Raw genomic sequence first — 55,683 nt, forward strand, 5'->3', positions numbered from 1 at the left:
ATTAGGCATGCCGCCAGCGTTCGTTCTGAGCCAGGATCAAACTCTCAAGTTTGATGTCCAGTCCCTGCCAGGCGGAATAAGCCCAACAGAAACCGCTCATTTCCAGGAGCCATTCCTGCACAATATATAAACTAGTGGATATATATTGAGACATATAGGAACGGCCTAAATTTAACCGATCACACGACGCCTGAAAGCCGTCGCAGACCGGAGCCGCCGCCCAGATGTCCCTTCATCATTCAACAATGTCAAAGAACCACCAACTCAAGAAGCGGACAACCAGCCCACCCCGATCCTTGCGTTTCGGAGGACTGCTCATCCCATCATGTTGGCGACCGTAAAACGCGCTACCCGCTGGCAGCGCCCCGTCCGGTGAACAGCCCTCTAGGTAGACACGCAGATTCGGTCAACAGGGAAATTGCCCAGGATGCGATTTTTTGTTGAGAATGTTCACGAAAATGACGCCAAAACCCCTCAAATATCGCGGTTTGCACGGGCTGAAACGGACAATGGCGCGGGCAGCTTTTCAGCCATCCCGCGCCATTCTCGTCGCCCGATCGTGACAGAAACAGCGAATCGCCACGCCGAATCAACGCTATCGCCGCCCCTACAGCGGCAAACCCACATAATTTTCGGCGATCGTCGTCTGCGCCGCCACTGACGAGACAATATAGTCCAGATCCGCCACCTGCATCCGCCGGTCAAACGCATCGCTGTCGGGGAAACGGTGCATCAACCGGGTCAGTTGCCAGGAAAAGCGTTCCGCCTTCCACACACGCGCCAGCGCCTTGGCAGAATAGCCTGCCACCCCGTCCGCATCCCCGCGCCCAAAATAGCCGATCAGCGCCTGCGACAGATAATGCACGTCCGACGCGGCCAGGTTCAGCCCCTTCGCGCCTGTCGGCGGCACGATATGCGCGCTGTCGCCTGCCAGCATCAGCCGCCCGTGCCGCATCGGCTCGAACACATAGGAACGCAGCGGCGCGATCGACTTTTCCAGCGCCGGGCCGCGCACCATCTGCGCTGCCGCCTCCGGTCCCAGCCGGATCGCCAGTTCGTCCCACAGCCGGTCGTCGGACCAGTCCTCGACCCTCTCGTCCAGCGCCACCTGCACATAATAGCGGCTGCGCGTTTCCGATCGCATCGACGCCAGCGCAAAGCCGCGCTCGTGATTGGCGTAGATCAGCTCATGATTGCAGGGCGCCACGTCGGCCAAAATGCCCAGCCAGCCAAAAGGATAGACTTTCTCATAGGCGGTTGCCGCCGACGCCGGGATCGCTTTGCGCGAGGGGCCATGGAAACCATCGCATCCGCACAGAAATTGCGCATCGATCCGGTGGCTCGCACCATCCTTGCTGTAGGTCAGATAGGGCGCATCGCTATCAACATCATGCAGCGCGACGTCGCCCGCGTCATAGATGATCTCCAGCCCGCGTTCGGGCGCCGCCTCCATCAGGTCGCGGGTGATTTCGGTCTGGCCATAGACCATCACCTGCTTGCCGGTCAGCCCTGCGACATCGATGCGGATCAGTCGCTCGCCATCGGCCAGGTGAAAGCCGTCATGCGGCAAGCCCTCCGCGTGCATGCGCGCGCCCAGTCCAACCCGGTCCATCAGATCAGTCGTCGTCCGCTCCAGCACCCCCGCCCTGATGCGCCCCAGTACATAATCGGGCGCGGCCCGTTCGACGATGATGGTGTCGATCCCCTCGGCCCGCAACAAATGGCCCAGCAATAGCCCGGCTGGCCCTGCTCCGATAATGGCGACCTGGGTTTTCATGATATGCCTCTCCTGCCGAACCAGATTTGCGCCGATCATGCCCATTTGCCGGTCGCCATCACAGGGGCGGAGCAACCATATAATTGGATGATTCAGCAGCCACGCTCCGTTAATACAGCGCCAACTTGACCGAAACGGCGGATTATCACATGAAATGCAGGTTGAACCAATAATGGACGATCCGACAGAGAGGAGAGACATGACCGACACCCTGCCCCGTCGCAGCCTGCTCAAGGCGATGCCCGGCCTAGCCCTCGCCGGGGCTGCCACGCCCGCCATGGCCGCGCCTTCCGACGCGCTGGCGACTCCGCCCCTCACCCTTGCCATGCGGTTGCGCGTCCTGATCGGCGCGCCGCAGGAACTGGGCACCGTCGATGGTGTGCGCAAGCGGATCATTCCCATTACTGGCGGCAGCGTGGACGGCCCGCGCCTGACCGGCAAGATCCTGCCCGGCGGCGCGGACTGGCAATCCATCCGCCCGGACGGCACGGCCGACATTCTCGCCCGCTATTCGATAGAGGCCAGCGACGGCACCATATTGTCGATCGTCAATCCGGGCTATCGCCATGGCCCCGCCCCGGTGCTGGCCCGGATCGCAGCCGGGGACGCGGTCGATCCAGCCCTCTATTATTTCCGCACCACGCCGCGTTTTGAGGTGGCGAGCGATGGTCCGCATGCCTGGCTTGGCCGCACCGTCTTTCTTTGCACCGCTGCACGCTATAGGGATCATGTGCGGCTCGATATTTTCGCGGTTGGTTAAAAATAAAAGGATTGAGGATGGCGGAATACGCAACGGACGTCCGGCGGCAACTGGATGAAGCACCTATGGGGCGGCTTCAGATCATCGCGATCATCCTTTGCGTCCTGCTCAATGCGCTGGACGGGTTCGATGTGCTGGCGATCAGCTTCGCTTCGCCTGGTATTGCCAAGGAATGGGGCGTGGAGCGCGCCGCCCTCGGTCTCGTCCTGTCTATGGAATTGATCGGCATGGCCATAGGCTCCATCCTGCTCGGCAATGTCGCCGACCGGATCGGTCGCCGCCCTACCATCCTCTTCTGCCTCATCGTCATGGCACTCGGCATGGGCGCGGCGACGCAGGCTTGGGACGTCATCTCCCTCTCGGTCATCCGTCTGGCCACGGGGCTTGGCATTGGCGGGATGCTCGCCTGCACCAATGCGATGGTCGCGGAACTCGCCAATGCCCGCGCGCGCAGCCTGGCCGTCGCGATCATGGCGGCGGGCTATCCGGCGGGCGCGATTCTTGGCGGATCGGTCGCCTCCCATCTGCTGGTCGCGGGCGACTGGCGCGACATCTTCCTGTTCGGGGGAATCGCCACTGCCCTGTTCCTGCCCTTCATCTGGTTCCTGCTCCCTGAATCGATCGGCTTCCTGCTGCAAAAGCGGCCCGACAACGCCCTGGCGCGGGTCAATCATGCACTCCGCCGCCTGGGCCATGCCGCGCTCGACGCCCTGCCGCCCGTCGACACCGCCTCGCTCAAACCCTCCTTTGCCGCGCTGTTTGCGCCGGGCCTTGCGCGCACCACCATCCTGCTGACGCTTGGCTATTTCTGCCATATCATGACCTTCTATTTCATCCTGAAGTGGGTGCCCAAGATTGTCGTGGATATGGGCTATGCCCCGTCGGCCGCAGGCGGCGTGCTGGTATGGGCCAATGTCGGCGGCCTGCTTGGTGCGCTGTTGCTGAGCGCGCTCAGCTGGCGGATCGCGATCCGGCCGCTCGTCATCATCGCCATGATCGCCTCCACCTGTCTGGTCACCTTGTTCGGTCAGGAACAGACGACGCTGGCGGGCCTCAGCCTGATTGCGGCCGCCGCCGGTTTCTGCACAAATGGCGCGGTCGTCGGCCTATATGCGCTGATGGCCCAATCCTTTCCCACTGCCGTACGCGCGGGGGGGACCGGCATCGTCATCGGCTTCGGCCGGGGCGGCGCGGCGCTGGGACCGATAGTGGCGGGCTTCCTATTCAGCCTTAACGTCGGCTTGCCATGGGTTGCCTTTGCCATGGCGCTCGGATCGCTGGTCGGCGCGGCACTACTGATCCTGCTGCGCCCCCGCCCCGCCTGACGCCGCCGCCCATGTCGGTCGCCCCGGTCCCCAGCTTCTACCTTTATGGCGAACCGCAGCGCAGTGTGGCGGAGGGGTTCGTCCATGTCGAAAGCCTGGACGACCGCTCCCGTCCCAGCGAATGGACGATCAACCGCCATGTCCATCGCGACCTCAACCATATCATCCTGATCGCGCAGGGCGGCGGCGCAATGCAGGCCGAAGCCAGCGAATTCCGGTTCGAGGCACCGTGCCTGCTGCTGGTTCCCGCCGGAATCGTCCATGGCTTCACTTGGCACCGCGAGTCCAGCGGCCATGTCACCACCATCGCCGCGGCCTATCTGCGCCACCTCATTGCCCGCGACGCCGATCTCGCCCCGCTCTTTGCCCACCCCCATGCCATCATGCTGCCACAGGCGGAGGGCGATGCCGCCGAAGCCGAGATCACACGCATGGCGCAGGAGCTGGGCTGGTCCGGCCCCGGCCAGCGCGCCGCAGTGGAATCCGCCCTGCTGCACCTCATGGTGCTGGCGCTACGCCACGCGGCCCTCGCGCAACAGGCGCAGCCCGGCACGCCGCGCCAGGCCGCACTCGTCGCCCGGCTGCGCGAACGGATCGAGCAGCGCTTCCGCCAGCGCGAGCCGGTGTCGGACCATGCCCGCGCATTGGGCGTCAGCCTCACCGCCTTGCGTCAGGCCTGCGCCCGTGTCGCGGGCACCTCTCCCGCCCAGATGCTCGATGATCGCGCTTTGCTGGAGGCACGCCGCCTGCTGCTTTATTCGCAAATGTCGGTGGCGCAGATCGCCTATGCCACAGGCTTCGAGGATCCGGCCTATTTTTCCCGCTTCTTCGCCCGCCATATCGGCCAGCCGCCGCGCAGCTGGCGCGCCGCCAGAGACGGTTGAACCCGCGCGTCCCCGGCCCTATGCGTAACGCCATGACCGTGGACAAGCTCACCGACCTGCTCGTGGCGAAACTGCTGCGCGACCATGGCAAGAGCAAACATCATTGGCGCAAACTGATCGGCCCGATCCGCCTCTACAGCCGCGCCACGCACCCCCATTGCAACTGGTCGGTGACGCCGACCGGTGCCTTTGCCGATGTGGCCCGGCTCGAAACCCTGCTGGACGATTTGCGGCTGGCGCACCCGTTCGTAACCGTCTGACGCACAAAAAAGGCGCGGTCGGTTGCCCGCCGCGCCTTCCTTGCGACCCCGCAGGGATTCCTTTTACGCCAGCTGCTGCTCCAGCTCGCCCAGCACACGATAGCAATCGAACACCTTTGCGACGCTCGAATTGGGTTCGCGGCCTTCGCGGATCGCGCTGATGAATTCGCGGTCCTGCAATTCGATGCCGTTCATCGACACTGCTACCTTGGACACGTCGATCGGCTCTTCCTTGCCGTTCACCAGATCGTCGTAGCGCGCGATATAGGTGCCGGTGTCGCCAATATAGCGGAAGAAGGTGCCCAGCGGCCCGTCATTGTTGAATGACAGCGACAGGGTGCAGATCGCCCCGCTCTCGCTCTTCAACTGGATCGACATGTCCATCGCAATGCCCAGGTCGGGGTGGATCGGCCCCTGCATCGCGTGCGCCGACACGATCCTGCCCGCCTGATAGGCGAACAGATCGACCGTATGCGCCGCATGGTGCCACAGCAGATGGTCGGTCCACGACCGCGCTTCGCCCTTGGCATTGATATTCTTGCGGCGGAAGAAATAGGTCTGCACATCCATCTGCTGGATGTTCAGATCACCTGCCGTGATCAGATTATGGACATATTGATGGCTGGGGTTGAACCGCCGCGTATGCCCGACCATGCAGGTCAGGCCGGTTTCCTGTTGCTTGGCCAGCACCGCCTGCGCGTCCGCCCAGCTATCGGCCAGCGGAATCTCCACCTGAACATGCTTGCCCGCCTCCATGCAGGCAATCGCCTGCGCCGCGTGCATCTGCGTCGGGGTGCACAGGATCACCGCATCAACATCATCGCGCGCCAGCGTGTCCGCCAACTCGGTGGTCGCATGACCAATGCCATATTTGTCGGCAATCGCCTGCGTCGCATCCAGCCGTCGGCCAACCAGCGACGTCACGCTCACGCCATCGATATTCTTCAGGCCGTCGAGATGCTTTTCGCCAAAGGCGCCTGCACCAGCCAGGGCAATACGCATGAGAAACTCCGTATTATAAAAGCCCCTCCCATTTAAGGGAGGGGTTGGGGTGGGTTGAGGCACGCGCCAAGGCACGCCTCGATGAATGTTACTCCGCTGCGATCGCCGTCACCGTATCGCTCCCGGTCATATCCAGCCCTTCGCCATTATCCGGGCGCAGCACCATATGGCCGATCGCGGTGTTGGAGCAGGTCACATGATAATGGCGGTGCAGCGCGCGGGTCTTTTTCCCCAGCGCCCCGCGCATCACCAGCCACATCACCATTTCAATGCCTTCGCTGCCCGTCTCGCGCAGATATTCGATATGCGGAATCCGGCGCAGATGGTCGCTCTCACCGACCAGCCCATCCAGGAACATATTGTCCCATTCCTTGTTGATCAGCCCCGCGCGCGGTCCCTGCAACTGGTGGCTCATGCCGCCGGTGCCCCAGATCTGGACGTTCAGATCTTCGGGGAAGCTTTCGACCGCCTTCTTGATCGCTTCGCCCAGCGCCCAGCAGCGATTGCCCGACGGCGGGGGATAGGTGACGACATTGACGGCCAGCGGCACGACCTTGCACGGCCAGGCGTCGGGCTTGCCGAACATCATGCTGAGCGGCACGGTCAGCCCATGGTCGACGTCCATCTCGTTGATGATGGTCATGTCGAACTCGTCTAGCACCAGGCTCTGCGCAATATGCCAGGCCAGGTCGGGATGCCCCTCCACGTCCGGCACCGCGCGCGGCCCCCAGCCTTCGTCCGCCGATTTGTAGCGCTCGCCGCAACCGATCGCGAAGGTCGGGATGATCTTCATGTCAAAGGCGGACGCATGGTCATTATAGACCAGAATGATGACATCGGGCTTTTCCGCCTTCTCCCATTCGCGCGTCCAGTCATACCCTGCAAAGATCGGCCCGAAATATTCGTCACGATCCTTGTTGAAGTCCGACGCCACGCCCAGCAGCGGCACATGGCTCGACGCCACGCCAGCAGTAATCCTCGCCATCATCTTTTCTCCCTGATCGACCGCTGGCCTTCGGGTGAACGGCCACCATTCATCATCATTTCCCGATATTCGGGAAAGCTCATGCCGGTCATGGTGCTGACCGCCTCGGCGAACGGAATCCCGTCGGTCGAAAACAGCTTGGACAGGAAATAGACATTGCCGCCCAGGTCCAGGCACCGATTATAGTCGCGCGCCAGCAACGCCAGCTTCTGGTCCTCGGTCAACGGCCATTCGTCCATATAGGCGCGCTCGTCGGCCTTGAACCGGGTGCGATTTTCGTCCTTCATCAGGCTCATCGCAAACTGGTTCATATGATAGCCCTTGCGCGCGCGTGCCGCCGTATAGACGCGGGTGCCGGGAATATCCTCGAACTCAGCCAGATATTCGTGAATATCCTGATGCTTGGGATCTTCTGTCATCATAGTCCCCTCTCCTTTAATTGCGCGTCCAGCCGGGGAAAGACGCGGCGGGCATTGCCCTCGAAAATGGCGGCGCGCTCGGCCGCGCTGATGTCCAGCGCATCGACATAGCGCTTGGTGTCATCGAAATATTGCCCGGTGGTGGGGTCGATCCCGCGCACCGCGCCGACCATTTCCGACCCGAACAGGATATTCTTGTTGTCGATCACATCGGCCAGCAGATCGACGCCCGGCTGATGATAGACGCAGGTGTCGAAATAGATGTTGTTCATCAGATGCGTCGACAGATCGGGCTTTTTGAGCATGTCGGCCAAGCCGCGATAACGCCCCCAATGATAGGGCACCGCGCCGCCGCCATGCGGGATGATGAAACGCAGCGTCGGGAAATCCTTGAACAGGTCGCCTTCCAGCAACTGCATGAAAGCGATCGTGTCCGCCGCGATATAATAGCCGCCGGTCGCGTGCATCGCCGGGTTGCAGCTGCCCGAAACATGGATCATCGCCGGGACGTCCAGCTCGACCATTTTCTCGTAGAAGGGATACCAATAGCGGTCGGTCAGCGGCGGGTGGGTGAAATGCCCGCCGCCCGGATCGGGATTGAGGTTGCAGCCGATGAAACCCAGTTCAGTGACACAGCGCTCCAACTCGGCGATGCTATTGCGCATGTCCGCCTTGGGCGACTGCGGCAACATGCATACGCCGACAAAGGTTTCGGGGAACATCGCCACCACCCGCGCGATCAGGTCGTTGCAGCGGATCGCCCATTCCTTAGCCATCGCTTCATCGCCGACATGCGGTGCCATCGCCGATGCGCGAGGCGAAAAGATCGTCAGGTCCGCGCCACGCTCCTTGATCAGCCGCAACTGGTTCGCCTCGATCGTCTCGCGAATCTCTGCGTCGCTAATATTGGGATAGGGCGGGCACGGCGTCCCGGCCTTGAACGCCGCCTTCTGCTCCTCGCGCCAGGCATCATGCCCCTTGGGCAACACCGTATAATGGCCATGGCAATCAATAATCAGGCTCATTGCGTCTCTTTCCTAAACCCTGTTCCGTCACCCCGGCGCAGGCCGGGGTCTCAGGCATCGACGCACCGCGCCTGCCCAACAAAACCCCGTCATTCCTGCGAAGGCGGGAACCCGTCTCCCAACAGTTCCTCCTGTCGCGAGGTAGCGAGGTGGATTCCCGCCTCTGCGGGAATGACGTGGGAAGAAACCACGCCAATCTTCGCTCCCAGCCCTTCCGGCACCGCCATCACGCCCAGCGCGCCAATTGCCCGCTGCCGTTCCACCGTGCCGCGCGTCATGATCGCACCCGTGCCCAGCCCCTCCAGCGTCTTGACCACTTCCTCCATCTCGGCGGCGCGACGCAGGCCATGCACCAGCATCCGGTCCAGATTATAGTCCGCCCGCACGTCCCAGGGCTTGGCCTTCTCGCTCGCATCGAGCGACGCCAGCACCTCGTCCAGCACATTTGCCGCATCGGCCGCCAGCACACATTCGGCGGTTAGCGCCTCTATGCCCTTGACCATGACCGAACGGATCATCTTGATCGACGACGCCCGCCCCACGTCCGCGCCAACGATGCGGGTTTTGGCAAAACCCAGCGCCCTTAGCCGCGCCTCTGCAATCTGCGCCTTCTCGCCACTCAGCAGCAACGGCACGTTCAGCCGCGCCGGATCGACCGGGGCCATGACAGCGACATCGACATAATGCGCGCCCGCCGCCTCGATCGCCCGTGCGGCCGCCTGCTTGGTCTGCGACGCAACGCTGTTCATGTCGCAGTAGATCGCGCCCGGCGCGATCAGGTCCGCCGCGCCTTCCGCCACCGCAAGCGCCTGGTCCGCCGTCACCAGCGACAGGATCAGGTCCACACCGTCGAGCGCATCTTCCATGAAGAGCGCAGGCAGCACTCCCGCCTGCGCATAGGCCGCCAGCATCGATTCGCGCGTGGTCGCGCATTCCGTCTTGGCATCATAGACATGGGCGGCGGCGGCCCAATCCCCTGCCTGTGCAAAGGTGGACCCTGCTTCACCAAACCCGATCAGACCGACTTCCTGCTCCATGATGAAAATGATGCAATAACGCGCGTGGCGTCGCCAATCATATCCAGGGGCATGATATTAGAATTTACGAATTCATGTCCGTGACGGCCTGGCTGATGGCAGCCATGAATTGCTGCTGCACCCGCGTCGGCCGCCAGTCGGTCCGGCTGGTCAGGCCGATGGTACGGCTGATCTCGCCCGGTGCCGGCCCAATATCCGCCAGCATCCCGCTGTCCAGCTCGACCCGCAACTGGTCGACCGACAACAGCGTCAGATACTCACCACTCACCAGCAATTGCCGCACCGTCATCACCGATCCACACTCGATCGGCACTGCGGGCAGATCTCCCCCCAGCGCCGCGAACATCGCCCGCCACAATTGCCGCAACGGCGTTCCTTCGGGCGGCAATATCCATGGGAAACGCCGCAGATCATCACCATCCCAGCCCTGCTCCAATGGATGGCCCGCCCGCGCAAATATGGTCGGCCGGTCCTCGAACAGGGGCTGCTGCACCAGATCCTGCCCGATCGTCGCATCGCGCAAGGCACCAACCATCATGTCGATCTCGCCATCGCGCAGCGGTCCCACCAGTTCGGCGTGCGATCCTTCCACCACCGATATATCGACCTGCGGAAAATCCCGGCGAAAGCGGGTGATCGCCAGCGGCAACAGCCGCGCGCGGCTCAGCGGCATCGCGCCGACCAATATCCGCCCGCTCTCCTGTCCCCGCAGCGCGGCAATCTCCTCCAGCCCCTGCCGCAACTCGGCCAGCGCAAGCCGCAACCGCCGCGCCAGCGCCACGCCCGCGCGCGTCAGCATCAGCCCCCTGCCCCGCCGCTCGGCCAGCCTTACCCCCAGCGCCAGCCCCAGATCGCCCACCGCACGGTGCAGCGACGGCTCCGCCACCCCGACCAGCGCCGCCGCCGCGGCATAGCTGCCCGCGCGCGCCAGAGCGACGAAGGCCCGGATTTGCGCTGCCGTCACCCGGCTGCTGCCGATCAGGCGCAACACGACCTCGACACGCGGCTTGAATCGCAGCGCCACCTCGGTCGGCACCATTCCCCCCGGCCGCCGCTCGAACAACGCCGCACCCAACTGCGCCTCCAGCTTCGCGATGCCCTGCGTCACCGCCGGCTGGGTCAAATTCACCGCCCGCGCCGCCAGACTGACACTGCCCTGATCGACCACGGCGACCAGCGCGGCGAGGTGCCGGATATTGAACTGATCAGCTTCCATTTTTGACAATTAGCAAAATTTTATGACATTGCGCCAGAACCGATTTGAGCATTTCGTTACATATGTCCATCTCACTGTCGGGTTTAGGTAAAGAGGAGCAGCGCCATGTCCGGCATCGTCGTCCAGAATATCGAACGGGCGGACCTGTCCGTCATTGACGGACTTGCCCAATGCGGCGTCGCCACCGTCCATGAAGCCCAGGGCCGCACCGGCCTGCTCGCCCCCCACATGCGCCCCATCTATCCCGGCGCCCGGATCGCGGGCAGCGCCGTCACCATCTCTGCCCCTCCGGGCGACAACTGGATGGTCCATGTCGCTATCGAACAGCTCAAGGAAGGCGACATCCTCGTCCTCGCCCCCACCAGCCCCTGCACCGACGGCTATTTCGGCGACCTCCTCGCCACCTCCGCCCAGGCCCGTGGCTGCCGCGGCCTCATCATCGACGCAGGCGTCCGCGACCTGCGCGACTTGAAGCAGATGAACTTCCCGGTCTGGTCAAAGGCGGTCCACGCCCAGGGTACGATCAAAGGCACGCTGGGATCGGTCAACGTTCCCATCGTCTGCGCCAACGCGCTGGTCAATGCAGGCGACGTCGTCATCGCCGACGATGACGGCGTCTGCATCGTCCCCCGCGCCGACGCCGTGTCGGTGCTGGAAAAGGCACAGGCCCGCGAAGCCGCCGAAGAAGCCAAGCGCGTCCGCCTCGCCGCAGGCGAACTCGGCCTCGACATCTACAACATGCGCCCGCGCCTCGAAGAGATGGGCCTGAAATATGTTTGACCGCGCCCGCGTCATGTGGATGCGCGGCGGCACGTCGAAGGGCGGCTATTTCCTGGCCGACGACCTGCCCGCCGATACCGCCGCCCGCGACGCCTTCCTCCTGCGCGTCATGGGGTCGCCCGACCCGCGCCAGATTGACGGCATGGGCGGTGCCGATCCGCTGACCAGCAAAGTCGCGATCATCAAAAAGTCGCAGCGCGACGGCGTCGATATCGACTATCTCTTCCTGCAAGTCTTTGTGGATCAGGCGATCGTCAGCGACGCCCAGAATTGCGGCAATATCCTTGCCGGGATCGGCCCGTTCGCGATCGAGCGCGACCTGATCGCCGCGCAGCAGGACGAAACCCGCGTCGCCATCTTCATGGAAAATACCGGCCAGATCGCCATCGCCACGGTCCAGACCCCCGGCGGCATCGTGCGTTATGACGGCGACGCCAAAATCGACGGCGTCCCCGGCAGCGCCGCGCCGATACCGCTGGAATTTCGCGACACCGCCGGTTCTTCCTGCGGCGCACTGCTACCGACCGGCAACGCCTTTGATATAGTGGACGACGTCCGCGTGACCCTGATCGACAACGGGATGCCCTGCGTCGTCATGAAGGCAAGCGATGTCGGCGTCACCGGCTATGAGGACCGTGACACGCTGGACAATGACAGCGCGCTCAAGGCCCGGATTGAGGCCATCCGCCTCGCCGTTGGCGAACGGATGAACCTTGGCGATGTCACCGAAAAATCGGTACCCAAGATGATGCTGGTCGCCCCGCCGCGCAATGGTGGCGCGGTCACCGTCCGCAGCTTCATCCCCCACCGCGCCCATGCCTCCATCGGCGTGCTGGGCGCGGTCAGCGTCGCCACCGCCTGTTTGATCGAAGGGTCGCCAGCCGCCGAAGTCGCCAGCATCCCCGGTGGCAACCGCAAGACGCTGTCGGTGGAACATCCGACCGGCGAAACCACCTGCGTCATGGAACTGGACGAAAGCGGCACCGTCACCAGCGCCGCCATGCTGCGCACCGCGCGCAAATTGATGGATGGAGAGATTTTCGCATGAGTGCCAAAGAAACCGGACGCATTGTCTCATGGCATGGCAATCCGTCCAAGCCGCTCTACACCCCGCCGCCCGGCGCGATCGACGCGCATTGCCATGTGTTCGGACCGATGGCGGACTTCCCCTTCAGCGCGAAGGCGAAATATCTGCCGCAGGACGCCGGGCCGGATATGCTGTTCGCCCTGCGCGACCATCTGGGCTTTGCCCGCAATGTCATCGTCCAGGCCAGCTGCCACGGCACCGACAATGCAGCGACGCTGGACGCCATCGCCAAATCGAACGGCCCAGATGGAATACAAAGGGCGCGCGGCGTCGCCGTGGTCGATCCAGCCATCTCCGACGCCGAACTTGCCGCCCTGCATGACGGCGGGATACGCGGCATCCGCTTCAATTTTCTGAAGCGCCTGGTCGATGACGCGCCCAAGGACAAATTCCTCGAAGTGGCGCAGCGCCTGCCCGCCGGCTGGCATGTCGTCATCTATTTCGAGGCGGACATTCTCGACGAATTGCGCCCCTTCATGGACGCCATCCCCGTGCCGCTGGTGATCGACCATATGGGCCGCCCCGACGTGACCCAGGGGCCGGACGGCGCGGAGATGAAGGCGTTTCGCGCGTTTCTCGACAGCCGGGACGATATCTGGTTCAAGGCGACCTGCCCCGACCGGCTGGACCCGAATGACGACCCGTGGAACAGCTTTGCCGACGCCGTCGCGCCGCTGGTCGCCGACTATCAGGACAGGGTGCTGTGGGGCACCGACTGGCCACATCCCAATATGCAGGACGCCATCCCCGATGACGGCCATCTGGTCGACATGATCCCACGCATCGCGCCCACAGCCGATCTGCAACGCAAGCTGCTGATCGACAATCCGATGCGGCTCTACTGGCCCGAAGAGATCAGCGCCTGATCGCCCGTCGGGGTCAGTCGGTCAGGCCGACCCCGACATCATGCCCGGCCCATGCCTGCCAACGGGCGGCTTCGGGCCGGGTTTCCACCCGGTCGGCCAGATTGAAGATCATCATCTGCCCCTGGCTGGCGTCATAGGCTGGCCATGCCGCTTCGGGCCGACCATGGCGCACGAAATGTGCGATGTGCCGCGTCATCCGCTGCCCCAGTGCCGCGCGGCGTCCCGTCATCCGTCCACCCCGCGCCAATGCTGCGCGCAGCCCTCGCATCGGCCAGGTCAGGGTCAGGTCCAGCCCATGGGTCGCCCCGGCGATCGGATGGGCATAGTCGAACCGATAGAACCAGGTCGGACTGTGCGCGGCATGGCGGTCGGCGAAATGACGGGTCGGCATGACGAAGGTCAGGTCGCCCGCCAGCGCCCGACGCCCGGCCGTGGTACGCGGATAGGTCGCCAATATCGCCTGCGCCCGTTCCGTTCCCAACTGCCCGTGCAGCAGCGTCTCCAGCGCAGGCCAGCTGGTCGGCAATATGTCGCCGGGCATCAATTCGAACAATCGCACCTCATCGCGCGTTGCCCCCGCCAGCAACGGCACCGGCGCTGCCTGCGCCCGATGGACATCCGCCAGCGTCCCCGGCACCAGATCATCGTCGAGCCAGGGCGAGGCGGGAATCGTGCCTGGATTGGCGGCACCGACAGCCGCCTGTGCCTCGAACAGGCGGTACAGATCTACGGCCTTTAGGGCTTCAAGGCTGCGGCCATCATCGCCCAGCACGGCGCGATATTGCTGCGCGATTCCCGCGCTCTTGCCCAGACTATGGATCATGCTGACCGCGCCACTCTGCATGATAGCCTGCTGGAACAGGGGCGGGCAGCCGTTGCGTGGAGCAGCAGCGACACCGACATCGACCCGGCCGACTGGCCGCCGATTGTCACCCGACCAGGATCGCCGCCAAAGGCCGCAATGTTCGCCTGCACCCAGGTCAGCGCTGCAATCTGATCGCGCAGGCCAAGGTTTGAAGGGATGTCGGACGTTCCTAATGCCGCCCCGAAGTTGACGAAACCCAGCACCCCGACACGATAGTTGATGGTGACGACGATGATCCGCCCGTCGCGCGCCAGTGCCGAACCATCATAGCCATTGCCGCTGCCCGCGACGAAAGCGCCGCCGTGAATCCACACATAGACGGGCAGACGTTCGCCCTCGACCAGATCGTCCGGGGCGTAGATGTTGAGTGTCAGGCATTGTTCGGAAAAGTCGGGTGCAGCGATCCGGGCGCGCTTGGCGGCGTTGCCATACATTTGCGGGCATTGCGGCCCCACAACGGTCGCGTCCCGCACGTCGATCCAGGAGGCCGCTGGCATCGGCGCAGCGAACCGGGCGGCATCAGCATAGGGAATGCCCAGCCAGCGCCGTGCGCCGTCACTGACTGTTCCCCCAACCAAGCCTGATTGCGTAGCGACGACCAACCCGTCCATAGCCCATACCTCCCCCGGCGGCTTCACGCCGCTTGCTGGCCAGACCCTATCGCAGCGAAGCTGCCGACCCAACAGCGATTGTCGATGTCCTGATCGCCGCCCCGATATCGGCTGTGGGGAAGCTTGAAGGGTGCCGATCCGGCCTGATTGCGACTAGCCTAGTCCTACATGACAGGAGAGGCAGGCATGGACGCATTGGCGCAACTGGTTGCGAAGGACGAGATCCGGGAACTGGCGCAACTTTATGCGCGGGGGATTGATCGCAAGGATATGGGCCTGCTGCGCACGCTCTACACCGACGATGCGATCGACAATCATGGTCCCTATTCCAGTGGTCCTGTCGATCGATACTTCGCCTTTCTGGAGCGGTCACTGCCCCATATGCATATTGGCAGCCACCACATCTGCAATCATCTGATCAGTGTCGACGGCGACAGGGCGACCGGCGAAGTCTATGCCATTGCCTGGCACCTCATCCCCGACGGCAAGGATGGATTGGCGCATGACATTCAAAGCGTCCGTTATGTTGATAATTACCGCCGGGAAGGCGGGCGTTGGCTGTTTGCGCAGCGCGACGTGACATTCGACATGAAAATGCTGCTCCCTGCCGCTGACCATGGTGAAAAGCCGGACCCCGGACAGGACGTCACCTATCACATGCTGCGTTCGGCGCTGTTCGCCCGTCATTAAGTTACGCCACGGCTTCGCTCAGGCGATCACAATCCGGCCTTGCTTGACAGTCCGGAGGCCCAAGTTGATCACCTGTTCAAACACGGATGCGATCCACAGGGATCGAACGACAGGAAGGATTTGGCGATGACACGCTCTCTCAATGGCAAGGTCGCAGTGGTGACGGGTGCTGGATCAGGTATCGGCCGTGCCATCGCCATCCGACTAGCCGAAGATACCGCAAAAATAGCGATCTGGGACATTAATGCCGAAGGCGCTGCGGAAACCGCCCGACTGGTCGAGGCGGCAGGTGGCACCGCCATTGCGCTGACCGTCGATTGTTCCGACAAGGCTGCAATCCATGCGGCGGCGGAAGAAACCCGCGCCAGGCTGGGTCCGGTTGCAATATTGGTGAACAATGCCGGGATCGCCCCCTTCACGCCGTTCATGGACATTGATGACGACCTGTTCGACAAGGTCATCCATATCAACCTGCGCGGCCCTTACCTTCTGACCAAGGAAGTGCTGCCAGACATGCTCGCCGCCGGCTGGGGCCGGGTGATCAATATCACCTCCTCCTCGGTCCAGTCCGGTTCCTTCGCGCAGGGCCATTATGTATCGTCCAAGGGTGGGCTGATGGGCATGACCAAGGCGCTGGCGCTGGAATTTGCCGCCAGCGGCGTGACGTTCAACATGGTGCCGCCCGGCTTCATCGACACACCGATGCTGCGCGCCGCGCCGATTGATGCCGAGGCCTTCGCCCAGACGCTACCGATGAAGCGCATCGGCAAGCCGGAGGATATCGCCGCCGCCTGCGCCTATCTGGCGTCGGAAGAAGCCAGCTACATCACTGGCCAGACGATCAGCACCAATGGCGGCCGCTATATGGGATCGCATTAAGGGTAAGGTCGAAGGGACAAGACCCATGCGGCTTGCGGGCAAGATCGCGATCATCACCGGCGCGGCGGGCGGCATGGGCGAAGCGGCCGCATTGTTGTTCGCGCGCGAAGGCGCGAAGGTCGCCGCTGTCGATCTGGATGAAGCCAGGGTTGCGGCCGTTGTGGAAGCCATCCGCGCGCAGGGCGGTCAGGCGATCGCCATCGGCGCCGATGTCAGCAAGACCGCCGACATAGTACGCATCGTTGCTCGCATCGAGGCAGAACTGGGCCTGCCCACGATCCTGTTCAACAATGCCGGCGTCGATACGGAGAATAAACGGTCGATCCTGACCATCGACGAAGATGCTTTCGACGCATGTATCGCCGTCAACCTGAAGGCCGTCTGGCTGATGATCAAGCATGTCGCCCCGCGCATGATCGCAGCGGGCGGCGGATCGATCGTCAACACCGCTTCCATCGCGGCGTCGATCGTCGCCGGCACGGCGGGCTATTGCGCGTCCAAGGCGGGCGCAGTTGCGCTCACGAAGGTAGCGGCGGTCGAATTGGGGCGTCATAACATCCGCGTCAATGCGCTCTGTCCCGGCGCGACCGAAACGCCAATGGCCAAGCATCAGCGGCAGGAAATGGAGAAAGCGGGCCTGCCCACCTCCTCCATGTTGATGGACCGGATGGGCGTGTTGGGCCGCATGGCGCAACCGGAGGAAATGGCGATGATGGCGCTGTTCCTGGCAAGCGACGAGGCAAGCTTTGCGACCGGCGGCGTGTTCAATAATGATGCGGGCTGGACCGCGATGAGCGGCATATCCGTCCAGGATTTCGCCCGGTGACCGTTCGGGTGGTCCCGCCGCCGTCCATCCAGCACTCTTGCACACGCGGCAGCGACACCTATGGTCGCGCAATGGTCCAGAAACGTCGCATCGGGGCGGAAAGCTCCGAAACCCGCGCCCGCATTGTCGAAGCCGCCGAACAGGTGATCCGCGATGAAGGCTATGCCGCCGCCAGTTCACGACGCGTCGCGCTGCGCGCCGAATTGCCGCCGTCGCTGGTCCATTATTATTTTCCGACGACCGACGACCTGCTGCTGGCCGTGTTCCGGCGGGGCGCGGAACAGAGCGACACGATGATCGAGCAGGCACTGGCCAGTGACGATCCGGTCCGGGCGCTGTGGCGCTTTTTTTCCGACACCAGCCGCACTGCGCTGGCGATGGAATTTGTCGCACTGGCCAACCATCGCAAGGCAATCCGCGCCGAAATCGCCCGCCACAGCGAAGCGATGCGCGCGCGCCAGACCGAATGTTTTGAACGCCTGCTGGGCGACCGGCTGGCGCAGCGCGGCGTCAGTGCGGCGGGGCTGAGCCTGTTGTTAGCCAGCGCCGGGCGCGCGCTCGTAATGGAAAGCGGATTGGGTGTCGCCGCCGGACACGCCGACGCACGGCAGGCGGTAGAACAATGGCTGGACGATCTGCTCGCGTAAAAAATGAGAGGTGTTGACTTTTTGCAGACGCAGTGCTGAACATGTGTTCAACGCACAGGCTACACTGAGGAGAGTCGGACATGGCAACCACCGCGATCACGCGCTTTGCGCATGAAGAGATCAAGCCGAAGATCGGCAGCCGCATCCTGAACAGCAAGGAGGAGTTGCTGGCGGGCGATCTGGGGCCACAGATCCGCGACTTGCTGGAACAGCGCGGCGTGCTGGTGTTCCCCAAGATCGATTTCAACGACGATGAACAGATCGCCTTCACCAAGACGCTGGGTACGTTCGCGCCGGAAATGCAGGACGGGACCAATCACAAGATCCACAAGATCACGCTCGACGTGAAGGAAAATCCGCAGAGCGCCGAATATCTTAAAGGCTCGCTCTACTGGCATATCGACGGCACGATGAATGACACGCCGATCCTGGCGTCGCTGCTGTCGTGCAAGGTCAAGGCAAGCTGGGGCGGCAATACCGGTTTTTGCAACACCTATGCCGCCTATGAGGCGCTGAGCGACGAGCAGAAGGCCGAATATGAAAAGCTGCGCGTGATCCATTCGGTGTGGGCGACGGTATTTTATTATGAACCCGAACCCAGCCTGGCCAAGATCCAGGGGATGCAGCGGATCGGCGAGAATGAGCTGCCATTGGTGTGGAACCACAAGTCTGGCCGCAAGTCGCTGGTATTGGGCTGCACCGCGCACCGGGTGCTGGACGTACCGGCGATGAAGAGCGCCGAAATACTGGTCGGCCTGCGCGAATGGGCGACGCAGGAAGAATTCAGCTACAGCCACGACTGGAGCGTGGGCGATCTGGTGATCTGGGACAATACCGGCACGATGCACCGCGCCGAAGCTTATGATCCAACCTGCAACCGCATGATGCACCGCACCAAGCTGCAGGGTGAAGAGCCGTTTGAATAGGCGGCATAGCGCAGCTAACCAAAATGCCCGTCGCCAGATATGGCGGCGGGCTTTTTGGTTGGGCTTTGCAGATATTCAGTCGATCGGCTTGGGTGCCCCCGTCCCCATATAGCGCGCCAGGTTATGGTGGAGGCTGGCAACCGAGCGCTCCATATAGGGGTTGGGCTGGGTACCGCGGAAGCCGATATTTTTCATGCCCTGCTGGACGGCGGCCATATTGGTGAAATCCTGTTGCAGGACCGGAGGCCAGGCTTCAGGCGGGGTATATTCCCATTCCGTGGCCGGCGCTTCGCCTTCCGGGAACAGTTCATACACCGCGGCTTCAAAGATGCATTTGTCGGGATCGCCCAGATAGGGGCGGGCCGAATAGCAGAGCATGTTGTTGACGGCGTGGCCAATCTGGAAGTTGGGGAAAATCTGCCAGGCGGTGCCGCTTCTGGCGGTATGGGCCGGTTCGACCACGGGCCAGAATACGCCGCGCTTTGCATCGTCGGCGCGGGCGGACGCCAGCCAATGTTGCAACACCTGCGGCGCGGGGGTGCCTTCGGGCAGTTCGTCCTTCAGGCGGGTGGCTGCGTTGACCAAAGTCATGGTCGTGTTGGTGTTGGCATTTTCCCAGGTGAATAGCTGCATTTCCGCCGTCGAGAGGCGCGGGTCCTCGCCCGAACCAATGCGCAGCTTGGCCTGGTTCTCATCCATATTCTTGGGCGCGTCATAGCCGATATTGCTGTGGAGGCCGTGCTGGCGCGCCCAGCCGCGAAATTCGCCGAAGGCATTGAATTCCGGGTGGGTGGTCTGGACGTGGTAAGTCTCGCTGAACGCTTCCAGCGCGACCTTCCAGTTGCAGTCGAAGATGATCCATTTGCGCCAGCGATAGCGCATATTCGCAAGGCCGAACGGATCGAGCATCTCCGGCACGACGCCCAGATAGTCAGCAAGCGGTTCTGCATCGGGGTTGAGCGTGATCCACGCCCAGCCGCCCCAGCTATCGACCCGCACCTTGCCGAGCGCCGTGCGCTCCGCCGTCAGCTTGCCCTGCCAGTCGTCCTGATGATTGACGAAGCTGCATTGCCCGGCCCGGTCGAAGGTCCAGCCGTGGAAGCCGCAGATGATGCTCGTCCGGTTGCCGCGCGCGTTACGGGCGCCGGTCGGCGTGTCGATCAGGCGGCGGCCGCGATGGGGGCAGACATTGTGGAAGGCGCGCAACTCGTCCGGGCCGGTGCGCATGACGATGACCGAGTCTTCCAGGATGTCATAGGTGATGAAGTCACCGACATTGGGGATGTCTTCCAGCCGGGCCGCCTGTAGCCAGACCTTGCGCCAGAGGCGGTCCTGTTCGGCGCGGGCATAATCGCGCGACACATAGGCTTCGACCGGGACGGTGACCGGTTCTGTCAAATCTGTCATAACATCCTCGCTTGTCATCTATCGGCCCTGCCAGTTGGGCGAGCGTTTTTCGGCGAAGGCGCGCGGGCCTTCCTGCGCGTCCTGGCTCATATAGCTATGTTCCGAGGCAGCGCGGGCTGCTTGCAGCGCGGCGGCGCGGCCCATTTCGGTCGCCAGCATCACCGTGTCGCGCCCGGCCTTCACCGACAAAGGCGCGCCATCAAGAATTTCGGTGGCGAGGGTGATGGCGGCGTCCAGCAGCGCTTCGGGTTCGGCCAGACGGTTGACCAGACCGATTTCATAGGCGCGCTGGGCAGTGATCGGTTTGCCGGTCAGGATGATCTCCATCATGATCCGCTGCGGGATCATATGAATGAGCGGCGCGGCCCAGGGGGAGGAGCGGCCTACCTTGACCTCGGTGATGGCAAAGCGTGCCGTGGTGCTGGCGACGCACAGGTCGCAGGCCTGCGCGATCATCCAGCCGCCGGCAAAGGCGACGCCGTTGACGGCAGCGATGGTCGGCTTGCTCAGTTCGATACTGTCATAGGGCAAGGGGAACATGGTGCGGGGCGGCACGGTCATGCCGGTTTCGACCATTTCTTTCAGGTCACCGCCCGCGCAGAAGGCCTTGTCGCCCGACCCAGTCAGGATGGCGACGCGCAGCGCCGGGTCGGACTCGAACTTTTCCCATGCGGCGCGCAGCCCTTCGCGCACTTCGCGGCTGAGGCAGTTGCGCTGGTCGGGGCGGTTGATCGTCAGGATGGCGATGCCATCGGCGCGGGCTTCAAAGAGGACAGCGTCGGTCATGATCAAAATCCCCTTTGCGCGATGATATAGGCAGCCCGATCGAGTTCCTCGCGGAAGTCGGGATGGGCAATGGCGATCAGGCGGCGGGTGCGTTCGGCCAGGCTCTGCCCCTTGAGTTCCGCTGCGCCATATTCGGTGACGATGACGTCCACGTCGGTGCGGGCGGTGGTGACCGGGCCGGATAGATGGGCGACGATCTTACTGAGCGTGCCGCCCTTGGCCGAGGCGGACAGCGCGATGATCGAGCGGCCGCCGGGCGATCTGGCCCCGGCGCGGACGAAGTCGACCTGGCCGCCGGTGCCGCCCAGATAGGCCGCGCCCGATTGTTCGGCATTGACCTGCCCGGTAAGGTCAACCTCCAGCGCGGAGTTGATGGTCACCAGACGGGACAGCCGCCCCAATATGGCGGCGTCATGGGTGTAGCTGGTCGCGCACATGCGTATCGCTGGGTTGCGATGCGCCCAGTCGTAGAGGCGACGGGTGCCGATCAGTGCGCCATTGATCGAGACTCCGGGATCGACTTCCTTGCGGGCGTTGGTGATGACGCCCGCTTCGACCAGATCGACCAGGCCATCGCCCAACATGCCGGAATGGACGCCCAGATCCTTGCGGTCGTGGAGCAGGCGCAGGATCGCGTCGGGAACCGCCCCTACCCCGGCCTGGATCACCGCGCCGTCGCCGATATAGGCGGCGCAGTGACGGGCAATGGCTTCGTCAGTCGGGCCGATCGCGGCGGCGGCGACCTCGACCGGGGGCCGATTGACATAGATGGCCACGTCGATGGCCGAGGCCGGGATGGTTTCACCCGGCGTGAAAGGGACCGCTTCGTTGATTTCGGCGATGACGATGCGGGCCTTGTCCACGGCGGCGCGGACATAATCGCTGATCAGGCCGCAGCTGTGATTGCCATGTTCGTCGGCAGGGCTGAGCTGAATCATTGCGACGTCGCAGGGGATGATTCCGGCGGCGATCAGCGGCGCGATCTGGCTGACATGGACGGGGATGACCTGGAGCTTGCCCGCTCTGGTCATCGACCGCAGCGCGCCGATAGCGCCCATGCTGGAAAGCGCAAAGCTGTCGGCGGTGGCGGGGGTGAAGAGACCGGAGAAGCTGGTGGCGATGAAGGCGGACAGGCCAGGAATATCCCGGCCTTGTTCGATCAGCGCCTCGACCAAAGTGGTGGGTTCGCCGCAGGCCTGGCCCAGGACGATATGGTCGCCGGGCCTTAACCCGACACTGAGCTGAACATGTTGCGTCATGTTAACCCGGCCTGTTTGAGCAGTTGTTCAGCACGGCTGAGATAGGGCCGATCAAGCATCCCGCCCTTATAGCCGATCGCGCCCACGCCGGGATTTTTGGCAAATATATCAACGATTTCTCTCGCTTGCGCGATTTCCTCTGCAGTCGGGGTGAAGGCCGCGTTGATGACATCGACCTGCGCCGGGTGGATCGCCAACATGCCGCGATAGCCGTCGCGACGGACTTTTTCGGCGCGCGCCTTCAAGCCGTCGAGATCGCGGAAATCGCCCTGGATCGTTTCGATTGCGGTCACGCCTGCCGTGGCGGCACCCAGCAGGCACATGGAGCGGGCCAGTTCATAGGTGAAGCCATAGCTACCATCTTCATTGCGGTTGCTGCTGGCCCCAATCGAATCGGCCAGATCCTCCGCACCCCAGGTCAGCGCGACAACGCGCGGTGCGCCCTTGTAGCTGCCGGTGTGGAACATGGCCTCAGCGGTTTCAGTGACCAGCACGATCAGCGGGGTGGAACCTTGTTCGATGCCGTTGGCGACTTCGAGCGCGGAAAGATAATGGTCGAGCCGGTCGACATCCTGCCGTCCATAGACTTTGGGCAGCATGATGCCGCCCGGCCGGGCGGGCATGATCGCGGCGAGATCGAGCAGGGTGTAGGGACCATCGAGCGGATTGATCCGCACCCACAGACGTTCGCGCCCTTCCGTGCGGCTGGCGAGAAAATCATGGACGAGTTTGCGCGCGAGCACCTTGTTTTCGGTGGCGACGGCATCTTCCAGATCGAACAGCGCAATGTCGGCGGCGCTGTCCGCGGCCTTGGCCATCTTCTTGTCGCTGTCGCCCGGCGCAAACAGCCAGGAACGCATCTTGATCGAAAGATTTGCGGGTGTGGACATGATCTTCTCTCCGGTCAGTAGGATTTGGGCAAGTCCAACACTTTTTCGGCGAGAAAGTTAAGTATCATATGCGGGCTGACCGGCGCGGTGCGCGGAATTAGCACTTCGCGCAGCAGCCGTTCGACATGATATTCCTGCGCATAGCCCATGCCGCCCAGCGTCAGCATGGCGGTATGGCAGGCTTCAAACGCGAATTCGGCGGCGAGATATTTGCCGGCATTGGCTTCGACCCCGCAATCCTCGCCCTTGTCGAATTTGGTCGCGGCCTGCATCACCATCAGGTTGGCGGCCTCCAGCTGCGCCCAGCATTTGGCCAGCGGGTGCTGTATTCCCTGGTTCATGCCGATCGGCCGGTCGAACACGATGCGTTCGCGGGCATAGCGCGCCGCGCGCTGGATCGCGTTGCGGCCGATACCGATCGCTTCGGCGCCGAGCAATATGCGTTCGGGGTTCAGCCCCTTGAGGATGATACGAAAGCCCTGCCCTTCCTCGCCGATACGATCCTCTTCGGGAATGAAAAGATCGTTTATGAACAGCATGTTGGAGCCGACCGCGTGGCGGCCCATTTTCGGGATCAAGCGATGTTCGATCTTCGTGCGGTCCAGCCTGGTGAAGAAAAGCGAGAGGCCGTGAGTCTTGTTCTCCACCTCGTCAATCGGCGTGGTGCGCGCGAGCAGCATCATACGATCGGCGACATGCGCGTTGGTGATCCAGATCTTCTCGCCATTGACGCGATAGCCGCCCGCCTCCCGCACGGCGCGGGTCTTGAGCTTGGTCGTGTCGAGTCCGGTGTTCGGCTCGGTGACGGCGAAGCACATTTTTTCCGCGCCCGACAGGATCGGCGGGATCATCCGCTGCTTCTGTTCCTCCGTCCCGAACAGGTCGATCGGTTCCAGGCTGAACACCGGGCCGTGGATCGTGGAAGCGGCGGTCATGCCGCCGCCCGCTTCGGCCACCGCCTGCATCATGATCGCCGCTTCGGTAATACCAAGACCCGCGCCGCCGACCGATTCCGGCATGGCAACACCCAGCCAGCCTGCCTGTGCCATCGCCCGGTAAAAATCGTCGGGAAACTGGGCGTCATGATCGCGCGCCAGCCAATAATCATCGCTGAACGCGCTGCATTGGGCCAGCACGGCGTCACGAATATTCTGCTGGTCGTCGGTAAAGGCAAAATCCACGTTTCTGGCCCTGCTTGCCGCATCGTCGCGGTCCATGATTTCCTGACTTTGGGGTATCAGCGAGAAATGGACCGCACAATCGAACGGCTGTTCAGCACTCGACATATCGGTGGGGCGAAGCGGTTGGCCATGGCATCCGCGCACATCCTGTCCTAGCCCGATGGCATGGAACAGGAGAATATAATGGGCGAGCCAAAGGCGCATGGCGGACCGCTGACAGGCGTGCGGGTGGTCGACCTGACCGCGATGGTCTTTGGCCCCTATGCCACGCAGATCATGGCCGATATGGGCGCGGACGTCATCAAGGTGGAGCCGCCGGGCGGCGGCGACCAGACCCGCTATATCAACGGCGGCAATGCGCCGGATCTGGGCGGGGTGTTCACCAACGTCAATCGCGGCAAGCGCAGCATCGTGCTGGATCTGACGCTGGATGCCGACAAGGATGTGCTGCGCGCGCTGATCGCGACGGCCGATATCTTCATCCATTCGATGCGGGGCAAGGCCATCGCCAGGCTGGGGTTCGATTATGCGGCGGTCAAGGCGATCAAGCCAGACATCGTCTATACCAATTGCTATGGCTATAGCCGTCGCGGGCCGGATTGCGACAAGCCCGCCTATGACGACACGATCCAGGCCGAATGCGGCATCCCGCATTTGCAGGGATTGATGACCGGCAAGCCTGATTTCATGGCGACGATCATCGCCGACAAGGTCGCAGGACTGACTGGACTATATGCCACGATAATGGCGCTGTTCCACCGCGAACGCACTGGCGAGGGACAAGAGGTCGAAGTCGGCATGTTCGAGACGATGGCGTCCTTCATGCTGACCGAACATGCCAGCGGGATGCTGTTCAATCCGCCAATCGGGCCAGCCAACTATCACCGGGTGGTGGCGCGCAACCGCAAGCCCTATGCGACCAAGGACGGGTATGTCGCGGCGCTCGTCTATAATGACAAGCATTGGAACGCCTTCATGGGCGCGGTGCGGCCGGAATGGGCGAGCGAGGAATTTGACAGCCTGCCCAAGCGGGCGAAGCAGATCGACCGGGTCTATGGCCTGCTGGGCGGGACATTTGCGCAGCGCACGACGCAGGAATGGCTGGATTTGCTGGAACAGCTCCACATTCCCGCCGCGCCGCTGCGCACGACCGATGAACTGTTCGGGAATGAGCATCTGAACGCCATCGGCTTTTTCGAGACGGTGGAGACGGAGCATGGCGCGGTGCGTTTTCCGGGCGTTCCGACCTGGTTTTCGGCGACGCCGGGCAAGGTGGCTGGCGGCGCGCCGGGACTGGGCGCGCATGGGGATGAAGTGCGGGAGGAATTGCGCGATTCCTCCCCTGCAAAGGGAGGATTGTTATAGATTCCACCGCCACGGCGATGAAGCGGGGCGGGTGCCCGATCCGTCTTGAACACCCCTCTCCAGCCTTTACCCTTCTGTGTCAAACAGACAGCGGACAGGGTGATATGGCAGAGGTTATGGCAGCGACGACATCGGTTCCGTTCGAGATTACCGATCCCGAACGTATCCCCACGCCGCGCTATTATGATGAAGGCTTCTACAAGCGCGAGTGCGAGGAGCTGTGGCCCCATGTCTGGCAGATGGCCTGCCGCGTCGAACAGCTGCCGGAAGTCGGCGACTGGATCGAATATAGTAATCTGGGCCAGTCGATCATCATCGTGCGGACCAAGGACGGCATCCGCGCCTTTCACAATGCCTGCCGCCATCGCGGTGTGCCGCTGACCGAAGGCAGTCATGGCAATTGCAAGGGCAAGGGGTTCATCTGTCCCTTCCATGGCTGGCGCTGGAATATCGAGGGGAAGAACAGCTTCGTCTATGGCCGCCACATGTTCAGCGAAGGGCAACTGGACGAGGACGACCTGGCGCTGCGCCCGTGCCGCAGCGAAATCGAGATGGGCTGCGTATTCATCAATTTCGATGATGATGCGCCGGGATTCCGGCAGCAGCTGGGTCCGCTGGCCGCCGGTCTGGACGCCTATCATGCCGACAAGATGCGCGCGGAATGGCAATTCGCCACGGTGCTGCCTGCCAACTGGAAGATCGCGATGGAAGCCTTCATGGAAGGCTATCATGTCATGCGGACGCACCCCCAGCTCCAGCAGAAGGTGCCGATCCTCTACAATATGATGTACGGCATGGATACGGGCGGGATCGGCGTGCCGATCAATCCCAACCGGTCGATGAAGGACAATATCATCGATCAGGTCGAACATATGCAATTGCTGAGCGATGGCATGGCGGGCATGTGCCATGCCAAGGATGTGGCGGTGGCGCGCACGCTGATCGACGTGGAATTGCCCGACGATCCGGGTCAGGCGATCATGCAATGGTTCGGCATGGTCAATCATTGCGTCACGCAGGCGGCGCAGGCGCGCGGCGAACCGGCACCCGACCTTAATCACATTGCGGTCAACACGCCGGTCAAGGCGGTGGAATATATCTTCCCCAATTATTTCCTGCTGCCTTTCCTGTCGAGCATGGCAGCATACCGCATCAGGCCGCTTGGCCCCGAAAGCTGCCTGTTCGAGCTATGGTCGCTGACGCATTTCCCGGAAGGTCAGGAACCAGCGCCGGTGATGGAAGCAGTGATGCTGCCCTATGACAGTGATCAGTTCCCTATGATCCCGCGTCAGGATTACAGCAACATCCCGATCCAGCAGAAGGGGCTGCACGCCAAAGGCTTCGACTTCATGCGGCTGTCGAAGGATATTGAGGGGCTGATTTCCAACTATCAGCGGATCATCGACGGCTATCTGAAGGGCGTAGAGCCGGAGAAACTGAGCGCGGCGACCCAGAAGCTGGCGGGGAATTTCGACGGGCCGATTTTGGACCTGGGGTTTTAGGGCCAGAGGGCGGCCGCGGCGGCCAATCCCTGTCCGCCGCGGCCGCGCAGGTCGCCGATCAGCGCTTTGAGACGATAGGTCCACAGGTGCAGCGGATGTTCGAGCGTCACGCCCATCGCGCCGAAAAACTGGTGGAAGTCGTACACAGTGGCGCGGGCCGATTCCTGTGCGTGCAGGGCAGCTAGCGCCGCGTCGCCGGGGTCAAGCGTCGCGGCGGCTTTGAGCGCCAGCCAGCGCACGCCGTTGGCGCGCACCTGCGCTTGCGCGAGGCGGTGGCGCAGCGCCTGGAAGGTAGCGAGCGGACGGCCGAATTGCTGGCGGTCGATGACATGGGCGACGGTGCTGTCGAGCGCGGCGGCGAGGAGGCCGGCGGCTTCGGCGGCGAGCGCGATGCGCCAGCGGATCAGGACTTCGCTGGCGGGGATGGCGTGCAGGGTGCGTTCCGCTGGCACGGTGAGCAGCGTGGCCATGGGGTAGCCGTAGAGCGCTTCGGGTTCGGGACGGACCTGCGCGGCGGTGGCAGTGAAGGTCGAGACGCCGGATGAGCCGACGAGCAGCACGGTCGCACCTTCACGCAGGAAGCGGATGGGGCGTGTGGTGCGGCCTTCTTCCACCAGACAGAGCGGGCGCGGCAGATCGCCGCCGAGCAGCGGGCGGATCAGCGCGCTGGCGGCGGCTTCGACCGTTTGCGGCAGACGGGCGAGGCGTTCGACCACCAGCGCGGCGGAGACTGCGCCCAGATCGGGATCGAAACCAATGTCGAGAAAGCCGCCTTCGGCCAGATCGCGATCCAGTTGCGCGTCGGGCAGGGCGAAGCCTGCCTCATGCAACGACGCGCCCGCATAGGGACGGGTCAGCGTGTCGATCGCGTCGAGGATCGCGACCTGATCGTCAGTGAGCGAGAGATCCATCAGCGCGGCTCCCTGGGCAATTTGAGGACATCGGTGGCGATGATGTTGAGCTGGATTTCCGCTGCGCCTGCCGCGATGCCCGCAACGATGCCGCGCTGGTGATGCATCTTGAGATAGGGATGGGCGTCGGCCAGCGCTTCGGGCAGATATTCGACGATAAATTCGCACACGCGCCGTTCGGCCATGACGGTAGCGAAGCGGGCGGAGCTGGATTCCGCGCCGATCGCTTCGCCCTTGGCACGGCGGTCGACGATGGCGTAGCTGGCCATGCGGGCGGCTTCGGTCAGCGCTGCGCAATGTGCGGCTTCGATTTTCACCGCCTCACCGTCGAACTCATCTTGTGCTTTCAAAATGGAGACGGCGCGGTCGAGCGCGGCGCGGGCCAGCGCGTAACGCGGGATGCCGAGCCGTTCGTTGGTGAGCGAATAGCCGATGATTTCCCACGCCTGCCCTTCGTCGCCAAGCCGCGCGGTGACGGGGACTATGACATCGTCGAAAAAGACTTCGTGGATGTCGCCTTCGCCGATCAGCGAGGGGATTTGCCGGACGGTGATGCCGGGCGTGTCCATCGGCACGAGCAGGATGGAAATGCCGCGCTTGCGATCGTCGCTGGTGCGGCAGACAAGGAAACAGGTGTCGGCAAGGCCGGCATAGCTGGTCCAGATTTTCTGGCCCGTGACGCGGTATTGGTCGCCATCCCTTTCCGCGCGGGTGCGCAGCGAGGCGAGATCGGAGCCGGAGCCGGGTTCGGAAAAGCCCTGGCACCACAGTGCCTTGCCTTCCGCGATCGGGGGCAGATAACGCGCCTGCTGATCGGAGGAGCCGTAGCGGATCAGCGTCGGGCCGATCCAGTTGACGTTCATATATTGGCCACCACGCGGTTCGCCCGCGATCCACATTTCCTCGGCCAGGATGGTCTGGTGCCAAGGGTCCAGCCCCTGCCCGCCCAGTTCGACCGGCCAGTGGGGGATCAGCAACCCCTGCTCTGCCAATGTGCCACAGAAGCTTTCGGCATATCTGGTGAGCGCGGGCGAGGCCGGGCCATGCTGCGAAAAACGCTCCCAGTCGTCCGGCAGCGTGTCGGCCAGCAGCGCGCGCAGCCGGTCGCGGAAGGCGGTTTCCTGATCTGTCCAGTCAAAGTCCATATCATGCTGATTAAGGGATGGAGCGGGGCGAGAATAGACGCGGCACCAAGAGAACGCCCCGGTGATATGGCATCGACGGACTTGGCCCAATGGCCATGCGAGTTAAAAATGGGGCATGGATATGGACGATACCCGCTTCACCCCCCTGTTGCCGCTGGACGATGTACCCGAAGGCAAAGCCGTCGCCGTCGAGGCAGGCGGGCGCGCGATCATGCTGTGTCATTTTGAGGGGCGCATCCATGCGCTCGATAATATCTGTTCGCACGCGCAGGAGCCGCTGGCATGCGGGCGGATGCGGCTGGGCTGGATCGCCTGCCCCGCCCATGGCGCACGGTTCGATCTGGAGACCGGCGAGGCGCTGACCGGGCCGGCGCGCGACCCGATCGCCACCTATAAGGTGCGGGTGGTGGACGCGATGATCGAGGTGGCATTGTAGCGTATCGCCTTGGGGATATCACGGGGCCGCCTCTTGCGCGGACAGCCCGAAGTGCGGCCTAGCTGATATATATTTTATGGAGGCACGGGACTTTGAGCGAGGCACTGGACAGCTTGCGGCAGGAGGTGCGCGATTGGCTCGCCATTCATGCGCCCAAGGACTGGCGTGGCCAAAGCACGAGCGAGGCGGCCTTTCTGGAATTGCAGCGCAGCTGGTTCGCGTCGCTCGCCAAGGCAGGCTATGCCGTGCCGCACTGGCCGGAAAACTGGCCGGGTGGCGGGCGGTCGCTGGCGCAGCAGAAGGTGATTTACGAGGAATTTGCGCGGGCCGATACGCCGCGCCTGCTCTTGTCCTTCATGTCCACCTATCATGCCGCCTCCACCCTGTTTGAATGGGGCAGCGAGGAACAGCAGCAACGCTATATTCCGCGTATCCTTGAAGGCGAAATCTGGTGTCAGGGCTTTTCCGAGCCGGGCGCTGGGTCGGACCTGGCGGCGCTGCGTACGCGGGCGGAGCGGAAGGGCGACGTCTATGTCGTCAACGGCCAGAAACTGTGGTCGACCATGGGGCAGTTTGCCGACCAATGCCTGCTGCTGGTGCGCACCAGCAGCGAGGGCGTGAAGCAAGCCGGGCTGACCTATTTGCTGCTGGACCTGAAGGCGCCGGGGGTGACCGCGCGGCCGATCCACCAGATTCATGGCGATGAGGAATTTGCCGAAATCTTCCTCGACAATGTCGAGATTCCGGTCGCTGACCGGCTGGGCGAGGAAGGGCAAGGCTGGGCCGTGGCGCAATCGACCCTTTCGTCCGAGCGCGGACTGACCCTGCTGGAGCTGAGCGCGCGGATGCGTGGCGCGCTGTGGCGGATCGGCGACCTCATTCGCGCGAACGGGCGCGGCGAGGATGCAGGCGTGCTGCGCGATTTCGGGCGGCTGGCGAGCAAGGTGGATGCGACCTGCGCCGTCGCCGACCAGTTTCTGGCCAATCGGATCGCGGGTGAAGAGCGGGTCGGCGACGCCTCCATCGTCAAGCTGGCCTATTCGCGAACGTTGCGGGAATTCACATCGCTGGGGCTGCGGATCGGCGGGCTGGAGGCGCAATATCATGCGCCAATCACCTTTGGCGGGGGCATGGAAACGGGCAACTGGATGGCCGATTTCATGAACAGCTATGCCTGGACGATTGCGGGCGGCAGCGATGAGGTCCAGCGCAACATCATCGCCGAACGCCTGCTGGGGATGCCGCGTGAACCCAAAAACTGGGTCGTGAAGGAGGGCGCGGCATGAGCATGACCAGAGCCGAATTGCAGGACGCAGCGGCCAAGGCGTTTGACGGCGACCTGACCCCCGATGCGGCCCATAGCTGGAACCTGATTGCCGACATGGGATGGCTGATGATGGCCGTGCCGGAGGATCAGGGCGGGCTGGGGCTGGGGCGCGCGGCGGTGGGGGTGATCCACCAGGCGCTTGGGCGGACATTGGTGGCGGGTCCGGCAATCGCGCAGATGCTGGTGATCGAGGCGCTGAGCGCGGCTGGCGGGCAGGATGAGTTGCTGGGCCGGGCGATGGCGGGAGAGGTGATGACGGCATCACTGGCGGATGGGCTGAGCGCCGTGCCGGATGCCGACCGGGCGAGTCACGTGTTGCAGGTGGAGGCGGGGATCATATCCTTGTTGCCGGTGGGCGATTTGGCCTTCACGGCGCGGACGACGTGGGACGGGACGCGACGCTTGTTCGATGTGGATGCGGGTGATGCGGCAGGGATTGTGCTGGCGACCGGCGACGCCGCGACGGCGCTGGCCAGTCGGCTGTCGGCGCTGCGCAGCGTCGCGCTGGCCGCCGACTGCCTGGGAGGAGCGGACGCGGCGCTGGCCATGACGATCGATTATCTGGAGACGCGGCGGCAGTTCGACCGGCCGCTGGCGCTGTTTCAGGCATTGAAGCATCGCGTTGCCGACATGAAAACCGCGCTGGTCGCAGCCGAGGCGCTGTTCTGGGCGCGGGCGAGCGACACGGCGGCGGACGCGGTGACGATGGGGGCGATGAAGGCCCATGCGGCGGGTGTCTATCGGCTGATCGCCGAGGAGGCGATCCAGCTGCATGGCGGCATTGGCCTGACCATGGAGCATCCCTGCCACCTGTTCCTGAAACGCGCGACACTGAACGCGGTGCTGGGCGGTGACGGCGATCATTGGGAAGAAGCAAGAGGACGGCAGGCGATGACCGCCTGACCGGCACGACGAGAGGACAAGAGCATGAAGGCTGGATTGATGGTCGCGGGATTCGCGACGCTATCACTGTTGATGGCTGTGCCGGCGGGTGCGGACCAGTCGACCCAGCCAGCGCCCGCAGCTGACGCGATGTTTGCCCAGCCCTTTATCGACAAGGATGAATGGCGCGACGCGCCAGTGCGGCACCGCTATGTCCATGGCGGCTTTACCGGCACGGAGACGCGCTTTTCCTTCTATTTCCCCGACAAGGCGCACTATCAGGGACGCTTCTTCCAGCATATCACGCCAGTTCCCGACAGCGAGAATAACGGCCAGTTGCCCAGCGTCGGCGAGGAGGACAAGGTCGGTTTTGCGCTCGCATCGGGCGGCTATTTCGTCGAGACCAATGGCGGCGGGCGCGGTCAGGTGGGTATGCCGGGCACAGGCGTAGACCCGACCATCGCCGCGTGGCGCGCCAATGCGGCAGCCGCAGCCTATTCGCGCGTGGTGGCGCAGCAAATGTATGGCGGCAAGCGACCCTATGGCTATGCCTATGGCGGCAGCGGCGGCGCGTTTCGCACGATCGGGTCGATCGAAAACAGCGTCGGCGTGTGGGACGGGGTGGTCCCCTATGTCATGGGATCGACGATGGCGATCCCCAATATGTTCACCGTGCGGATGCATGCGATGCGCATCTTGAAGGATCGCTGGCCACAGATCATCGACGCGGTCGAGCCGGGCGGCAGCGGCGATCCCTATGCCGGCCTCACCACGCGCGAATCCGATGCGCTGCGCGAGGTGACGAAGATGGGCTTCCCCACGCCATCCTGGTTTGGCTATCGCACCATGGGGGTGCATGGCTTTGCCGCCCTCTATCAGGGCATGGTGATGGCCGATCCCAGCTACTTCACCGATTTCTGGACCAAGCCGGGCTATCTAGGTTTCGACAATCCCGGCGATTTCGACGGCGCACGGGTGCAGCACAAGGCGCAGGTGATAGCGGCGATCACGGCGGCGGAGGCGGCGCGGCTGAAGCTCAACACCAGCGTGGTGGACGGGCGCAAGGATGGCGGGGTTGATAATGCCTTTGCCGCGTTGCAGGGCGAAGGGGCGCAGCTCATCGTCGCCTATCGCCTGTCGAGCGCGCCACCGGCTGTCGATTTTCTGGGTGGCGATCTGATATTGGCGGACGGACGGCGGCTGGCGCTCAGCCGGATCGTCGGGGATGTCGTCATTCTGGGCGTGGCTGATCCTGCGATCGCCGCCAGCGTGAAGGCGGGCGACGCCGTGCAGGTGGACAACAGCAATTTCCTGGCCGCGCAGACCTATCATCGCCATCAGGTACCCGGACGCGATTTTCCGGTCTGGGACCAGTTTCGCAAGAGCGATGGTACGTCCATCTATCCGCAACGACCGATGATCCTTGGCCCCTTGTTCGTGCAGGCGACATCGGGATCGCAACTGACCGGCAAATTTGCGGGCAAGATGATCGTCGTGGAAAATCTGTGGGATCGAGAGGCGATGCCGTGGCAGGCGGACTGGTATCGCCAGCGGATTGCGGCGCATTTGGGCGCGGCGACGGACGACAATCTGCGGCTATGGTTTACCGACCATGCGCTGCATGGCGACAGCAGCCGACAGGAGGACCCGACCCGGACGGTCAGCTATCTGGGCGTGCTGCAACAGGCGCTGCGCGACCTTTCGGCCTGGGTCGAACGGGGCGTCGCCCCGCCTGCCAGCACCGCTTATCGCATTGCCGACGGGCAAGTGATCGTCCCGACCGATGCGGCTGCGCGCAATGGCATCCAGCCGATCGCGCAGGTCAGCGCCAATGGCGGCGTGAAGGCGCTGGTGAAGTCCGGCGCACCGGTCGCCTTTGCCGCCAGCATCGCCGTGCCGCCGGGCGCGGGGCAGATCGTGGCGGCGGAATGGGATTTTGAGGGCGACGGGACATTCCCGGTCAAGGCCGCCCTCCCCCGCCGCGCGGGCGCGACTGTGACGGTCCGGGCCAGCCACAGCTTCACCCGACCCGGCACCTATTTCCCGGCGCTGCGAGTGGTATCGCAACGGCAGGGTGACGCCATCACGCCCTTTGCCCGCATCCAGAACTTGGGACGGGTGCGGGTCGTGGTGGAATAGGCTATTCGAGCGGTTCCCCATCCCATGTCTCGGTATCGATCTGCGCCTGCGCGGCGCGGGGATAGCGCGGGCCGGATACCGCACCGAAGCTGAACAGCGCATCGACCGCCGCCAGCGTGCTGGCGGACAGGTCGATCGCCAGCGTCGCCATATCCTCATCCAGATGGGCGATGCTGGTAGTGCCGGGGATGGCGACGACATAAGGGCGGCGCGACAATAGCCAGCCGAGCGACAGCTGTGCCATGGTGCAGCCCGCTTCCGCCGCGATTTGGCCAAAGGCAGCGGCGAGTTGCAGATTATGCGCCAGATGGGGGGCATGGAAACGCGGCATGGACGCGCGGACGTCTCCTGCCTCCACACCTTCCGGTCCCACCCCGCCCGCCAAGACGCCGCGTGCAACGGGGGAGAAGGCGACGAAGCCCACGCCCAGTTCGCCGCAAGCGTCCAGCACCGCGACTTCGGCATTGCGGCTCCAGGGCGAATATTCGGTCTGCATCGCCGCGATCGGGTGAACCGCATGAGCGCGGCGCAGCGTGGCGGCGGACATTTCCGACAGGCCGATCGCGCCGATCTTGCCCGCCTCCACCGCGCGGGACAGCGCGCCGACCGACTCCTCGATCGGCACATTGGGGTCGAGCCGGTGGAGATAGTAAAGGTCGATATGATCGACATTCAGTCGCTGGAGCGAATCCTCCAGCGTCGCGGCGATCGCCTGGGGTGATCCGTCAATGCCGCGCTTGCCGTCCTTGCCGCCCAGCACGCATTTGCTGGCGAGGGTGAATGCGTCCCGTCGGTGCATGATGGTGCGGCCCAGCAATTCTTCATTGGCGCCAAAGCCGTAAAGCGCGGCGGTATCGAAGAAATCGACCCCGGCATCCAATGCGTGAAGCAACAGCCGTTCGGCCTGTTCGGGCGCGGGCCGGGGCAGATAGGCGTGGCTCAAATTCATACAGCCAAGGCCGATAGCCTTGACCGTGAAGGGACCGATGGTGCGGGGCGACAGCGGGGCAGTCATGTCCGGGCGGTAATCCTGTATCTATGGGGGTTGGCTTCCCATAGCGAGGCTTTGCGGGTGCGGGCTATGAGTTTTTCTTGGCTTGTCCATGAAAGGCGGCAATAAACCTGCGGCGGTGGGCGTGAGGGAAGGACAGCAATATGACGCAGGATGCTGATATGAAGGGAGCCGCCGCCTATCCGCGCGCGGTGCTGGACCTGTTCGATGCCTATGTCCATGGCGCGATCGACCGGCGTGGGTTCCTGAGCCAATGCGCGCTCTATGTCGGCAGCACGACGGCGGCCACCGCGACGCTGGCGGCGCTCAGCCCCGATTTCGCGCGCGGCCAAGTGATCAAGCCCGACGACAAGCGGATCATCATCAGCCATGTCGATATTGACTCGCCGGCGGGCAACGGCACCGTGCGCGCCTATATCGCGCGACCGGCGGCGAAGAAGGGCGCGAAGCTGCCGGTCATCATCGTCGCGCACGAAAATCGCGGGCTGAATCCGCATATCGAGGATATTGCCCGGCGGCTGGCGGTCGATGGCTATATGGCGGTGGCGCCCGACGCGCTGACGACGATCGGCGGCTATCCGGGGGATGAGGACAAAGCGCGCACTGCCTTTGCAACGCTGGACCGGGCCAAGATTGGCGAGGATTTTGTCGCGGCGGCGACTTATGCCCGCACGATGGCGGGCAGCAATGGCAAGATCGGTGCGGTCGGTTTCTGCTTTGGCGGCTGGATCGCCAACCTGCTGGCAACGCGCCTGCCCGATCTGCGCGCCGCAGTGCCTTTCTATGGCAGCCCGCCGACGCTGGCCGACGTACCGAAGATCAAGGCGCAGTTGCTGATCCATTATGGCGGCAATGATGCGCGGACCAATGCGGCCTGGCCCGATTATGAGGCGGCGCTGAAGCAGGCAGGGACGCGCTACCAGGCCTATATTTACGACGGCGCGGAGCATGGCTTCAACAATGATACTACGCCGCGTTTCGACAAAGCGGCAGCGGACCTTGCCTGGGCGCGGACTTTGGCGCTGTTCCGCCAGACGATTGGCTGATTGTGGCTGTCCCGCCCGATGCGGCGGGACAGCCATCATAGGTCAGGCCATCAGTGCCTTGACCGTTTCGACCACACGCTCTGGCGAGACGATGTAGGCGTCCTCCAGCACCTTGGCGAAAGGCACCGGCGAATAAGGCGCGCCGAGGCGGCGGACAGGTGCCTTCAACTGGCCGAACAACTCTTCGGCGATGGTGGAGGCGATTTCGCCGCCGGGGCCGAAATGGCGCACCGCTTCATGGGCGATGACCGCGCGGCCAGTCTTGGCAACCGACGCCAGCACCGCTTCCTTGTCCCAGGGCGATACCGTGCGCAGGTCGATCAGCTCGACCGAAATGCCCGCTTCCGCCAAGGGAGCCAGTGCCTGCTGGCAGCGGATCACCTGCGAGGACCAGGAGACGATGGTAACGTCGGTCCCTTCCTGCACCACCCGCGCCTTGCCCAGGGGAATGGGCGCCAGATCGTCAGGCACTTCGGCCGGGATGAACAGGGAGCCTGCGGATTCGATGAAGATGCAGGGGTCCGGGTCCTGAATACAGGAAAGTAGCAGCCCCTTATAATCGACCGGGTTGGACGGTGCGACGACCTTGATCCCGGCCGTATGGGCAAACCAGCCTTCCAGATGATCGGCATGTTGGCCCGCTGTCTGCCATCCTGCGCCCGTCAGGGTGCGGATCGTGATCGGCACGGTGCTTTGCCCGCCCGACATGAAGCGCAGCTTGGCCGCATGGTTGAAGATCATGTCCATCGCCACGGCAGTGAAGTTCATCAACATGATTTCGGCGACCGGCTTATAGCCGGCCAGCGCCGCGCCGATGGCGGCACCGATGATCGCCTGTTCCGAAATCGGGGTAGATTTGACCCGGTCGTCGCCAAATTTGGTCGACAGACCAGCGGTCGCGCCGGTGACGCCACCGCCTTCGCGATCGGCGATATCTTCGCCCAGCACGATCACCTTGTCATCATCGGCCATCGCCTGATGCAGTGCCGCATTGACGGCCTGGAGGCTGTTCATCTTCTTCGCGCTCATGCCGGAATCTCCTGCGCAAAAACATCGCGGCGGAGTTCGTCCACCGATGGCAAGGGGCTGGCGAGACCGAATTCCTGGGCGTCCTCAATCTCGGCCTCGATCGTCGCCTGCATCGCGGCCAGCGACTCATCGGTCGCGTGGCCCTGTTCGACCAGCCATGCCTTGAAGGCGGGCAGCGGGTCTTTCGCGATCGCCGCCGCTTTCTCTTCCTTGGTCATATATTTGTCGTCGTCGCCCAACACATGGCCGTGGAAGCGGAAGGTCTTGCATTCCAGCAGGGTCGGCCCTTCGCCATCGCGCGCGCGGCTGATCGCTTCATGCGCGGCGGCGAACATCGCCAGCGGGTCATTGCCATCGACGGTATGGCCCGGCATCCCGTAGCCGATTGCGCGCTTGGCGATGAAGTCGACCGAGGTGCCATTTTCGTAGCGCGTATGTTCGGCAAAGCCGTTATTCTGGCACACGAAAATCACCGGCAGCTTCCACACCGACGCCAGATTGAGCGATTCATGGAAGGCGCCGATATTGGACGCGCCATCGCCGAAATAGGCGATGGTGACGCGCCGCGACCCGTCCAGCTTGGCTGCCCAGGCAAGGCCATTGGCGATCGGCATGGACGAACCGACAATGCCGGTCGTAACCATGACGCCGCTTTCGGGATGGGTCAGGTGCATCGGCCCGCCCTTGCCCTTGCAGGTGCCATCGACGCGGCCCGCGATTTCCGCCCAGAGCGGTCGCAGCGGCATGTCCTTGGCCACCATGTCGTGGATGCCGCGATAGATGGTGCAGATCTTGTCATCGTCGGTCATCAGCGATGACAAGGTGGCGGGGATCACTTCCTGGCCCCGCGCCGAATAATAGGGCATGACCAGCCGCCCAAGGCGAATGGTCTTGCGGATGGCGTCGTCGTTGCGCTCGATACGGATCATGCGCCGGTAGATATCTACCAGCTGGTCCGGGGTAGGCGCCGGGGCGTTGCTCAGCTCTGCCATGATGTCCTCAAGATGGCCAATGGGATGCCCCTTGAATTGGCGCTCAGGGGCCATTGGTCAACTCGCCGGGGCGATATGTGGCCACCACCTTGCAATGGCGGAAATGCTGGCCATTTTGGGAGGATGGAAAGAGGCGCGCATGACCGACAAGAGTGACATTATCAAGCAGGCGACCGAGCGCGTGTTGCAGCTGGAAGGCGAGCTGGAGGCCGAGGGCGCGGCATCAACGCAGGGCGACGAGCTGGCCCATGCCCGCGCGATGCTGCACCAGTGGGTCGACAGCGTGGTGGCGGTCGTTTCCTCGCCCGGCGTTGGCCGCGTCTCGCTGATCCATGACGATGGGACGGAATCGCGGATATCCTCGCCCGCCCTGCCGTTTCGCCTGTCCCGTCCGGCGCGCTTCGACAGCTAGCGGAACGCGAAATTGGTGCCGTCAAAATGATCGAGCGGGGTCAATGGCGCGGCGGTGAAGTCGATCACCTTGCCAACGCGGATCGCCTTTGCCGCATTGTCGGGCTGAAAGGTGAAGCAATTGGGCGGCACCCGGCTGGCGGTGGATTGCCGCTCCATCGGAATCAGGCGGCCATTGGCGAGAATCGCGCCCCATTGCAGCAATTTGGCGGCTTCGCGATGCGGGCCGTCCAGCCCCTCGATCCAGTCGCGCAATTTCATGATCGACAGGCCCGCAATGGCAATGGGGGCTTCCATCACATGATTGCGGTGGGCGACCTGTAACAGCGGCATAGCATCACGGCGGATTTCAGCGGTCGCCAGGCCGTCAATAGGATCGCAGGTGACGATGTCGTAGATGATAGTGTTGGTTTCACCGGCATGGGCGGCGGCCAGCACGGTCAGGTCGTGCAGATGGGTGCAGTTCGCCTTCTTTTCTCCGCGCGCGGGTATATCGGCCAGCGCGATGCCGGTGAAGGTCGCCGCCAGCACCGCAGGCGCACCGGGACAGGTGGTCCAGGGCACGCGCTCCATCACCGATTCGACGCTGGTGACGATCCCGTCGTCATGGCGCAGGGTGACCGCCATGCAGTGATAATCATCCTCCAGCGCCGCGATCACCTGACCCGGCGCGGGCGTGACGCGGACGCGCCGCCGGAAGCCGGGCAGCGTGTCGAGCGTGGCGCTGTCCATTTGTCGTCAGTCCTTGGCCAGCAACAGCGCCGCCGCCATCGGACCGCCGCCCGATGTCGCAATGGCGACACGGGGATCGCCGCCAATCTGGCGTGCGCCACCCTGTCCGCGTAGCTGGACGACCGCCTCATAGGCAAAGCCAAAGCCATGGAGCCGACCCCAGCCCAACTGGCCGCCGCCGGTGTTCATCGGCAGTGCGCCGTTGCGGGCGATGCGGGTGCCACCTTCAAGGAACTGGCCACCTTCGCCCACGTCGCAAAAGCCCAGCCCTTCGAGCCAGGTGATCGGCTGGAAGGCAAAGCCGTCATAGAGCTGAACGGTATCGACGTCCTTCACGCTATAATCGGTGTTGCGCCACAGGTCGCGGCCTGTGGGATAGGCACCCGCCCATTCGGCCTGGTCCCAGCTATAGCGTTCGACCGATCCGGCGCTGGCGGCGATGCGGATCGGCGTGGCTGTGACGTCCCCCAGCGCATCACCCGCTGACACGATCACGACGGTGGAGGCATCGGTGAAGCGGTCGCAATCATAAAGGCAGAAGGGCGTGCTGATCATCCGTGCGGACATATATTCGTCCATGCTCAGCGGCTTCTTCACCAGCGCGCGCGGGTTGATCGCGGCATTGGCATGATCGTTGAGCGCGACCTGCGCCAGTTGCTCGCGAGTCAAACCGTAGCGCTTCATGTGGCGCATCGCGAATTGCGCGGTCCAGTTGGCCGCAGAGAAAGCGCCAAAGGGGGAGACCCATTGGGAGTTGCCCGACACATCCTTGCGCCGTTCCATGGGCGGGAATTCTTCGGGACGGGCAAGGGCGGCGGCTTCATAGACGGTGCGGAAGCAGAGGACGTGGCGGGCAAGCCCCGCCTTTACCGCATGGGCCGCCTCCACGATCGCGCCCAATTGCGCGGTCGATTCCGCCGCGCCGATATGCCAGCGAGTCTTGAGGCCCAGCACTTCGATCAGATCGTCCGAACTGACCGGCGAAAAGCCCAGAAAGCTCGGCATCTTGCCGGGATAGGTTGCGACGCCGTCAATCTGGTCGAGGGTCAGGCCCGCGTCGGCAATGGCTTCACGCACGGCATCGACCGTCAGCAACAGCGGCGAACGGGTCAGGCGAACGCCGACGTCGGACATGCCGATGCCCGTAATATAGGCTTCAGGCTGTGTCATGATCAGCCCACCTTCTCAAACAGGGGGAACCAGATGCCGTCCTGCTCCTCGAACAGGACACGGACCCGATCATCCATATCCACCGCATCGACCGGGCTGCCGACGATATTGGTGGTGAGATAGACGCCAGGCGCATCGTCCAGCTTCACCCGCGCAATGACGAAGGGGACGTCCATATCCTTGGCCCAGGCCTGATGATTGACGGTGTAGGTGTCGATCGTGCCGGTCCCTGCGACCGCATGGGGGGCAACATTTTCAGACTGGCAATGGCGGCAAAGCTCACGCGGGGGGTGGGTATATTGGCCGCAATCGCCGCAGCGCGTGATGTGCAGTTTCCCGTCCGCGCCCCCGGTCCAGAAGGCGCGGTTTTCCCGGTCGAGGCGTGGACGTGAGCGTTGCCAGGCCATGGGTCAGACGTCCCAGACCAGATGCAGACTTTCAATGCCGATGACATGGCCGCCATGGAAAACCGTCGGATGATCGGGATCGAGCCGGAATTCGGGCATCCGCGCCAGCATTTCCTCATAGAGAACCTGCAATTCGACGCGCGCGAGATGGGAGCCGAGGCAGCGATGCGGCCCGACGCCAAAGGCGATATGGACGTTATTTTCGCGGTCGAGATCATAAATGTCGGGCTGCGGAAACTCCTTGGCGTCGAGATCGGCGGCGGGCAGGAAGAGTTTGAGCGTTTCGCCCGGCATCATGCGCGCGCCCGCAAGCTCCGCTTCCTTCTTGATGATGCGCATCGGCACGGTGAAGGTGTAGCGGCGCAGCATTTCTTCCGCAGCTTCTGCGATCAGTTTGGGTTCCGCGCGCAATTTGCGTTGCAGGGGCAGATCGGTGGCAAGACCGCGCATGGCCAGCCCCATACCGTTCATCACCGTGTCCAGCCCCGCGATGAACAGCAGTACGCCATAATTTTCCATGTCGGCGAGCGTTGTGGGCTGGCCATCAATTTCCAGCTTCCACAGCATCGACAATATATCGTCGCGCGGATTGTCGCGGCGATCCAGCACGGTGTCGCGCATGGCGGCGGCGATTTTTTGCAGGCGACGCATGGAGCCTTCGCGGTCGCTGTCGATCGCCTCCATATGCTCCTTCACGATGGCGCGATATTCGGGCAGGCGATCGAGCGGCAGGCCCAGCATTTTGAGGAACACCTGCACCGGCAGCGGTTCAGCGACCGCAGACATGAACTCGCACCGCCCCGCAGGCTTCATCTCCTCGATCAGGGCACCCGCCAGTTCACGGATACTGTCGCGCAATGCCGCGATCGTCTTGGGAGAAAACACCTTTTGCAGCGGCTGACGATATTTGGTGTGTTCCGGCGGATCGAGCGTGATCGGGATCGGCTGGGGGATGTGCGGCGCGCCCGGCGGCAGCGAGGCGAGAAGCGCCTTCATCTTGTCCTGAGGTACGAACTCGCTGGAATAGGTTTCGGTGTCGCGGGATGCTTCATGATTGGCCGCGTGGGTCAGCGCGACCCAGCCGCCGCCATTGCGCGGGGTCCAGAATACCGGCGGCGCGCTGTGCAGCAGGTCGAGGATGCGGGCGTGGGGATCGGCCAGCAGGCCCAGATCGGCATGGACATCGAAATCATAGACCAGCGCGTCCGGTACATGGGCGGGCTTGGGTGCAGCAGGGCTTAAGGCGGCGTGGACCATGTGAATCTCCGGCAATCCTGGATCTTGTTAAAACCGGTGTCGCGCGCAGCGCCGTCAAAGGCAATGTCAGCCGCGCGTCGCCCGACGATACCGCACCGACGATAGACGCACAGCCCTGCCCCGCTGCCGTATCGTGGCAGCGATTGAGCGGATGGCCATGTTGATCGACACATCTTTCTCCTTTCTAAGGACAGCAACCATTGCGGAGACGCCTCATGAAAATTCGTATCGAAAAGGCCGGTTGCGTGGGCAATGCCCGCTGCGCCGCCGTGTCGGAAACCCTCTATCCGCTCGATGACGATGGCTACATCGATACCGAGGGGTTCGACGTGCCGAAGGGCGAGGAGCGCGCCGCGCGAAATGGCGCGCGCGCCTGCCCCGAACGGATCATCTTCGTCGAGGAAGATGACGGCAGCATCAGCTGGCCCCCCGCGGCCAAAGCCTGACATCAGAATTGGAGAGCCAAGAATGAGCGACCTATTGGGCTATAAGGGCAAGCGCGTCATCGTGAGCGGATGTTTTTCCGGCATGGGGGAGGCGACGGCAAAGCTGTTGCTGGAACTGGGCGCGGAAGTGCATGGGCTGGATTATAAGGACAGCGCCCTGCCACTGGCCTCGTTCCACAATGTCGACCTGCGCGATCCGGCATCCATCGATGCGGCAGTGGCGGGTATCGGCGGCAAGGTGGACGCCCTGTTCAACTGCGCGGGCCTGCCGCAATCCTTCCCGGCGATGGACGTGATGAAGGTCAATTTCATCGGCTTGCGCCATCTGACGCAGCAGGTGCTGCCGCTGATGGGACCAGGCGGGGCGATCGCCAGCATTGCATCGACGGGAGGGCTTGGCTGGAGCCGCCGGATTCCGACCAATATGGAATTCGTCACGACCAAGGGCTTTGACGAGGCCATCGCCTGGTGCGATGCCAATCCCGACACGGTCAAGGAAGGCTACAGCTTCTCCAAGGAGAATGTGATCGTGTGGACCCAATATATGGGCGCGCACCTGATCAAGCAGGGCATCCGCATCAACTGCACCCTGCCCTCCCCCACGCAAACGCCGATGATGGCCGCGTTCGAGGCGACGTCGGGCAAGGATGTCATCGCCGCGGCCGCCGAACCGATGGGCCGCTATTCGACGCCAGAGGAACAGGCCGCCGGACTGGTGCTGATCAACAGTGATCTGGCCAGCATCGTCAACGGCGTGGTGTTCCCGGTCGATGGCGGTTTCATGGGTGGGGTCGCTACCGGACAGGTGGACCTGAGCGTCATGATGCGCCGTTCCGCGCCCGCGCAATAATCCCCCGGAGCATAGCGCCATGAATTTCGACCTGACCGACGACCAGGAAATGATGCGCGACATGTTCGCGCGCTTTCTGGACGAACATAGCAGCATGGCCCGCGTGCGTGAGGCCGCGCCGTCGGGGTTTGACCCAGCGCTATGGTCGGGGCTGGCGGAATTGGGGGCGCTGTCGATTCGCGTGCCGGAGGACGCAGGCGGCCTCGGCCTGGGCCTGTTCGATGCTGCTATCCTGATGGAGGAGGCGGGCCGGACGCTGGCGTCGGGACCGCTGGCCGAAACATTGGTGACCGCGCGCCTGCTGGCGCAGCTGGGCGGCGATGCCGGAGCAACGCTGCTGGCGCAAGTCGTCAGCGGCGAGGCGGTTGCCAGCCTGGCGTTCCACGATGCGGCGGTCGAGCCTGCCCAATGGATCGGCGGCGGACAGATGGCGCAGGCAATCATCGCGCGGATGGGCGACGAGATCGTCCTGATCAGCGTGCCCGACACGGCGCGGATCGCGGAGGAAAATCTGGCCTCCACCCCGATGGCGGAAATCGACCTGCTGGCGCATCCGCGCGTGACGCTGGCGTCGGGCGCGGATGCGCTCGCGACTTTTGCCGCCGGTGTCGAGGAATGGAAGCTGCTGATCGCAGCGGGCCTCGCCGGGGTCGGGCGGGAGGCGTTGAAACTCGCGGCGGCCTATGCCTGCGAGCGCAAGCAGTTCGACCAGTATATCGGCCAGTTCCAGGGGATTTCCCATCCGCTCGCCGACCTTTTGTGCGACGTGGATGGCGGCAGGTTTCTGGTGTGGAAGGCGATCCGCGACCTGGTCGATGGCATGTCGGAAGCCGGGGCGACCATCTCCATGGCGGCATGGTGGAACAGCGATGCGGCAGGCCGGGCGGTGGCTCAGGCGCTGCACACGTTCGGCGGCTATGGCCTGACCACCGAATATGATATTTTCCTGTTCAACCTGCGGGCCAAGGCATGGCCGCTGGTGCTGGGCGATCCGCAGGCGATGATCGCAGAGGCCGGTCGCCGCCTCTATGGTGGAGAAGCGGCCGCCTTGCCGGACGCAGGCGCGATGCCGGTCGACTTCGATCTGGGTGAGGACGCGCGGGCGATCACGCAGGAGATTGAGGCCTTTTTTGCCTCGAACGTGACACCGGAAATGCGCGAGACGTTCCACTATAGCTGGGAGGGCTATAATCCGGAGCTGAACCGCAAGCTGGCAGAACAAAATCTCCTCTATCTGGGCCTGCCCAAGGATGTCGGCGGGCGTGGCCTGTCCGCCTATGAAAAGACCGCCGCGATGGATGCGTTCGAGGTGCAGGGATATAACAACCCAGCAGCAGGCGTGACGCAGATGGTGGCGCTGATCATCCATCGGTTCGGCACGGACGAATTGAAGGAAGCCGTATTGCCGCAGATCATGCGCGGCGAGGTAATCTGTTCGCTGGGCTATTCCGAGCCGGGTTCCGGTTCCGACGTATTTGCCGCGCAGTGCCGCGCCACGCAGGAGCCGGACGGCAGCTGGCGGATCGATGGCACCAAGATGTTCACCAGCGGGGCGAACCTGTCCACCTATGTGCTGATGCTGTGCCGCACCAACATGGAAGTCGCCAAGCATAAGGGGCTGACCATGTTCATCGTGCCGTTGAAGGCCGATGGCGTGACGATCCAGCCGGTTTATACCTTTCAGGACGAGCGCACCAACATCACCTTCTATGACGGGGTCCGCATCCCCGACAGTTGGCGGCTGGGCGAGATTGATGGCGGTGTGCGGACGATGAGCGCATCGCTGGAGCTGGAACATGGCGGCGGCTTTGCCAAATATCAGCGCGCCATGCTCCACGCCGCCGAAACGCTGTGCCGGGAGATAAGCCACAAGGGCAAGCCGCTGATCGAGGATGCGGGTGCGCAGGCGCGGCTGGCGCGCACCGCTGCCAATCTGTGGGTGTCGGAACTGATCGCCTTCCGCGCCAATTGGGCGAGCATGGAGAAGAAACCGAACCTGGCCTATGGGCCGATGGCCAAGATGTTCAGCTCCGAAAAATTCCAGAGCGACGCCCGCGACCTGCTGGACCTGACGGCGCCACTATCCCTGTCCAAGCGCAAGGGCGCGGCGGCGGAGATCAACATGTTCTATCGCCATGCGCAGGGCGCGACCATTTATGGCGGGACAAGCGAGGTCCATCGTTCCATGATCGCCGAGCGCGCGCTGGGCCTGCCACGCACCCGCGCCTGAGGATGATGAGATGAGCGACGCCCCGCATCTGTTGACGCAGGACCAGGACGGCATCCTGATCGCCACGCTGAACCGGCCCGACAAGCTGAACGCATTGTCGGCGCAGACGATGGCGCTGTTCGAGCAGGCATTGCTGCGCTTTCGCGATACGCCGGAATTGCGGGTCATGCTGATCCGGGCGACCGGGCGCTATTTCTGTTCGGGGGCGGACCTTAAAAGCGGGGATGCGCCTGCCTATCCGCGCACGCCGTCCGGCATCCGCGAGAACCACCGGCTAAACCTCAACGGGATGCAGCGCATCTATGACGAGATGGAGCATATCGAAAAGCCGATCGTCAGCGCCATTCATGCGACCTGTGTCGGGGGCGGACTGGAAATGGCATTGTCATGCGATTTCCGACTGGCGGCCAAGAGCGCGGCTTTCTCCTTCCCCGAAGGCCTGTTCGGCGTGCTGCCCGCATCCAATGGGGTAAGTCGCCTGACCCGCATATGTGGGCCGCACTGGGCGCGCTGGCTGATCATGGGCAACCAAAAGGCCGATGCCGACCGGGCGCTGATCATGGGGCTGGTGCATGACGTGCTGCCCGATGAAGGGTTTGACGAGGCGGCGCTGAATTTCTGCCGTCACCTGACGAAGCAGAATGCCGAACAGATGGGCGCGGCCAAGATCGCGATCGAACTGGCCGCCGAGGTCGGGCCGTCCATGGGCCGTCATGTCGAGCGGATGGCCAATAGCGCGCTGATGCTGAACCCGGCCTATCTGGAAGGGATGGAGCGTTATCTGAAGGGCGTGGGCGGCAAGAAGGACTGAGCCTTCAGTCGGCGGAGGCCGCCAGCATCCGATAATCGCGAATACCCAGTTCCAGCAGCCGTGCCTCCGCGCGCAGCAAATGGGTGCGGCCGAGCGGATTGGGCGCGTGCAATGTATTTTGCAGGACAACGTCGGTCGTCACCGTGACGATACGTTCCAGCCCGGTCATCAGCACGGTCGCCATGCTGAATACCGGCGATTGCGGCTGGGCGAGCTCACCATCCATCTGATCGACCATCAGCCGCATGACCGGCTGGGCCGCGCGGACACGATGCATCATCATCCGTTCATTTTGCGCGTCGGCCATGCGGTTACGCAAGTGGAGCAGGCGCGAATGTTTGACCCAGAAGCCATGATAGGCCGTGACGAACGCCGTTGTGCGTTCACCCAGATCCGCGTCGTCCCAACGCGCGCGGAGCAGACCGACATATTCATCCTCCGCCGTCGCCATCACCGGTTCCAGCACGGCAAGCAGCAATTCTGTGAGGTCGATGAAATAATTATAGAGCGAGGTCATGCCGAGCGATGCCTGGCGCGCGACTGCGCTCAGCGAAATCTCGACATCGGGGGGACCGGCCAGCAATTCGTTGGTCGCGGCCAGGATCCGGTCGCGCGTGTCGCGCCCCTTGCGTCCCAGCCGCTGGCCATTGAGATTATGGCTGAGCGCCTTGGTAGCGGTTGACGCGCGGGCGCGGGACGGCCTGGCCGTGCCCTGCTCCATCGTCGCGTCCGCCTTTGCGCTCAAAATCCCGTCCTTTACTTGTCCGTCAGGCGCGCCATGCAATCAGTTTGGTTTCGAGAAATTCCTCGATTCCCTCCAGACCCCATTCGCGACCGATGCCACTGGCCTTGTAACCGCCAAAAGGCAAGTCTCCCGCGATGCACATGCCGCCATTCACGCTGACCGACCCGGTGCGTATGCGCTTCGCCACTGCTATCGCGCGATCGAGGTCGGCGGAAAAGACGCCGCCGCACAGGCCATAGGCGCTTTCATTGGCGATACGGACAGCATCATCATCATCCTCGAACGGGATGACGACCAGCACGGGTCCGAAAATCTCTTCCTGGGCGATGCGCATGTCGTTGGTAACGTCGGCAAAGCAGGTTGGTTCGATGAAATAGCCGCTGCCTTTATCCGGCCGCGCCTTGCCCCCTGCCAACAGATTCGCGCCTTCGGCCTGGCCGATATCGACATAGGACAGCACCCGCTCCATCTGCCGCTGCGACACGACCGGACCCATGATATGCGCGGGATTGTCATAGTCGCCCCAATTGTCGCCGAAGCTGGCATAGGCATGTTTGAGGACCGCCTTGGCTTCCTCATAGCGGCTGCGCGGGACCAGCAGGCGCGAATGGACGGCGCAGCCCTGCCCGGCGTGGAACACCAGCATCGACTGGGCGACGTCCATGGCGAAATTGGCGCTGTCCTCCAGCACGATCTTGGCCGATTTGCCGCCCAGTTCCAGGAACACGCGCTTGAGCGTCGCCGCGCCCTGTTCCATGATCCGCTTGCCGACCCCGGTGGAGCCAGTGAAGGAGATGAGATCGACGCGCGGGTCGGTGACGAGCATTTCCCCGGCCAGCGCCGGATCGCTACCGAAGATGACGTTGAGGACACCGGCGGGGAAGCCCGCCGCAAGCGCCAGTTCGCCAAAGATTGCGCCCATGCCCGGCGTGTTGGGCGCGGGTTTCAGGATCACGGTGCAGCCGGCCAGCAGCGCGGCGACGACCTTGCCCACATTCACGTAGAGCGGCACGTTCCAGGGCGTGATCGCGCCGACGACGCCGACGGGTTCATAGACCGCCTGACGCCGGGTTTCAAAACCATAGCCGGTGCGGCCGCCATAATCCTTTTCCCACTTCAGCTGCGGGAAGAGGCGCAGATAATCGTCCCAGCCGTCGAGCGCCATATCGACATGGGCGCGCCCGACCGCACCCATCGCCGCGCCGGCCTCATTACGGGCGAGGTCCGACAGGCGTTCGCGATTCTCCTCAAACAGCGCGCGCAGCTTCGTCACCAGTTCGACGCGCTTTGCGACATTGGTGGACCAGTCGGTCGTGTCGAAAGCGCGCCGGGCCGAGGCGATCGCTTCGTCGACATCGGCGGCGGAGGCATTGGCGGCCTTGCCCACCGGCTGTCCGGTCCAGGGACTGATGACGTCGAAGGTCGCGCCACCCTGCGCATCGCGCAGCACGCCGTCGATAAAGAGCTTTGCGTCGGGGAGAGTGATCATGGCTGCGGTCTTTCTGTCGAATGTCGGGAAGGGAGGATCAGCTGCGGCGGGCGCTGAGCGCGACGGTGCCCATATGCAAATCGGCGGGCATGTCGATGACCGCGCGAAAGGCGTCGGTGACGCTATTATAATGGCTTATCGCCCGTTCACGGGGATTAAGGCCGACTTTGGCATTTTCCTGCATGAAGCGGACGGCGACATCCATCGGCCAGTTCGTGCCGGTCTTGGTTTCATCCATCATCTGCCCGGCCTGCACCACGGTGACGCGGACCTTGTCCGCCTCCAGTTCGCGCGCCCACAGGTCCGACATATATTCGACGCCCAGCTTGCCGCCGGCGTAAAGCCACAGCATCGGCATCTTGATGGCGACGGATTCGCTGCTGACATTGATGATATGCCCCCCGCCGCGCAGCAGCGGCAGCGCTTCGCGGGCGCAGTAGATCGGCCCGGCAACATTGGTCATCAGCGACGCGACAATCTGGTCGTCGCGCACGTCGCCAAGGGTGAAGGGTTCGTAGATGGCGGCGTTGTTGATCAGCACGTCGATATGCTCATGCTGCGCGGCAATCGTTGCAAAGGCCGCGCGCACCGAGTCCGGGTCGCCGACATCGCATTGCAGTGCCAGATGCGGTGCGCCCAGTTCCGCCGCAACCGCTTCGACCTTCGACAATGTGCGGCCAAGCAGGATCACGGTTTCCCCATCGCGCGCAAAACGCCGGGCGAGCGCACGGCCAAGGCCATCGCCGGCTCCAGTGATCACGATCGTCTTGGCCATATCCTGCTCCGCTTGTCCTGATTGTCGCTTCATTCCTTCCCGCACCGGCGCGCGCGCGGCAAGGGGGCTGGCCATCGCGCGCGCGATAGCTGTATGCGCCTAGCCCGCCGGGCGGGCGAAATCGGCGGGATAGAGTAACAGGTCGCCATCATAGGCGATGCCGCCGGGCCAGAATGTCGTGCCGCTGACCTTCGCGAAATAATGGACGGTGCGCGCGACCGAGCCGGAGGCGGAGCGCGGGGCGAAGGCGACACCGCTGGGGCTGACGCCGCGGGCGCGGGCGCTGAAATCCTTGACGGTGAACAGCAGGTCGTCGGTCTGCTGCGCGCAATATACCAGGTCGCTGCCGGGGCAATAGCGTCTGGGTTCAAGCTGGACGGGCGACAGGCGACCGCGCTTCATGCCGACCTTGCCCGGCACGCGGGTGACTTCGGGGGAATGGACCGTGTCATACCAGTGATGATATTCCGCTTCGCGCCCGGCGACGAAATTGGCCAGGATGATGCTGACCCCGGAAAAGGGCTGGTCGGGGCGATGATTGGGACTGAACGCCCAGTCGCCATACATGGCGTAGCTGTGGATGCGCTCACTCTCGTCGCTGTCGTCGATCAGCCCGGCGTCGCGCGCCTGCGCCAGCAGGGGAGCCAGCGCGGGCAGGTCTATTTCCGGGGTCGCCGTGTCATGTTCATAGACGCTCAGATAGCGCCAGGGCTGTGGAATGTCGGGCATGATCTGCTGCGGCGTCAATTCATAGCGGTCGGCGCTACGGAAGCCGCGCAGCCGGGCAAGGTCGTCACGATGCGGGCCGTCGAACCAGGCGGCATAGTCGGCTTCCCGTCCAGCGGGGACGTTGTGCAGGTGGATAGTGGTGTGCAGGCTCATTCCTCTGCCCTCTGGCTGCGCGCGCCGTGACGCTTCTCTCGTGCCACTCCAGCATGGACGGGCGCGGCACGCCAGAGGCTTGGGCATCAGGCGCCGATTGATCGCCGGGGCAATGGCCCGCCGGTCAATCAGGGCGTATCGAGTGGCGGCACCATCGCCATGTGCAGGCGAGTCAGGCGTGATTCCGCGATCAGCCAATTGCCGCCCACGCGAATATAGCGGTCATGATAATGGCCATAGCCAGTCAGCGTGCGCCCGTCGGGCCAGACCAGATGATCCATCATCGGCCAGATTGCCGTGGCTTCATCACCCGTCATCGTGATTTCGGGCATATGGACATGATGGACCGTGGCTGCGGCTTCCAGCGACCGGCGGATGCTGGAGACGAAGGCCTCACGCCCTTCTATGCGCGGTCCGCCCGATGCGGTGGCGTCCAGAAGAAAGTCTGGCGTGAACAGGGCCGCCCAACCGTCCCAGTCCTTGCTGTCGAGCAGTCGGCAATAGCGCGCCTTCAGTTCGGAGATCGCAAGCCATTCGGCAAAGTCTGGTGCGGCCATCAGAAACGAAAGCCGCGCATCTGGTTGCCGCCGTCGCACAGGATGACCTGATTATTGACGAAGCTGCCTTCGTCGGAGGCGAGAAACAGGGCGAGGTTGGAGATGTCCTGGGCCGTCCCCTGCCGCTTGACCGACTGCATGGATTTCAGCCGTTCCCAATTGGCGGGATCGACCCCTTGCAATGCGGCTTCGGTTTCCATCAGGCCCGGCGCGATGCCGACGCAACGTATCTCGTCCGCGCCGAATTGCTGCGCCATGGCGTGGGTGAAGATGTTGAGCGACGCCTTGGTGATGCCATAGGCGGTCGCGGGATTATAGCTGGCCATCGAGCATTTGTTGATGATGACGCCCTTTGCACGGGCCAGCGCCGGGCGCAGCGCTTCGGCGAGCAGCATCGGACCGAAGGTGTTGACCGCGAAGAAATGCTGCCACTTCGCCATGCCCAGCCCGAAGAAGCCGCGTGCAATTTCACCCGCGTGCAAGCCTGCATTGTTGATGAGGACGTCGATCCGGTCATGGGTGGCCAGCACGGCGCTGGCAAAGGTCGCGATGTCGGCTTCCTGCCCCATATCGACATGGTGGACCGACGCGCTGCTGCCAAGCGCCTCGATCAGCGCTTTGCTTTCCGCCAACCCCGCTTCGTTGATGTCGGCCAGGATCAGCCGTGCGCCCTCCCCCGCAAAGGCCAGCGCGTGGGCGCGGCCCAGTCCGCCCGCAGAGCCTGTGACAAGCACGGTCTTGCCAGTGAAACGATTGGGCATGATCCTGTCCCCTTTTGTTATTCTATGCGGGTGAAGGCTACCCGTGCGATCCGCCAGCCCTGTGGCGTGCGGCGAAACATGTCGCTGTAGCGGCCCATAACGGTATCGACCGCACCGCCATTGCGCCGTTTGAGCGTGACCAGCACGGTCCAGTCCCCACTTGCGTTGTCACCGTCGATGTCGATCCGGGGCGAATGGAGCATGTGCAGCACCCACAGACTGTTCCCGCTGATCGCGGTGCAGAGAAAGTCGGTGATCGCCTGCGCGCCTTCGAGCAAGCCCATGCCATAATCGCCGATGAAATTGTCCGCGAAAATCTCCGCGAGCAGGCGGCGCGCGTGATCCGGGTCGCTGGCCGCCAGATCGGCGGCCGCGCAGTAGCGGGCCTTCAGATTGGCGATCGCCAGTGCCTGATCCGCCTGATCACCCATCAGGCGGCTTCGGCATCCAGTTGTTTGATGACCAGCGCCTTGAGGTCCGCAGTCTTGATCTTGGCGCTGCCGGTCAGCGACAGGTCATCCTCGCTGAAGAACAGCACGCGGCGCGGCACCTTGTAGCTGGCCAGTTGCGCCTTGGCGAAGCGGCGGATCGCCTCCTCATCCAGTGGCGCGCCGACATGGGGCACGATGCAGGTGACGACCAGTTCGCCCAGCGTTTCGTGCGGCACGCCCACGGTCTGCGTTACCTTCACGCCGGGGCAGGATTTGATGACAGTGTCGATCTCTATCGGAGATACGTTGGCGCCGCCGGTCTTGATGATGTCGTTGAGGCGACCTTCCCAATGGAGGCGACCCTCAGCATCGAACCAGCCGCCATCGCCGGTGTGGAAGAAACCGTCGGCATCGACGCTTTCGTCCAGTGGCACGCCGATATAGCCCAGCATCAGCGTCGGTCCCTTGACCGCGATTTCGCCGCGTTCGCCCAGCGGTACGACGTGCCCGGTCAACGGGTCGAGTATCTTGAAGATATTGCCGGGCAGCGGGGCACCATGGGTGTCGGCGATCCGTTCTACAGGCGTACCGGAATCAAAGATGGTGCTGATCGTGAAGGTTTCGGTATTGCCATAGGCGCTCATCGGTTCCTGCCAGTCGGTATTGACGGTCGGATGGCGGCCAAGCGGGTTGGCGGGGTTCACATAATAGAGGGACGACAGATTGACGGCGTTCCAGTTGGTTGCAGCCTCCAGTTGCGCCCATTGATGCGGCCAGGCGAAGGCCATGGTCGCGCGCTCACGCTCCATCAGGGTCAGCGCTTCTTCGGGCTGGAAGGTCGCCTGCAGGATCAGGCTGCCGCCCGATGACAAGGCACCGCCAATGGCCATGGCGAAATTGCCCGACCAGAAAAAGCCGTTGGCCGACCAGGCGCGGGCATCCTCCTTCGCGGCGAGAAAGCGTTTCCAGCGCCAGAGCTGGAGGGTAACGCCCCGATGCATCGACAATATGCCCTTGGGCTTGGCGGTGGAGCCGGACGAAAAGAAGAGGACGCCGGGGTCGGCAGGAGTGACCGTGGCGGCGGTCGCGTCGACCAGCGCCTGATCGACGGTAGCGCCACGGGACAGGAAGGCTTGCCAAGGCTCGATCATGCCGTCGCCACCGCCGACGCAGGCGATGTAGCGCAGGAAGGGAAAATGGGGTGCGGCCAGCGCGCCGGGGCTGGCCGTTGCTATGGCCGGTTCCAGATCGGTGAGAATCGCGGCAAAATCCTTTTTGAGGACTTTGCGCTCCATCAGCAGGACGTGGCAGGCCGATGACTGGAGCAGATGGTCCAGTTCGGCGGGGGTGGAGAAAGTGCTGAACGTCGCGGCGACGCCGCCCGCCAGCGCCGTGCCGAATACCGCCGAAAGAAATTCCGGGCGATTGGTCATCAACACGCCGACGCGGGTGCCCTTCCCCACGCCACAGGCGATGAGCGCGCGCGCCACTTCATTCGCGCGCGCCCACAGATCGTCGTAGGTCCAGCGGGTAACGCTGCCCCCTTCGTGCATCGCCAGCGCTTCGGCCGGGCCAGAACGGGACGTAACCTCCCGCAACCAGCCGCTCAATGTCAGCGTCCCCAGCCCCGGCTCTTCGCTGAGTGGGGGACCGGCGACGATCGAAAGCGGCTGGTCGGTCATGATGTGGTCTGGCCCTGTCGTTCAGCGGTTCACATTGACGATGATGCGCCCGCGCACCTTGCCGTCGATCAGATCGGCGGCAGCGTCGGGCGCTTCCGACAAAGTGATTTCATGCGCGATGACACCGAGCAAAGCGGGGTCGAGATCGTGTGCCAGCCGTTCCCAGGCCGCCAGACGCGGCGGCTTTGGCGCCATCACGCTGTCGATGCCGAGCAGGCGCACGCCGCGCAGGATGAAGGGCATGACGGTGACGGGGAAGTCCGCGCCCTGCGCCAGACCGCAGGCCGCAACCGCACCGCCATAGCGGGTCTGGGCGCAGGCATTCGCCAGCGTGAAGCTGCCGACCGAATCCACGACACCCGCCCAACGCTCCTTCTGAAGCGGCTTGCCCTTTTCAGAGAGGTCCGCGCGGTCGATGACGCCCGCCGCGCCCAGTTTCGTCAGATAGTCTGCCTCGGCCGCCTTGCCGGTCGAGCCGATGACCTTGTACCCCGCCTTGCTCAGCAGGGCGACCGCGACGCTACCCACGCCGCCGGTCGCGCCGGTGACCAGTATCTCGCCCTGATCGGGGGTCACGCCCGCCTTGACCAGCGCTTCGACACATAGCGCGGCGGTGTAGCCGGCGGTGCCGATCGCCATCGCCTGCGCCCCGGTGAAAGCTGCGGGCAGCGGCACCAGCCAGTCGCCCTTGAGCCTGGCTACCTGCGCCAGCCCGCCCCAATGGCCTTCGCCCACGCCCCAGCCATTGAGGACCACCTTGTCGCCCGGCTTCCAGTCGGCATGGTCGGATGTGCGCACGGTACCAACCAGGTCGATGCCGGGTACCATGGGGAATTTGCGCACGACCGGCGACTTGCCGGTGATGGCCAGGCCATCCTTGTAATTAAGCGTCGAATAGTCGACGTCGATCGTGACATCGCCTTCGGGCAGCTGCGCTTCGTCAATCTGTTGGAGCGATACGCTCTGCTTATCGTCCGTCTTGTCGATCACAATGGCTGAAAACATGGGCTAGTCCTTTTTGGAAAGGGAAGGTGATGGATCGGCCGCCGCCACGCCCTGACGCAGACGATCGGCAATTTCGGGGAAAGCTTCAGCGCGCAGCGATCCGTACATGCACAGGCGCAGCGCTTCCTGCGCCATGCGGCGCGCCAGATCGCGCCGCTCGCCATCGTCGCGGGCGTGAGAGCGTGCCCATACCGGCCACAGGAAGGAACCGGCCAGCATCATCACCGACAACACTTCGACATCAATCCCCGGCTGCGCGAGATCGGTGTCGGCGAAACGCTGCAACGACCCTTCATATTCGCGCCAGAAAGGATCGGCCATCGGATCGGGCGAGGCCAGCAACTGGAGCAGCCAGATCCGGCACAGTTCAGGATTGTCCATCGCGAAAATGGCCAGCCGATCGGTCGTGTCGGCGATATCGACCTGTTCGACCCGCCGTTCGCCAATCGTTTCAGGATCGCCGAACACGGCACGGAACATGCTGTCGGACACGCCGTCAGCGGTAGCGGCGATCAGTTTGTCGCGCGTTTCAAAATGCTGATAGGCAGTGCCCCGATTGACGCCGGCCAGCGTCGCCACTTCCGCCAGGCTGATGCCTTCGGGGCCATGCTTGGCCAGCAGCGCCTGCGCGGCGTCCAATATCGCCTCACGGGTAGCTGCAGGATCGCGAGCGCGTCTTTTACGAACGTCCGTCATAGCTTGTGCCTCAATCGCCCTTCAGGCTGTTCCCCATTCCCGACACAAAATGTATCGGGCAGGGCTGCCCGGATAATCAACGTCCATGTTGTCCATCAGGTAAGGGCATGTCGTCACCATCATTCTGTTCGGTCGCCATCCCTGCCTGCGCACCGGGGAGAGTCAAGCAG

At 63.5% G+C, this 55,683-nt stretch carries 55 protein-coding genes and 1 pseudogene; 24 read left to right on the forward strand and 32 right to left on the reverse strand.

Going from position 1 to position 55,683, the window contains the following annotated elements:
* Window positions 1-607: 607 nt before the first annotated feature.
* The gene (gene pobA, locus KRZ98_RS23125; RefSeq protein WP_217675530.1) at window positions 608-1,777 is read right to left on the reverse strand and encodes a 4-hydroxybenzoate 3-monooxygenase; all 1,170 of its coding nucleotides are present in this window, start codon (window positions 1,775-1,777) and stop codon (window positions 608-610) included.
* 199 nt (window positions 1,778-1,976) lie between these two features.
* Here pobA and KRZ98_RS23130 point away from each other — a divergent pair, with 199 nt between their 5' ends.
* The 4 genes from KRZ98_RS23130 to KRZ98_RS23145 are packed head-to-tail and all read left to right on the forward strand — an operon-like array spanning window position 1,977 to window position 5,006.
* The gene (locus KRZ98_RS23130) at window positions 1,977-2,537 is read left to right on the forward strand and encodes a DUF3237 domain-containing protein (RefSeq protein ID WP_217675531.1); all 561 of its coding nucleotides are present in this window, start codon (window positions 1,977-1,979) and stop codon (window positions 2,535-2,537) included.
* Window positions 2,538-2,554: 17 nt separating this feature from the next.
* Window positions 2,555-3,862, forward strand: coding sequence for an MFS transporter (locus tag KRZ98_RS23135; protein ID WP_217675532.1), 1,308 nt, complete (start codon window positions 2,555-2,557; stop codon window positions 3,860-3,862).
* Between the two features lie 11 nt (window positions 3,863-3,873).
* Window positions 3,874-4,746, forward strand: a complete 873-nt coding sequence (locus KRZ98_RS23140; protein ID WP_217675533.1) for a helix-turn-helix domain-containing protein — start codon at window positions 3,874-3,876, stop codon at window positions 4,744-4,746.
* A 32-nt stretch (window positions 4,747-4,778) separates the two neighbouring features.
* The gene (locus tag KRZ98_RS23145) at window positions 4,779-5,006 is read left to right on the forward strand and encodes a hypothetical protein (RefSeq protein ID WP_006959327.1); all 228 of its coding nucleotides are present in this window, start codon (window positions 4,779-4,781) and stop codon (window positions 5,004-5,006) included.
* 63 nt (window positions 5,007-5,069) lie between these two features.
* Here the strand turns inward: KRZ98_RS23145 and KRZ98_RS23150 are convergent, their stop codons facing one another.
* From KRZ98_RS23150 to KRZ98_RS23175, 6 genes are all read right to left on the reverse strand, one after another.
* Window positions 5,070-6,008, reverse strand: a complete 939-nt coding sequence (locus KRZ98_RS23150) for a Gfo/Idh/MocA family oxidoreductase (RefSeq protein WP_006959330.1) — start codon at window positions 6,006-6,008, stop codon at window positions 5,070-5,072.
* An 88-nt stretch (window positions 6,009-6,096) separates the two neighbouring features.
* Window positions 6,097-6,993, reverse strand: coding sequence for a class III extradiol dioxygenase subunit beta (locus KRZ98_RS23155; RefSeq protein ID WP_217675638.1), 897 nt, complete (start codon window positions 6,991-6,993; stop codon window positions 6,097-6,099).
* Complete coding sequence (ligA, locus tag KRZ98_RS23160; protein ID WP_006959334.1) at window positions 6,993-7,415, reverse strand: protocatechuate 4,5-dioxygenase subunit alpha; 423 nt, start codon at window positions 7,413-7,415, stop codon at window positions 6,993-6,995. The genes KRZ98_RS23155 and ligA overlap by 1 nt, the downstream gene beginning before the upstream one ends.
* Entirely contained in the window at window positions 7,412-8,437 is a 1,026-nt protein-coding gene (locus KRZ98_RS23165; protein WP_217675534.1) for an amidohydrolase family protein, read from the reverse strand. Before KRZ98_RS23165 ends, ligA begins: the two co-directional genes overlap by 4 nt.
* Window positions 8,438-8,526: 89 nt before the next feature.
* Complete coding sequence (locus KRZ98_RS23170; RefSeq protein WP_217675535.1) at window positions 8,527-9,474, reverse strand: NAD(P)-dependent oxidoreductase; 948 nt, start codon at window positions 9,472-9,474, stop codon at window positions 8,527-8,529.
* 64 nt (window positions 9,475-9,538) lie between these two features.
* Window positions 9,539-10,690: a LysR family transcriptional regulator gene (locus KRZ98_RS23175; RefSeq protein ID WP_217675536.1), complete on the reverse strand. Its 1,152-nt coding sequence runs from the start codon at window positions 10,688-10,690 to the stop codon at window positions 9,539-9,541.
* Between the two features lie 105 nt (window positions 10,691-10,795).
* Here KRZ98_RS23175 and ligK point away from each other — a divergent pair, with 105 nt between their 5' ends.
* From ligK to KRZ98_RS23190, 3 genes are read left to right on the forward strand one after another with little or no spacing between them, the layout of a single operon-like run.
* Window positions 10,796-11,470 (forward strand): 4-carboxy-4-hydroxy-2-oxoadipate aldolase/oxaloacetate decarboxylase, encoded by a 675-nt coding sequence (gene ligK / locus KRZ98_RS23180; protein ID WP_006959341.1) that lies wholly within the window; start codon window positions 10,796-10,798, stop codon window positions 11,468-11,470.
* Window positions 11,463-12,518 carry a 4-oxalomesaconate tautomerase gene (locus KRZ98_RS23185; RefSeq protein ID WP_217675537.1) on the forward strand — a complete coding sequence of 352 codons (1,056 nt, stop codon included), beginning with the start codon at window positions 11,463-11,465 and terminating at the stop codon, window positions 12,516-12,518. The genes ligK and KRZ98_RS23185 overlap by 8 nt, the downstream gene beginning before the upstream one ends.
* A complete protein-coding gene (locus tag KRZ98_RS23190) occupies window positions 12,515-13,423 on the forward strand; it encodes an amidohydrolase family protein (RefSeq protein WP_217675538.1) in 909 nt (302 codons plus the stop codon). Before KRZ98_RS23185 ends, KRZ98_RS23190 begins: the two co-directional genes overlap by 4 nt.
* 13 nt (window positions 13,424-13,436) lie before the next feature.
* Here KRZ98_RS23190 and KRZ98_RS24725 read toward each other — a convergent pair.
* Window positions 13,437-14,899, reverse strand: a pseudogene (locus KRZ98_RS24725) (carboxylesterase/lipase family protein).
* Window positions 14,900-15,085: 186 nt separating this feature from the next.
* Here KRZ98_RS24725 and KRZ98_RS23200 point away from each other — a divergent pair.
* The 5 genes from KRZ98_RS23200 (at window position 15,086) to KRZ98_RS23220 (ending at window position 18,867) form a co-directional block, all read left to right on the forward strand.
* The gene (locus KRZ98_RS23200) at window positions 15,086-15,589 is read left to right on the forward strand and encodes a nuclear transport factor 2 family protein (RefSeq protein WP_217675539.1); all 504 of its coding nucleotides are present in this window, start codon (window positions 15,086-15,088) and stop codon (window positions 15,587-15,589) included.
* Window positions 15,590-15,715: 126 nt separating this feature from the next.
* A complete protein-coding gene (locus KRZ98_RS23205) occupies window positions 15,716-16,468 on the forward strand; it encodes an SDR family NAD(P)-dependent oxidoreductase (RefSeq protein ID WP_006959354.1) in 753 nt (250 codons plus the stop codon).
* A gap of 25 nt (window positions 16,469-16,493) precedes the next feature.
* On the forward strand, window positions 16,494-17,294 hold the full coding sequence (locus KRZ98_RS23210; protein ID WP_006959357.1) for an SDR family NAD(P)-dependent oxidoreductase: 801 nt from the start codon (window positions 16,494-16,496) through the stop codon (window positions 17,292-17,294).
* A 71-nt stretch (window positions 17,295-17,365) separates the two neighbouring features.
* Window positions 17,366-17,941, forward strand: coding sequence for a TetR/AcrR family transcriptional regulator (locus tag KRZ98_RS23215; protein ID WP_217675540.1), 576 nt, complete (start codon window positions 17,366-17,368; stop codon window positions 17,939-17,941).
* Window positions 17,942-18,021: 80 nt separating this feature from the next.
* Window positions 18,022-18,867, forward strand: a complete 846-nt coding sequence (locus tag KRZ98_RS23220; protein ID WP_006959362.1) for a TauD/TfdA family dioxygenase — start codon at window positions 18,022-18,024, stop codon at window positions 18,865-18,867.
* Window positions 18,868-18,942: 75 nt separating this feature from the next.
* Here KRZ98_RS23220 and KRZ98_RS23225 read toward each other — a convergent pair whose 3' ends face one another.
* The 5 genes from KRZ98_RS23225 to KRZ98_RS23245 are packed head-to-tail and all read right to left on the reverse strand — an operon-like array spanning window position 18,943 to window position 24,390.
* The gene (locus KRZ98_RS23225) at window positions 18,943-20,274 is read right to left on the reverse strand and encodes an SRPBCC family protein (protein ID WP_254798810.1); all 1,332 of its coding nucleotides are present in this window, start codon (window positions 20,272-20,274) and stop codon (window positions 18,943-18,945) included.
* 18 nt (window positions 20,275-20,292) lie between these two features.
* Complete coding sequence (locus KRZ98_RS23230; protein ID WP_217675542.1) at window positions 20,293-21,060, reverse strand: enoyl-CoA hydratase/isomerase family protein; 768 nt, start codon at window positions 21,058-21,060, stop codon at window positions 20,293-20,295.
* Window positions 21,061-21,062: 2 nt separating this feature from the next.
* Window positions 21,063-22,319 carry an acetyl-CoA hydrolase/transferase family protein gene (locus KRZ98_RS23235; protein ID WP_217675543.1) on the reverse strand — a complete coding sequence of 419 codons (1,257 nt, stop codon included), beginning with the start codon at window positions 22,317-22,319 and terminating at the stop codon, window positions 21,063-21,065.
* A complete protein-coding gene (locus tag KRZ98_RS23240) occupies window positions 22,316-23,209 on the reverse strand; it encodes a CoA ester lyase (RefSeq protein WP_217675544.1) in 894 nt (297 codons plus the stop codon). The genes KRZ98_RS23235 and KRZ98_RS23240 overlap by 4 nt, the downstream gene beginning before the upstream one ends.
* A 14-nt stretch (window positions 23,210-23,223) precedes the next feature.
* Window positions 23,224-24,390, reverse strand: a complete 1,167-nt coding sequence (locus tag KRZ98_RS23245) for an acyl-CoA dehydrogenase family protein (RefSeq protein ID WP_217675639.1) — start codon at window positions 24,388-24,390, stop codon at window positions 23,224-23,226.
* A 183-nt stretch (window positions 24,391-24,573) separates the two neighbouring features.
* On the opposite strand from KRZ98_RS23245, the gene KRZ98_RS23250 reads away from it, so the two are divergent.
* Complete coding sequence (locus tag KRZ98_RS23250; RefSeq protein ID WP_217675545.1) at window positions 24,574-25,755, forward strand: CaiB/BaiF CoA-transferase family protein; 1,182 nt, start codon at window positions 24,574-24,576, stop codon at window positions 25,753-25,755.
* A gap of 104 nt (window positions 25,756-25,859) precedes the next feature.
* On the forward strand, window positions 25,860-27,257 hold the full coding sequence (locus KRZ98_RS23255; RefSeq protein ID WP_231382207.1) for an SRPBCC family protein: 1,398 nt from the start codon (window positions 25,860-25,862) through the stop codon (window positions 27,255-27,257).
* Here KRZ98_RS23255 and KRZ98_RS23260 read toward each other — a convergent pair.
* Both KRZ98_RS23260 and KRZ98_RS23265 read right to left on the reverse strand, forming a co-directional pair.
* The gene (locus KRZ98_RS23260) at window positions 27,254-28,168 is read right to left on the reverse strand and encodes an acyl-CoA dehydrogenase family protein (RefSeq protein ID WP_217675546.1); all 915 of its coding nucleotides are present in this window, start codon (window positions 28,166-28,168) and stop codon (window positions 27,254-27,256) included. The genes KRZ98_RS23255 and KRZ98_RS23260 overlap by 4 nt on opposite strands.
* Window positions 28,168-29,313 (reverse strand): acyl-CoA dehydrogenase family protein, encoded by a 1,146-nt coding sequence (locus tag KRZ98_RS23265; RefSeq protein WP_217675547.1) that lies wholly within the window; start codon window positions 29,311-29,313, stop codon window positions 28,168-28,170. Before KRZ98_RS23265 ends, KRZ98_RS23260 begins: the two co-directional genes overlap by 1 nt.
* Window positions 29,314-29,428: 115 nt before the next feature.
* On the opposite strand from KRZ98_RS23265, the gene KRZ98_RS23270 reads away from it, so the two are divergent.
* The 4 genes from KRZ98_RS23270 (at window position 29,429) to KRZ98_RS23285 (ending at window position 34,097) form a co-directional block, all read left to right on the forward strand.
* Complete coding sequence (locus KRZ98_RS23270; RefSeq protein WP_217675548.1) at window positions 29,429-29,749, forward strand: non-heme iron oxygenase ferredoxin subunit; 321 nt, start codon at window positions 29,429-29,431, stop codon at window positions 29,747-29,749.
* Between the two features lie 92 nt (window positions 29,750-29,841).
* Window positions 29,842-31,035, forward strand: coding sequence for an acyl-CoA dehydrogenase family protein (locus KRZ98_RS23275; protein ID WP_217675549.1), 1,194 nt, complete (start codon window positions 29,842-29,844; stop codon window positions 31,033-31,035).
* Window positions 31,032-31,979, forward strand: coding sequence for an acyl-CoA dehydrogenase (locus KRZ98_RS23280; protein WP_217675550.1), 948 nt, complete (start codon window positions 31,032-31,034; stop codon window positions 31,977-31,979). The genes KRZ98_RS23275 and KRZ98_RS23280 overlap by 4 nt, the downstream gene beginning before the upstream one ends.
* 24 nt (window positions 31,980-32,003) lie before the next feature.
* A complete protein-coding gene (locus KRZ98_RS23285) occupies window positions 32,004-34,097 on the forward strand; it encodes a PKD domain-containing protein (RefSeq protein WP_254798812.1) in 2,094 nt (697 codons plus the stop codon).
* A 1-nt stretch (window position 34,098) separates the two neighbouring features.
* Here KRZ98_RS23285 and KRZ98_RS23290 read toward each other — a convergent pair whose 3' ends face one another.
* A complete protein-coding gene (locus tag KRZ98_RS23290; RefSeq protein ID WP_217675551.1) occupies window positions 34,099-35,112 on the reverse strand; it encodes an aldo/keto reductase in 1,014 nt (337 codons plus the stop codon).
* Window positions 35,113-35,252: 140 nt separating this feature from the next.
* On the opposite strand from KRZ98_RS23290, the gene KRZ98_RS23295 reads away from it, so the two are divergent.
* A complete protein-coding gene (locus tag KRZ98_RS23295; protein WP_217675552.1) occupies window positions 35,253-36,155 on the forward strand; it encodes a dienelactone hydrolase family protein in 903 nt (300 codons plus the stop codon).
* A 42-nt stretch (window positions 36,156-36,197) separates the two neighbouring features.
* Here the strand turns inward: KRZ98_RS23295 and KRZ98_RS23300 are convergent, their stop codons facing one another.
* Window positions 36,198-37,184, reverse strand: a complete 987-nt coding sequence (locus KRZ98_RS23300; protein WP_217675553.1) for an alpha-ketoacid dehydrogenase subunit beta — start codon at window positions 37,182-37,184, stop codon at window positions 36,198-36,200.
* Entirely contained in the window at window positions 37,181-38,176 is a 996-nt protein-coding gene (locus KRZ98_RS23305; protein WP_037490883.1) for a thiamine pyrophosphate-dependent dehydrogenase E1 component subunit alpha, read from the reverse strand. The genes KRZ98_RS23300 and KRZ98_RS23305 overlap by 4 nt, the downstream gene beginning before the upstream one ends.
* A 139-nt stretch (window positions 38,177-38,315) precedes the next feature.
* Here KRZ98_RS23305 and KRZ98_RS23310 point away from each other — a divergent pair, with 139 nt between their 5' ends.
* Window positions 38,316-38,588 (forward strand): hypothetical protein, encoded by a 273-nt coding sequence (locus tag KRZ98_RS23310; RefSeq protein ID WP_037490885.1) that lies wholly within the window; start codon window positions 38,316-38,318, stop codon window positions 38,586-38,588.
* On the opposite strand, the gene KRZ98_RS23315 is transcribed toward KRZ98_RS23310, so the two are convergent.
* The 4 genes from KRZ98_RS23315 to KRZ98_RS23330 are packed head-to-tail and all read right to left on the reverse strand — an operon-like array spanning window position 38,585 to window position 42,153.
* The gene (locus KRZ98_RS23315; protein WP_217675554.1) at window positions 38,585-39,319 is read right to left on the reverse strand and encodes a DUF2889 domain-containing protein; all 735 of its coding nucleotides are present in this window, start codon (window positions 39,317-39,319) and stop codon (window positions 38,585-38,587) included. The two genes, KRZ98_RS23310 and KRZ98_RS23315, sit on opposite strands and share 4 nt — an antisense overlap.
* A 6-nt stretch (window positions 39,320-39,325) precedes the next feature.
* Window positions 39,326-40,489 (reverse strand): thiolase family protein, encoded by a 1,164-nt coding sequence (locus KRZ98_RS23320; protein WP_217675555.1) that lies wholly within the window; start codon window positions 40,487-40,489, stop codon window positions 39,326-39,328.
* A gap of 2 nt (window positions 40,490-40,491) precedes the next feature.
* On the reverse strand, window positions 40,492-40,896 hold the full coding sequence (locus tag KRZ98_RS23325; protein WP_006959403.1) for a Zn-ribbon domain-containing OB-fold protein: 405 nt from the start codon (window positions 40,894-40,896) through the stop codon (window positions 40,492-40,494).
* Between the two features lie 3 nt (window positions 40,897-40,899).
* Window positions 40,900-42,153 carry a cytochrome P450 gene (locus tag KRZ98_RS23330; protein ID WP_217675556.1) on the reverse strand — a complete coding sequence of 418 codons (1,254 nt, stop codon included), beginning with the start codon at window positions 42,151-42,153 and terminating at the stop codon, window positions 40,900-40,902.
* Between the two features lie 215 nt (window positions 42,154-42,368).
* Between KRZ98_RS23330 and KRZ98_RS23335 the strand changes: the two genes are divergently transcribed.
* The 4 genes from KRZ98_RS23335 to KRZ98_RS23350 are packed head-to-tail and all read left to right on the forward strand — an operon-like array spanning window position 42,369 to window position 46,490.
* Window positions 42,369-42,599, forward strand: a complete 231-nt coding sequence (locus KRZ98_RS23335; protein WP_006959407.1) for a ferredoxin — start codon at window positions 42,369-42,371, stop codon at window positions 42,597-42,599.
* A gap of 22 nt (window positions 42,600-42,621) precedes the next feature.
* Window positions 42,622-43,449, forward strand: a complete 828-nt coding sequence (locus tag KRZ98_RS23340) for a coniferyl-alcohol dehydrogenase (protein WP_006959409.1) — start codon at window positions 42,622-42,624, stop codon at window positions 43,447-43,449.
* 19 nt (window positions 43,450-43,468) lie between these two features.
* Window positions 43,469-45,679: an acyl-CoA dehydrogenase family protein gene (locus KRZ98_RS23345; RefSeq protein ID WP_217675557.1), complete on the forward strand. Its 2,211-nt coding sequence runs from the start codon at window positions 43,469-43,471 to the stop codon at window positions 45,677-45,679.
* A gap of 10 nt (window positions 45,680-45,689) precedes the next feature.
* Window positions 45,690-46,490: an enoyl-CoA hydratase/isomerase family protein gene (locus tag KRZ98_RS23350; protein ID WP_006959413.1), complete on the forward strand. Its 801-nt coding sequence runs from the start codon at window positions 45,690-45,692 to the stop codon at window positions 46,488-46,490.
* A 4-nt stretch (window positions 46,491-46,494) separates the two neighbouring features.
* On the opposite strand, the gene KRZ98_RS23355 is transcribed toward KRZ98_RS23350, so the two are convergent.
* The 10 genes from KRZ98_RS23355 to KRZ98_RS23400 form a co-directional block, all read right to left on the reverse strand.
* Complete coding sequence (locus KRZ98_RS23355) at window positions 46,495-47,235, reverse strand: TetR/AcrR family transcriptional regulator (protein ID WP_254798813.1); 741 nt, start codon at window positions 47,233-47,235, stop codon at window positions 46,495-46,497.
* 22 nt (window positions 47,236-47,257) lie between these two features.
* A complete protein-coding gene (locus tag KRZ98_RS23360; RefSeq protein ID WP_217675558.1) occupies window positions 47,258-48,724 on the reverse strand; it encodes an aldehyde dehydrogenase family protein in 1,467 nt (488 codons plus the stop codon).
* 37 nt (window positions 48,725-48,761) lie between these two features.
* Complete coding sequence (locus KRZ98_RS23365; RefSeq protein ID WP_254798814.1) at window positions 48,762-49,574, reverse strand: SDR family oxidoreductase; 813 nt, start codon at window positions 49,572-49,574, stop codon at window positions 48,762-48,764.
* Window positions 49,575-49,598: 24 nt separating this feature from the next.
* On the reverse strand, window positions 49,599-50,381 hold the full coding sequence (locus KRZ98_RS23370) for a hypothetical protein (RefSeq protein WP_217675559.1): 783 nt from the start codon (window positions 50,379-50,381) through the stop codon (window positions 49,599-49,601).
* A 128-nt stretch (window positions 50,382-50,509) separates the two neighbouring features.
* Window positions 50,510-50,938 (reverse strand): nuclear transport factor 2 family protein, encoded by a 429-nt coding sequence (locus KRZ98_RS23375; protein WP_217675560.1) that lies wholly within the window; start codon window positions 50,936-50,938, stop codon window positions 50,510-50,512.
* Window positions 50,938-51,699, reverse strand: coding sequence for an SDR family NAD(P)-dependent oxidoreductase (locus KRZ98_RS23380; RefSeq protein ID WP_217675561.1), 762 nt, complete (start codon window positions 51,697-51,699; stop codon window positions 50,938-50,940). The genes KRZ98_RS23375 and KRZ98_RS23380 overlap by 1 nt, the downstream gene beginning before the upstream one ends.
* Window positions 51,700-51,716: 17 nt before the next feature.
* Entirely contained in the window at window positions 51,717-52,130 is a 414-nt protein-coding gene (locus KRZ98_RS23385) for a nuclear transport factor 2 family protein (protein ID WP_217675562.1), read from the reverse strand.
* Entirely contained in the window at window positions 52,130-53,812 is a 1,683-nt protein-coding gene (locus tag KRZ98_RS23390) for a class I adenylate-forming enzyme family protein (protein WP_217675563.1), read from the reverse strand. Before KRZ98_RS23390 ends, KRZ98_RS23385 begins: the two co-directional genes overlap by 1 nt.
* A gap of 21 nt (window positions 53,813-53,833) precedes the next feature.
* Window positions 53,834-54,817, reverse strand: coding sequence for an MDR family oxidoreductase (locus KRZ98_RS23395; RefSeq protein ID WP_217675564.1), 984 nt, complete (start codon window positions 54,815-54,817; stop codon window positions 53,834-53,836).
* A gap of 3 nt (window positions 54,818-54,820) precedes the next feature.
* The gene (locus KRZ98_RS23400; protein ID WP_217675565.1) at window positions 54,821-55,513 is read right to left on the reverse strand and encodes a TetR/AcrR family transcriptional regulator; all 693 of its coding nucleotides are present in this window, start codon (window positions 55,511-55,513) and stop codon (window positions 54,821-54,823) included.
* Window positions 55,514-55,683: the final 170 nt, after the last annotated feature.

Origin of the sequence: Sphingobium sp. AS12 (assembly GCF_019097845.1) — a bacterium.
GTDB lineage: Bacteria > Pseudomonadota > Alphaproteobacteria > Sphingomonadales > Sphingomonadaceae > Sphingobium.

Excerpts from the sequence above, each read along its gene's own strand:
- KRZ98_RS23350 (WP_006959413.1), top strand. The coding sequence starts at position 45,690 with ATGAGCGACGCCCCGCATCTGTTGACGCAGGACCAGGACGGCATCCTG.
- KRZ98_RS23225 (WP_254798810.1), bottom strand. The coding sequence starts at position 20,274 with ATGACAGATTTGACAGAACCGGTCACCGTCCCGGTCGAAGCCTATGTG.
- KRZ98_RS23360 (WP_217675558.1), bottom strand. The coding sequence starts at position 48,724 with ATGATCACTCTCCCCGACGCAAAGCTCTTTATCGACGGCGTGCTGCGC.
- KRZ98_RS23365 (WP_254798814.1), bottom strand. The coding sequence starts at position 49,574 with ATGGCCAGCCCCCTTGCCGCGCGCGCGCCGGTGCGGGAAGGAATGAAG.
- KRZ98_RS23265 (WP_217675547.1), bottom strand. The coding sequence starts at position 29,313 with ATGGACTTTGACTGGACAGATCAGGAAACCGCCTTCCGCGACCGGCTG.
- KRZ98_RS23345 (WP_217675557.1), top strand. The coding sequence starts at position 43,469 with ATGAATTTCGACCTGACCGACGACCAGGAAATGATGCGCGACATGTTC.
- KRZ98_RS23395 (WP_217675564.1), bottom strand. The coding sequence starts at position 54,817 with ATGTTTTCAGCCATTGTGATCGACAAGACGGACGATAAGCAGAGCGTA.
- KRZ98_RS23240 (WP_217675544.1), bottom strand. The coding sequence starts at position 23,209 with ATGTCCACACCCGCAAATCTTTCGATCAAGATGCGTTCCTGGCTGTTT.
- KRZ98_RS23215 (WP_217675540.1), top strand. The coding sequence starts at position 17,366 with ATGGTCCAGAAACGTCGCATCGGGGCGGAAAGCTCCGAAACCCGCGCC.
- KRZ98_RS23280 (WP_217675550.1), top strand. The coding sequence starts at position 31,032 with ATGAGCATGACCAGAGCCGAATTGCAGGACGCAGCGGCCAAGGCGTTT.
- KRZ98_RS23130 (WP_217675531.1), top strand. The coding sequence starts at position 1,977 with ATGACCGACACCCTGCCCCGTCGCAGCCTGCTCAAGGCGATGCCCGGC.
- KRZ98_RS23335 (WP_006959407.1), top strand. The coding sequence starts at position 42,369 with ATGAAAATTCGTATCGAAAAGGCCGGTTGCGTGGGCAATGCCCGCTGC.
- KRZ98_RS23340 (WP_006959409.1), top strand. The coding sequence starts at position 42,622 with ATGAGCGACCTATTGGGCTATAAGGGCAAGCGCGTCATCGTGAGCGGA.
- KRZ98_RS23220 (WP_006959362.1), top strand. The coding sequence starts at position 18,022 with ATGGCAACCACCGCGATCACGCGCTTTGCGCATGAAGAGATCAAGCCG.
- KRZ98_RS23135 (WP_217675532.1), top strand. The coding sequence starts at position 2,555 with ATGGCGGAATACGCAACGGACGTCCGGCGGCAACTGGATGAAGCACCT.
- KRZ98_RS23300 (WP_217675553.1), bottom strand. The coding sequence starts at position 37,184 with ATGAGCGCGAAGAAGATGAACAGCCTCCAGGCCGTCAATGCGGCACTG.
- KRZ98_RS23375 (WP_217675560.1), bottom strand. The coding sequence starts at position 50,938 with ATGGCCGCACCAGACTTTGCCGAATGGCTTGCGATCTCCGAACTGAAG.
- KRZ98_RS23255 (WP_231382207.1), top strand. The coding sequence starts at position 25,860 with ATGGCAGAGGTTATGGCAGCGACGACATCGGTTCCGTTCGAGATTACC.
- KRZ98_RS23270 (WP_217675548.1), top strand. The coding sequence starts at position 29,429 with ATGGATATGGACGATACCCGCTTCACCCCCCTGTTGCCGCTGGACGAT.
- KRZ98_RS23155 (WP_217675638.1), bottom strand. The coding sequence starts at position 6,993 with ATGGCGAGGATTACTGCTGGCGTGGCGTCGAGCCATGTGCCGCTGCTG.
- KRZ98_RS23185 (WP_217675537.1), top strand. The coding sequence starts at position 11,463 with ATGTTTGACCGCGCCCGCGTCATGTGGATGCGCGGCGGCACGTCGAAG.
- KRZ98_RS23295 (WP_217675552.1), top strand. The coding sequence starts at position 35,253 with ATGACGCAGGATGCTGATATGAAGGGAGCCGCCGCCTATCCGCGCGCG.
- KRZ98_RS23260 (WP_217675546.1), bottom strand. The coding sequence starts at position 28,168 with ATGGATCTCTCGCTCACTGACGATCAGGTCGCGATCCTCGACGCGATC.
- KRZ98_RS23390 (WP_217675563.1), bottom strand. The coding sequence starts at position 53,812 with ATGACCGACCAGCCGCTTTCGATCGTCGCCGGTCCCCCACTCAGCGAA.
- KRZ98_RS23210 (WP_006959357.1), top strand. The coding sequence starts at position 16,494 with ATGCGGCTTGCGGGCAAGATCGCGATCATCACCGGCGCGGCGGGCGGC.
- ligK (WP_006959341.1), top strand. The coding sequence starts at position 10,796 with ATGTCCGGCATCGTCGTCCAGAATATCGAACGGGCGGACCTGTCCGTC.
- KRZ98_RS23150 (WP_006959330.1), bottom strand. The coding sequence starts at position 6,008 with ATGCGTATTGCCCTGGCTGGTGCAGGCGCCTTTGGCGAAAAGCATCTC.
- KRZ98_RS23205 (WP_006959354.1), top strand. The coding sequence starts at position 15,716 with ATGACACGCTCTCTCAATGGCAAGGTCGCAGTGGTGACGGGTGCTGGA.
- KRZ98_RS23230 (WP_217675542.1), bottom strand. The coding sequence starts at position 21,060 with ATGACCGACGCTGTCCTCTTTGAAGCCCGCGCCGATGGCATCGCCATC.
- KRZ98_RS23165 (WP_217675534.1), bottom strand. The coding sequence starts at position 8,437 with ATGAGCCTGATTATTGATTGCCATGGCCATTATACGGTGTTGCCCAAG.
- KRZ98_RS23330 (WP_217675556.1), bottom strand. The coding sequence starts at position 42,153 with ATGGTCCACGCCGCCTTAAGCCCTGCTGCACCCAAGCCCGCCCATGTA.
- KRZ98_RS23370 (WP_217675559.1), bottom strand. The coding sequence starts at position 50,381 with ATGAGCCTGCACACCACTATCCACCTGCACAACGTCCCCGCTGGACGG.
- KRZ98_RS23145 (WP_006959327.1), top strand. The coding sequence starts at position 4,779 with ATGACCGTGGACAAGCTCACCGACCTGCTCGTGGCGAAACTGCTGCGC.
- ligA (WP_006959334.1), bottom strand. The coding sequence starts at position 7,415 with ATGATGACAGAAGATCCCAAGCATCAGGATATTCACGAATATCTGGCT.
- KRZ98_RS23140 (WP_217675533.1), top strand. The coding sequence starts at position 3,874 with ATGTCGGTCGCCCCGGTCCCCAGCTTCTACCTTTATGGCGAACCGCAG.
- KRZ98_RS23380 (WP_217675561.1), bottom strand. The coding sequence starts at position 51,699 with ATGCCCAATCGTTTCACTGGCAAGACCGTGCTTGTCACAGGCTCTGCG.
- KRZ98_RS23290 (WP_217675551.1), bottom strand. The coding sequence starts at position 35,112 with ATGACTGCCCCGCTGTCGCCCCGCACCATCGGTCCCTTCACGGTCAAG.
- KRZ98_RS23175 (WP_217675536.1), bottom strand. The coding sequence starts at position 10,690 with ATGGAAGCTGATCAGTTCAATATCCGGCACCTCGCCGCGCTGGTCGCC.
- pobA (WP_217675530.1), bottom strand. The coding sequence starts at position 1,777 with ATGAAAACCCAGGTCGCCATTATCGGAGCAGGGCCAGCCGGGCTATTG.
- KRZ98_RS23235 (WP_217675543.1), bottom strand. The coding sequence starts at position 22,319 with ATGACGCAACATGTTCAGCTCAGTGTCGGGTTAAGGCCCGGCGACCAT.
- KRZ98_RS23315 (WP_217675554.1), bottom strand. The coding sequence starts at position 39,319 with ATGGACAGCGCCACGCTCGACACGCTGCCCGGCTTCCGGCGGCGCGTC.
- KRZ98_RS23170 (WP_217675535.1), bottom strand. The coding sequence starts at position 9,474 with ATGGAGCAGGAAGTCGGTCTGATCGGGTTTGGTGAAGCAGGGTCCACC.
- KRZ98_RS23320 (WP_217675555.1), bottom strand. The coding sequence starts at position 40,489 with ATGACACAGCCTGAAGCCTATATTACGGGCATCGGCATGTCCGACGTC.
- KRZ98_RS23285 (WP_254798812.1), top strand. The coding sequence starts at position 32,004 with ATGAAGGCTGGATTGATGGTCGCGGGATTCGCGACGCTATCACTGTTG.
- KRZ98_RS23310 (WP_037490885.1), top strand. The coding sequence starts at position 38,316 with ATGACCGACAAGAGTGACATTATCAAGCAGGCGACCGAGCGCGTGTTG.
- KRZ98_RS23190 (WP_217675538.1), top strand. The coding sequence starts at position 12,515 with ATGAGTGCCAAAGAAACCGGACGCATTGTCTCATGGCATGGCAATCCG.
- KRZ98_RS23250 (WP_217675545.1), top strand. The coding sequence starts at position 24,574 with ATGGGCGAGCCAAAGGCGCATGGCGGACCGCTGACAGGCGTGCGGGTG.
- KRZ98_RS23200 (WP_217675539.1), top strand. The coding sequence starts at position 15,086 with ATGGACGCATTGGCGCAACTGGTTGCGAAGGACGAGATCCGGGAACTG.
- KRZ98_RS23400 (WP_217675565.1), bottom strand. The coding sequence starts at position 55,513 with ATGACGGACGTTCGTAAAAGACGCGCTCGCGATCCTGCAGCTACCCGT.
- KRZ98_RS23325 (WP_006959403.1), bottom strand. The coding sequence starts at position 40,896 with ATGGCCTGGCAACGCTCACGTCCACGCCTCGACCGGGAAAACCGCGCC.
- KRZ98_RS23305 (WP_037490883.1), bottom strand. The coding sequence starts at position 38,176 with ATGGCAGAGCTGAGCAACGCCCCGGCGCCTACCCCGGACCAGCTGGTA.
- KRZ98_RS23385 (WP_217675562.1), bottom strand. The coding sequence starts at position 52,130 with ATGGGTGATCAGGCGGATCAGGCACTGGCGATCGCCAATCTGAAGGCC.